The organism is Citrobacter sp. Cf136 (genome assembly GCF_030333815.1).
Lineage (GTDB): Bacteria > Pseudomonadota > Gammaproteobacteria > Enterobacterales > Enterobacteriaceae > Citrobacter > Citrobacter freundii.
In genome coordinates this window covers 56,467-114,137 of record NZ_JAOWFE010000035.1, presented here as the reverse complement: position 1 = coordinate 114,137, position 57,671 = coordinate 56,467, and the positions used below count along the sequence as shown (strand labels likewise).

The following is a 57,671-nucleotide window of genomic DNA, read 5'->3' as shown; positions in this document are numbered from 1 at the left end:
AAGTTGTTTTAGCGTGGCTGCCGCGCCGGCTGCGCCACCACCAGTATCCTACGGTGTCGAGGAAGATGTGTTCCATCCCGTTCGTGCGCAACAGGGGATGGTGGCTTCCGTAGATGCTTTAGCCACCCAGGTTGGGGTGGATATTCTGAAACAGGGCGGGAATGCCGTTGATGCCGCTGTAGCCGTTGGCTACGCGCTGGCGGTGACGCATCCGCAGGCGGGCAATCTGGGCGGTGGCGGGTTTATGCTGCTGCGTACCAAAGACGGTAACACCACGGCGATCGATTTTCGTGAAATGGCTCCCGCTGGCGCGACCCGCGACATGTTCCTCGATGAACATGGCAACGCCGATGCGAAAAAGTCACTAACGTCGCATCTGGCATCCGGTACGCCGGGTACCGTGGCGGGTTTCTCGCTGGCGCTGGAGAAATACGGCACGATGCCGCTGAACAAAGTCGTGCGCCCGGCAATGAAGCTAGCGGAAGAAGGCTTTGTGGTTAACGACGCGCTGGCAGACGATCTGAAAACCTATGGCAGCGAAGTGCTCCCTAATCACGAGAACAGCAAAGCCATTTTCTGGAAAGACGGCGAGCCGCTGAAAAAGGGCGATAAGCTGGTGCAAACGAACCTGGCGAAAAGCCTGGAGATGATTGCTGAGAACGGTCCGGATGCGTTTTATAAAGGGGCAATTGCCGATCAGATTGCGGAGGAAATGCAGAAAAACGGCGGGTTGATGACCAAAGAGGATTTAGCCAGCTATAAAGCCGTGGAGCGTACGCCGATTAGCGGCGACTATCGCGGGTATCAAGTCTTCTCAATGCCGCCTCCATCCTCCGGCGGTATTCACATCGTGCAGATCCTCAATATTCTCGAAAACTTTGATATGAAGAAGTACGGGTTTGGCAGCGCTGATGCCATGCAGGTAATGGCTGAAGCGGAGAAATATGCCTACGCCGACCGCTCGGAGTATCTGGGCGACCCGGATTTTGTGAAGGTGCCTTGGCAGGCGCTGACCAACAAAGCTTATGCCAAATCGCTCGCCGATCAGATTGATATCAACAAAGCTAAGCCTTCCAGCCAGATCAAGCCCGGCAAGCTCGCGCCGTATGAAAGTAACCAAACCACCCACTTCTCGGTGGTGGATAAAGACGGCAATGCCGTGGCGGTGACGTATACACTGAACACCACCTTCGGCACCGGGATTGTGGCGGGTAACACCGGCATTCTGCTTAATAACGAAATGGACGATTTCTCCGCCAAACCGGGCGTGCCGAACGTTTACGGGCTGGTGGGCGGCGATGCTAACGCGGTTGGGCCGAAGAAGCGTCCGCTGTCATCAATGTCGCCGACTATCGTGGTAAAAGACGGGAAAACCTGGCTGGTTACCGGCAGCCCTGGCGGGAGCCGAATCATCACCACCGTGCTGCAAATGGTAGTCAACAGCATTGATTTTGGAATGAACGTCGCCGAAGCGACCAACGCGCCGCGCTTCCATCATCAGTGGTTGCCCGATGAACTGCGCGTTGAGAAAGGGTTTAGCCCGGACACCATTAAGCTGCTGGAGCAGAAAGGGCAGAAAGTCGCGCTGAAGGAAGCGATGGGCAGCACGCAGAGCATTATGGTAGGACCGGATGGTGCACTGTATGGCGCATCTGACCCGCGTTCCGTGGATGATTTAACGGCGGGATACTGATTTGAGAGGCCCTCTTCGGTGGAAGAGGGCTTGCTGTTTCTGCGCTGAGCCTCGATCAGAGTTATTTTTTCAGTAGCTTGTATCCTTGCTCTGAAACGCGGTAGTAAGGCATGGATTTATGTCCGCTATCTTCAATATTTACCAATCCCTCACTGGCCAATTTATTGACAATATTAACAACATTGCTGAAACCAGGTATTCCTTTAAAGGACAGTGCGCGATCCAGATTCATCCAGTTCCAGTTAATATCTTTTTCAGCCATAACTTTCAGTACGTTAAGTTCAATTTCAGTTATCATAGTTAAGTGCGTCCGGGTGGAATAAATCGTCAAGCGATCCTTTAAGTTTATAATCTTCTAGCGTGGCTGTGTGGGCATGATTCCAAAGGTCATATCCTGCATCACCGTCAGGCTGCCCAGTTTCCCAGCCTAAATTACAATAGCGTTGATACTCTCGACATTCATGAGTGTAGTAATTTAGATCTACCTGCTCTGGTGGCATTTTACCCTTTTCTATGTCTTTAAGCCTGCTAATCATAACGTCATTTGCAGGGTCGTGAATAAATCTGGAAATATGTTTTTCAACTGTAGTAATGCCTTCTTTGTTAATGGTAACACCACCAGTTGTCAGGTTCTCTATTGGCCCCCCTGCAAGCTCGGGATTGAATGTTCGTCCTGATACGGCTCCCCTAGCTCCAAAATGCTCCAGTTCTTCTAATTCAGGAAATTTCATTCTGCCCATGGTTAATCCAGCAACTACTGAAGCGCCAAGAATGAGTAATCCTTTGTTATCCATGACCTGCTCGTAACCCGCAGGCGCATCGCCTCCCAGCTTCTCCGCCGTTTCCCTAAAGCCGTCGATATTCCCGTTGTAGATCCCTCCGGCGGCAAGCAGTCTGCCAATCCCTTTGCTGTTTAACGTTTTGAGGCCGTTGTTTGCGGGAGTTTTTGGAGGTGGGATAAACAGGCGGTTGTAATTCTCGGGAAACGCCAGGTAACTGAACTCAGTGTTGGCAATAAGATGTTTGCAGAGGATATATTCATAGCTGATGGTTATTGTTTCTGTATCTAAACTATTTTCACTGAACTGCTGCTGAATACCGGATAAGAATGCTCCTCGTAGTTGAATATAATAATATTTCTCCCATCTACCGAATCTATTGATGCGGTAGAAATAAAACTCCATATACAATTGCTCGTTGTTGTTAATCGCATTAATAAACAACGGCGTGCTTTTATCGATCAGCTTACAAAAGCGTAGCCCGTGCAACTGAGAGCCTTTGCCAGTACTGGTTATACTATTAGCGAGCGAAAAGGCAAAGATTTCGTCCTCGTGTCCGATTTGGCAGCGATTACCCACAGATGCAAGGGTTCCACATCCGTCAGAAATGGCGCCTTGTTGCTGTCCTGAAACCATCAGATAGACGATATCACTCATGACATCCTTATCCTTTTATTACGTATTATCGTAAAACGGAGGTTTTTATTCTTCCATTTTTAATTACGCTTTTTGATGGTGTTCGTATATAGCAGAAACAAAACGTTTCATTTTAAGTGGGTTTTGTTGAGGATAATCTGAATATAAATAATGTGTGGGGCAAGTGTTTGTATATTTAATAACTGTGAATTATTAATTGAATATGTGTTGATATTTTTTATTCCATATTGATGGCCTACAGCCTTCTGAACGTTGCAGGTCTTATTAGTTCCTTAAGGAACATACTGTTGCAGTGATTCAGACCAGTGAAATATTTGGCTGCTTTTATCCTGCAGGTTCACGACCTCTAAATCATAAAATCCCTGCGTCTTTGCCGACCGCAATTTCAGGATGTACTTACTCTCGCTGATGTCGTGCTGCCTTGTGCCGTCTTTATTCCAGTCTCCGGCGATATCCGAATAGTAATAAACAAGGTCAGAAAACACGTTGATTATCTTGCTGTCTTTGATGGTGTAGAGTTCCAGCACTTCATAAAACGCCCCGCCGCCGGAGTAGGCATCGGAGTAGCCACCGCGCACCCCGAACGCCAGAGTATCGGGAGCGATCCGGTACGGCGCCAGATCCAATTTTGTATAATAAGCCAGCGGTCTGACGGACTCATCATCGCTCTCTTTCTCGGCAGCTTTATTCCACGCTGAGATCTGGTTTAATGGTTTTTCCGAGCGGGCAACCGGCTGCAGCTGTTGGTTCTGCCAGGAGAAAACGCCGAGATATAATTTATTGGCGCGTCCGTTGTTGTAGTTTTCCGGACAGGTGTTATCCGCGTACTTTTTTGCCTGCCCGGCATCGGCCTGATTGTCAGCAAAACAGGCAATGCCAATATATTTACCCTCTTTTCCCCAGGCTTTGGCGCCGGTGAGGATCAGATTATTAGGATTTTCGTTCGGCGCAACCCAGCCAATCCACTGGTTCTCTGATAATCCCTGTGGAAGTTCACCAAATCCTTTCGCAGGTGTTGCCCCTGCCATTTGCTCAGCAAAAATCTGTTTACCTTCAGTATGTTGAATAACGCCGGGTACGGCATCGAGATTTTGTACGGTAGTGGCAAAAGCTGGGGAGAGCGAGGCCAGTAAAACCAGGGGAACAAACTTTTTCACTATTGCGTCCTTTCAATAAGCAGGGCGATAAGACTCGCCCTTAAATTTATTTCACGCGTGCCATAAAATATGCATCCACGTACTCGCCGTTGCGCAGGCCGTATTTCTTACCTGTCCCTTCGATCTCAAAGCCATGCTTTTTATAGACCGCAACCGCAGGTTCGTTATCCACAAACACTGTTAACTCGATACGGTCGACGCGCAGCCAGTTGTCGCACATGTCGATCATCGTACGGAGAAGCGCGCTGGCAACGCCGCGATTCTGCCAGCGGGCATCAACGCAGATACCAAAATCGGCCACGTGGCTGCGGCGCGGGCGCTGCGCGACCTCAATACAGAGATGTCCGACGACGATATCATCAATGCACGCGACCAGTTGTTTGATTCCGACCCGTTCGGTTAGTCGCTCTTGCCACATCTCCATGGAAGGATGAGGAACCTGTAGCGTGTTGTGATACACCTCTGGCTGGGCATGGATCTGACGAATTGCGTCGTAATCTTTCGGTTCAGCGTGGCGTATCACTATCTCACTCATTCCTTATCTCCTTCAGGGTTAATTGAGTCTTTACCCTCGCTGAGAAAGAAAATTCCGTCAACTGCATTTTTTTGCAAAAAGAAGTAGACAAGTGCGAATGAGAATGATTATTATTGCTCTGCGTTCAGGGGAACCCTACGGAGAACCTGAAAGCACGACATTGCTCACATTGCTTCCAGTATTACTTTAGCCAGCTTTTGCTGGCTTTTTTTTTGGGGTTTTGTTTCAGCCTGGCTTACTTGTCATTTTGTCCCCGGGATGATGCCGGATGGCGCTTGCGCTTATCCGGCCTACGGCTGAGACCTGGGTTTTGTAGGCCGGATAAGGCAACGCCGCAACCGGCAAAGAATCCAACATTCAGTCTCCAGCCGCTTTGCGCTATGGTGTAGACAATCACCTTCAAAAGGACTGTCTCATGACCTTACACTGCGCATTTATTGGTTTTGGTAAAAGTACCACTCGCTACCATTTGCCGTACGTCCTCAACCGCAAAAATAGCTGGCATGTCGCGCATATTTTCCGCCGTAACGCCAGGCCGGAAGAGCAGGCGCCGCAGTATTCACATATTCACTTCACCAGCGACCTCGACGAGATCTTAAACGATCCGCAGGTGAAGTTAGTGATCGTTTGTACCCATGCTGACAGCCATTTCGACTACGCCAAACGTGCGCTGGAGGCGGGTAAAAATGTGCTGGTTGAGAAACCGTTCACGCCGACACTGGCAGAAGCAAAAGTGCTGTTCGAACTGGCGCAAAGCAAAGGGCTGACCGTTACGCCGTATCAGAATCGCCGTTTTGACTCCTGCTTTCTCACTGCTAAAAAAGCGATTGAGAGCGGCAAGCTCGGCGAAATTGTTGAGGTTGAAAGCCATTTCGATTACTACCGTCCCGAGGCGGAAACTAAGCCGGGACTGCCGCAGGATGGCGCATTTTATGGCCTGGGCGTACACACCATGGATCAGATTATCTCGCTGTTCGGACGCCCCGATCATGTGGCCTATGACATCCGCAGCCTGCGTAATAAAGCGAACCCGGACGATACCTTTGAAGCGCAGCTGTTTTACGGCGACCTGAAAGCCATTGTTAAAACCAGTCATCTGGTGAAAATCGACTATCCGAAGTTTATCGTCCATGGCACCAAAGGCTCGTTTGTGAAGTACGGCATCGACCAGCAGGAAACCAGTCTGAAGGCCAATATCATGCCGGGTGAGCCAGGTTTCGCTGCTGATGATTCCATCGGAATGCTGGAGTATGTCAACGATGACGGCATCACAGTAAAAGAAGAGGTGAAGCCGGAGGTGGGGGATTACGGTCGCGTCTATGATGCGCTGTACCAGACGCTGACCGCCGGTACGCCTAATTACGTCAAGGAATCTGAAGTTCTAACCAACCTGGAGATTCTCGAACGCGCCTTCGAACAGGCCTCTCCCGCGACGATAACCCTCGCCAAATAGCCTTTACCGACTCCTCTGGGCTTGTTCATATTTTTTGAACAGAGGAGTCAATTTTCACCCTCTATGATCCCGGGAGGAATGAGTCCACACTTACTCCATCGAAAACATCTGGGGGTGAACATAATGATCTATTTACGCAAAGCGAACGACCGCGGTCATGCGAATCATGGCTGGCTCGATTCCTGGCATACTTTCTCTTTTGCCAACTACTATGACCCGAACTTTATGGGGTTCTCGGCACTGCGCGTGATTAACGATGACGTGATCGACGCAGGTCAGGGCTTTGGCACTCACCCCCATAAAGACATGGAAATCCTGACCTACGTGCTGGAAGGCGCGGTGGAACATCAGGACAGCATGGGCAACAAAGAGCAGGTGCCGGCCGGAGAGTTTCAGATTATGAGCGCCGGGACGGGGATCCGTCACTCGGAGTACAACCCGAGTAATACTGAGAAGCTGCATCTGTATCAGATCTGGATCATGCCGCAGGAAAACGGTATTACGCCGCGCTATGAACAGCGCCGTTTCGATGCCGCTCAGGGTAAACAACTGGTGCTGTCGCCTGATGCCCGCGATGGCTCACTGAAAGTGTACCAGGATATGGAGCTGTACCGTTGGGCGCTGGTCAAAGATGAGCAGTCGGTACATCAGATTGCCGCTGAACGTCGCGTCTGGATCCAGGTCGTTAAAGGCAACGTCACCATTAACGGAACCAAAGCGACCACCAGTGACGGTCTGGCAATCTGGGATGAACAGGCAATTTCTATTCATGCCGACAGCGACAGCGAAGTGTTATTGTTTGATCTGCCGCCAGTCTAACGTGCTGTAACCTGATGTAGGCCGGATAAGACGCGAAAGCGTTGCCATCCGGCTTTTCATCGTTTGTCATTAATTCCGTGCGTCCGTGGTAAACTGGGGGAATCTATCCCTTTTTAACGCTTCAGGACGATGAAAAAGAAAAGACCCGTACTTCAGGATGTAGCCGACCGCGTGGGCGTGACCAAAATGACGGTCAGTCGCTTTTTGCGTAACCCGGAGCAGGTCTCCGTGGCGCTGCGGGGCAAAATTGCCGCTGCACTTGATGAGCTGGGTTATATTCCCAATCGCGCTCCTGATATTCTTTCTAACGCCACCAGTCGCGCTATCGGCGTGTTGTTACCGTCTCTCACTAACCAGGTTTTTGCTGAAGTGTTACGCGGCATTGAGGCCGTCACCGACGCCCATGGTTATCAAACTATGCTCGCGCACTACGGCTATAAGCCCGAAATGGAACAAGAGCGCCTGGAATCGATGCTGTCGTGGAATATCGATGGCCTGATCCTCACCGAACGTAGCCATACGCCTCGTACGCTGAAAATGATTGAGGTCGCCGGTATCCCGGTGGTTGAGCTGATGGACAGCCAGTCCCCGTGCCTGGATATCGCTGTCGGTTTCGACAACTTTGAAGCCGCGCGCCAGATGACTGCCGCTATCATCGCCCGCGGGCACCGTCATGTTGCCTATCTTGGCGCACGTCTTGATGAACGTACTATCATCAAACAGAGGGGCTACGAGCAGGCAATGCGCGATGCCAACCTGGTGCCGTACAGCGTGATGGTGGAACAGTCTTCTTCCTACTCCTCCGGTATTGAACTCATCCGTCAGGCGCGGCGCGAATACCCGCAGCTCGACGGAATTTTCTGTACCAACGATGACCTGGCGGTAGGGGCGGCCTTCGAATGCCAGCGTTTAGGGCTAAAAATCCCGGATGACATGGCGATTGCTGGATTCCACGGTCACGACATCGGACAGGTGATGGAGCCGCGTCTGGCGAGCGTGCTCACGCCGCGTGAACGGATGGGCAGCATTGGTGCTGAACGCCTGCTGGCGCGCATCCGTGGTGAAGCAGTCACACCTAAAATGTTAGATTTAGGTTTCACCTTGTCACCGGGCGGATCTATTTAAGCCAACAAGTTTGAAGTAGCTCACACTTATACACTTCGAGCACGAATGGATATTGCTTCTCTATTTATCCGGCTGGACAATGTTACCGATAACAGTTACCCGTAACAATTTCCAGATTCTTGTACCAGTGGGGGCAACGCTTTGAGCACGACTAATCATGATCACCACGTTTACGTTCTGATGGGCGTATCGGGCAGCGGTAAATCTGCTGTCGCCAGCGAAGTGGCGCATCAACTGCAGGCCGCGTTTCTTGATGGCGATTTTCTCCATCCGCGCAGCAACATCATGAAAATGGCTTCCGGTGAGCCACTCAACGATGATGACCGTAAACCGTGGTTACAGGCGCTGAATGACGCCGCTTTTGCGATGCAGCGTACCAACAAGGTTTCGCTGATCGTCTGTTCCGCTCTGAAAAAAGTCTATCGCGACCAGCTGCGCGACGGTAACCCGAACCTCTCTTTCATCTATCTGAAAGGGGATTTTGACGTTATCGAAAGCCGTCTGAAAGCGCGTAAAGGCCACTTCTTCAAAACGCAGATGCTGGTGACCCAGTTTGAAGCGTTGGAAGAACCAGGTGCGAATGAAAACGATGTACTGGTGGTCGATATCGATCAACCACTGGACGGTGTGGTCGCCAGCACCATTGAGGTTATTAACCAGGGCAGTAAGTAGTGAGTACATTAACGCTTGTTTTAACAGCAGTAGGGTCCGTTTTATTGCTGCTGTTTTTAGTGATGAAGGCGCGTATGCACGCCTTCCTTGCTTTGATGGTGGTGTCTATTGGTGCAGGTCTCTTTTCCGGTATGCCGCTCGATAAAATCGCCGCGACTATGGAAAAAGGGATGGGAGGCACGCTCGGTTTCCTGGCGATTGTTGTGGCGCTGGGGGCGATGTTCGGCAAGATTTTGCATGAGACCGGCGCAGTCGATCAAATTGCCGTCAAAATGCTGAAATCCTTCGGCCACAGCCGCGCGCATTACGCGATTGGCCTGGCCGGTCTGATTTGCGCGCTGCCGCTGTTCTTTGAAGTGGCGATTGTGCTGCTGATCAGCGTGGCGTTCTCGATGGCGCGTCACACCGGTACCAACCTGGTTAAATTAGTCATTCCGTTGTTTGCAGGCGTAGCGGCGGCGGCTGCGTTTTTACTGCCGGGGCCAGCGCCGATGTTGCTGGCTTCGCAGATGCACGCTGACTTTGGCTGGATGATCCTGATTGGCCTGTGTGCCGCGATTCCGGGCATGATTATCGCCGGGCCGCTGTGGGGTAATTTCATCAGCCGTTACGTTGAGCTGAACATTCCTGATGACATTACCGAGCCGCATCTGGGCGAAGGTAAAATGCCGTCCTTCGGCTTTAGCTTGTCGCTGATCCTGCTGCCGCTGGTATTGGTTGGTCTGAAAACCATCGCCGCGCGCTTTGTGCCGGTTGGTTCTTCAACTTACGAATGGTTTGAGTTTATCGGTCACCCGTTTACCGCGATTCTGGTTGCATGTCTGGTGGCGATTTACGGTCTGGCGATTCGCCAGGGTATGCCAAAAGACAAAGTGATGGAGATCTGCGGTCATGCGCTGCAACCGGCGGGGATTATCCTGCTGGTGATTGGTGCAGGTGGCGTGTTTAAACAAGTGCTGGTTGATTCCGGCGTCGGTCCGGCGCTGGGCGAAGCGTTAACCGGAATGGGTCTGCCGATTGCCATTACCTGCTTCGTGCTGGCGGCAGCGGTGCGTATCATTCAGGGTTCCGCGACTGTGGCCTGCTTAACGGCGGTCGGTCTGGTGATGCCGGTGATTGAACAGTTAAACTTCTCCGGCGCACAGATGGCGGCACTGTCTATTTGTATCGCAGGCGGCTCGATCGTGGTCAGCCACGTTAACGACGCCGGTTTCTGGTTGTTCGGTAAATTTACCGGCGCAACGGAAGCACAAACGTTGAAGACCTGGACGATGATGGAAACCATCCTCGGTACGGTCGGCGCGATTGTCGGTATGATTGCTTTCCAGCTGTTGAGCTGAGTCTTGTTGCCCGGTGGCGCTTGCGCTTACCGGGCCTGGAAACGAGCACACATCCGCATCGTAGGCCGGGTAAGTGCAAGCGCCACCCGGCTTTTTTACAGCACCATCACACCATCCTCTGTTTTCAACCAACGCGGCGCTTTCAGCGTGTCGGCGAAATAGCCCACCAAATCCTGCAGCAAATCACCCGCTACTCGCTCCATATCATCAGAAAGCGTTTTGCTCATCAGCAAATGCGTCAAAAGCTGGCAGTAACGCCCCATCTGGTCTGGCTCAGGCTCGAAAAGGGGAAAACGGGTCGGGAATGTATCTACCGTCAGACTGGCCTGCAGATGCTGCGGTACAGGCTCCGTTAAGGTCGGTTGTAATAACGCGAGACAGGCCGACAGACGTGCACAAATCGCCAGTTTTTCAACCGGGTCATGGCATTCAACTAGTCCTTCGACAAAACGCTCGCAGTTATCCGCCAGTTCGGTGAAGTCCGTGGCATGGCTAAAGGGCAGGGTAAATAAAGAGTGTGAAAAGAGAGGGGTAGTCGCCATAGGGCAGCCTCCAGTATGTTTTATTTAAACCACCACCGGAGAGGCTAATCTCGCGGGTGGCGGAATCGAGCGGAGTTAGCCTTACCGGTCATACTGGATACCGGCGCGTCTTGCGACGCCCCCGCTCGACCCGCCATTGAGACGAAATCAGTCGCACGACATAGAAGTATATGTCGCCAGTATGATTTTCAGAAGGCTAATTCTGGCACCTGATTTTGCAGGTGCAGCGAGAAGATAAGGCTTATCCACGATGCTGACAAGAGGGCATTCCGGAAGGCGCCTCGCAGAAATGAAAATACGTTATATCAGCGACTTAAAAGCATAAGGAATACCTGAAATTACAGCGCAATACCGTTCAGTTAAGCATGTAGGGTGAACATGTGATTATTGCTCAGGTTTCCGTTCACCTCAGTGGTGTCATTTCTTTGAAGCGCTGATACCCGTGAACGTGCAAGGGAGGCTCACCGCCGCCTCCCTTGCAACCCAGGCTCCCGGCGGGAAAATCGTCGCTGCGCGAGTTATTCGTCTTATTCCGTCTGCCTGTCGGGTCGGGGCCGAGCCTGCGTCCCTGCAGGCCGTCCCCTCTGCCCGCATCCCTGCGGGCAGACCCGGTCAGCCGTCAACGCCTCATCGATTTTCAGCCGGACCGGTGTCATCGCTTCAACGCTCTGACTTCCAGTTAAATTTGTTTTGCTGTCCAAACCTGTTCAAATAAAAACGCAGATGGTCAGGTGTGGGCTGGTCCGGCTGAAAATTGCCGACGTGTTTCCGTAAGGCCGGGGGAGCCAGCATGGATGCTGGCTCAGGGCGCGTTTTACAGGGACGTTTCCTCGCGCCCGGCCCGGTAGCCTGGAGGAATAAGCGGAGGGTATTGCGCAGCAACAATTTTCCTGCCGGAGAGCCGGGATTGTTAAGGGGGCTGCGTAGCCCCCTTAACACGTTCACCGGTGAAGAAACTCCAGAGAAGCAACGAACATAACGTGAACGGAACCGTTCTCCGGGTAACATGTCATCCGGTTCAAAAAGGAGAAATTACCCCTTCATCCACATCCGTACGCCATCGAGGAACATCTGGGTGGCCATCATCACCAGAATCAGTCCCATCAGGCGCTCCAGCGCGTTCACACCTTTCTCCCCCAGCAGACGCAAAAACAGCGACGACTGCAACAGAATCACAAACGTACCGCCCCAGGCGATCAGCAGGGCGATTACCAGATGCCCCATCTGATTAGGATACTGATGCGACAACAGCATTAGTGAAGCCAAGATTGTCGGACCGGCTACCAGCGGAATCGCCAGCGGAACGATAAACGGCTCTTCACCCGCCGGAAGCCCGGTGCTATTCCCGGTGGCGCTGGGGAAAATCATCTTAATGGCGATCAGGAACAAAATGATGCCCCCGGAAATCGACACGGTTTCCGCGCGCAGATTCAGAAATGCCAGAATTTTCTCGCCCGCAAACAGGAATATCAGCATCACCAACAGCGCAATGAACAGCTCGCGAATCATAATCGCGCGGCGGCGTTTTGGTTCGGTATGTTTCAATACGGACATGAAAATGGGCAGATTTCCGAGTGGATCCATAATCAGGATCAATAAAACTGCCGCTGAAATGATTTCATTCATAACTCAAATTCCCTGATAATTACCGCGGACTTTCTGCTTGCTTGCGCAGCGGGATAAGTCGCATTACTGATGGCTTCGCTATCATTGATTAATTTCACTTGCGACTTTGGCTGCATTTTGTATGGTGAAGGATATGCCACCAGGACACTGGCATACATACACAGCACACATCTCTGCAGGAAAAAAACGCTATGAAAAATGTTGGTTTTATCGGCTGGCGCGGTATGGTCGGCTCTGTTCTCATGCAACGCATGGTTGAGGAGCGTGACTTCGACGCCATTCGCCCTGTTTTCTTTTCTACTTCCCAGCTCGGGCAGGCGGCACCGACATTCGGTGGAACCGCGACCGGCACGCTTCAGGACGCTTTTGATCTGGATGCGCTGAAGGCGCTCGATATCATCGTGACCTGTCAGGGCGGCGATTATACCAACGAAATCTATCCAAAGCTTCGTGAAAGCGGTTGGCAGGGTTACTGGATTGACGCGGCCTCTTCGCTGCGTATGAAAGACGACGCCATCATTATTCTCGATCCGGTTAACCAGGATGTCATCACCGATGGCCTGAATAAAGGTATTAAGACCTTTGTCGGCGGTAACTGCACCGTTAGCCTGATGCTGATGTCCCTCGGTGGCCTGTTTGCCAACGACCTGGTCGACTGGGTCTCCGTGGCGACCTATCAGGCGGCTTCCGGCGGCGGCGCGCGTCACATGCGCGAGCTGTTGTCTCAGATGGGCCATCTGTATGGCCATGTGGCCGAGGAGCTGGCGACCCCATCCTCTGCTATTCTCGACATCGAACGTAAAGTGACGACCCTGTCCCGTAGCGGTGAACTGCCGGTTGATAACTTTGGCGTACCGCTGGCCGGTAGCCTGATTCCGTGGATCGACAAACAGCTCGATAACGGTCAGAGCCGTGAAGAGTGGAAGGGACAGGCGGAAACCAACAAAATTCTCAACACGTCTTCCGTGATCCCGGTTGATGGTCTGTGCGTGCGCGTCGGCGCGCTGCGCTGCCACAGCCAGGCGTTCACCATCAAACTGAAAAAAGATGTGTCTATTCCGACCGTGGAAGAACTGCTGGCGGCGCACAACCCGTGGGCGAAAGTAGTACCAAACGATCGTGAAATCACCATGCGTGAGTTAACCCCGGCGGCCGTTACCGGCACGTTGACCACGCCAGTAGGTCGTCTGCGTAAGCTGAATATGGGACCGGAGTTCCTGTCAGCCTTTACCGTAGGTGACCAGCTGCTTTGGGGTGCTGCGGAGCCATTGCGCCGCATGTTACGTCAACTGGCGTAATGGTTTGTTAATGATCAAAGGGTGCTGAGTCACCCTTTTTTTTGCGTAATACAGGAGTAAGCGCAGATGTTTCATTTTTTACCAGGAGTAAGATAAAGCATTGGCTATTCTTTAAGGGTGACTTAGTACCGGAGGTATTAAGTTGTTGCCTGAAGGTGGGACGACGCAGAGAGGATGCACAATTGTGCTGCGCCGTTCAGGTCAAAAAAAGTGTCGCTACCTGATGTCGAAAATCAGTTGGAAGGGGTGACACCATAAAACAGGATGACAACCATGTCCGTTCGTATCGATAGAGACGTGATTAATGCGCTAATTGCAGGCCATTTTGCGGATCCTTTTTCCGTACTCGGTATGCACCAAACTGACGCTGGACTTGAAGTCCGCGCCCTATTACCTGACGCCACCGAAGTGTGGGTGATCGAACCCAAAACCGGACGCAAAGTCGGCAAGCTGGACTGCCTCGACTCTCGCGGTTTTTTCTGTGCAGTACTTCCCCGCCGTAAAAATTTCTTTCGCTATCAGTTGGCCGTTGTCTGGCATGGACAGCAGAATCTGATTGATGACCCTTATCGTTTTGGCCCGCTGATCCAGGATATGGATGCCTGGCTGTTATCTGAAGGTACGCACCTGCGACCTTACGAAACGCTGGGCGCGCATGCGGATACCATGGATGGCGTAACCGGCACGCGCTTCTCCGTCTGGGCGCCTAACGCGCAACGCGTGTCAGTGGTTGGGCAGTTCAACTACTGGGATGGCCGTCGCCACCCGATGCGCCTGCGCAAAGAAAGCGGTATCTGGGAGCTGTTTATCCCCGGTGCGCAGCATGGTCAGCTGTATAAATATGAGATGATCGATGCCAACGGTAAGCTGCGAATCAAAGCGGACCCTTACGCCTTCGAAGCGCAAATGCGCCCGGAAACCGCGTCGCTTATCTGTGGTCTGCCGGAAAAAGTGGTGCAAAGCGAGGAGCGTAAAAAAGCCAACCAGTTTGATGCGCCAATCTCTATCTATGAAGTGCACCTGGGGTCATGGCGTCGTCATACCGATAACAACTTCTGGCTGAGCTACCGCGAGCTGGCGGATCAACTGGTGCCTTACGCCAAGTGGATGGGCTTTACCCACCTTGAACTGTTGCCGATTAACGAGCATCCGTTCGACGGTAGCTGGGGTTACCAACCTACCGGCATGTATGCGCCGACCCGTCGATTTGGTACGCGCGATGACTTCCGCTATTTTGTGAATGCCGCGCATCAGGCGGGGCTGAACGTCATTCTTGACTGGGTGCCGGGCCATTTCCCGTCGGACGACTTTGGTCTGGCAGAGTTTGATGGCACCAGGCTGTATGAGCACAGCGACCCGCGAGAAGGGTATCACCAGGACTGGAACACGCTGATCTACAACTACGGTCGCCGTGAAGTCAGCAACTATCTGGTGGGCAACGCCCTGTACTGGATTGAGCGCTTTGGTATCGACGCGCTGCGCGTGGATGCCGTGGCATCGATGATTTATCGCGACTACAGCCGTAAAGAAGGTGAATGGATCCCAAATGAATTTGGCGGTCGTGAAAACCTCGAAGCCATTGAGTTTTTACGCAATACCAACCGTATTCTTGGCGAACAGGTGCCTGGTGCGGTGAGCATGGCGGAAGAGTCCACTGATTTTGCTGGCGTTTCAAGACCGCAGGACATGGGCGGTTTAGGGTTCTGGTATAAGTGGAACCTCGGCTGGATGCACGACACGCTGGACTACATGAAGCTGGATCCGGTTTATCGCCAACATCACCACGATAAGCTGACCTTCGGCATGCTGTACAACTACACCGAGAACTTTGTCCTGCCGTTGTCGCACGATGAAGTGGTGCACGGCAAGAAATCGATTCTCGACCGCATGCCGGGCGATGCGTGGCAGAAGTTTGCCAACCTGCGCGCCTACTACGGCTGGATGTGGGCCTTCCCAGGCAAGAAACTGCTGTTTATGGGCAACGAGTTTGCGCAGGGACGTGAATGGAACCACGACGCCAGCCTCGACTGGCACCTGCTGGAAGGCGGTGATAACTGGCATCACGGCGTACAGCGTCTGGTGCGCGATCTGAACCTCACCTATCGTCATCACAAAGCGCTGCACGAGCTCGACTTTGACGCCTATGGCTTTGAGTGGCTGGTGGTGGATGACAAAGAACGTTCGGTGCTGGCTTTCGTGCGTCGTGACAAGGTCGGCAATGAAATCATCGTGGTCAGTAACTTTACGCCTGTGCCCCGCCACGGCTATCGCTTCGGTATCAATCAGCCGGGGAAATGGCGTGAGATCCTCAATACCGATTCGATGCATTACCACGGCAGCAATACTGGCAACGGCGGTGCGGTGCACAGTGATGAAATCGCCAGTCATGGTCGTCAGCATTCACTGAGCCTCACGTTGCCGCCGTTGGCAACGATCTGGCTGGTTCGGGAGGGGGAATGACGCAACTGGCAACCGGCAACGCCACCCCCCATGGTGCAACGTATGACGGCCATGGCGTTAATTTTACTCTCTTCTCAGCCCACGCTGAACGCGTTGAATTATGCGTATTTGACGAGGACGGTTGCGAACTCCGCTACGACCTGCCGGGGCGTAGCGGCGATGTCTGGCACGGCTATCTGGCCAACGCCCGGCCCGGTCTGCGCTATGGTTATCGCGTCCATGGCCCATGGCAACCGCAGCAGGGCCACCGGTTTAACCCAGCCAAGCTGCTGCTCGACCCTTGCGCCCGTCGGGTCGAGGGCGAGTTAAAAGATAACCCGCTGCTGCACGGCGGGCTAAATGAACCGGATCACCATGATAATGCCACCATCGCGCTGAAGGGCGTGGTGGTGTCCGACCATTATGACTGGGAGGATGATGCCCCGCCGCGCACGCCGTGGGGCAATACCGTGATTTACGAAGCGCATGTCAAAGGGTTGACGTATTTGCATCCTGACCTGCCGGAAGAGATTCGCGGAACCTACAAAGCGCTGGGTCATCCGGTGATGATCGACTATTTCAAGCGTCTCGGCATTACCGCGCTGGAGCTGCTGCCGGTGGCGCATTTTGCCAGCGAACCACGACTTCAGCGGCTGGGCCTGTCGAATTACTGGGGCTACAACCCGGTGGCCATGTTCGCGCTGCATCCGGCCTATGCCTGTTCGCCGGAGAGTGCGCTTGATGAGTTTCGCGACGCGGTAAAAGCGCTGCACAAAGCGGGGATTGAGGTCATTCTCGATATCGTTTTGAACCACAGCGCCGAGCTGGATCTCGAAGGGCCTGTCTTCTCGCTGCGCGGAATTGATAACCGTAGCTATTATTGGATCAGGGACGATGGTGATTACTACAACTGGACCGGTTGTGGGAACACCCTCAATTTGAGCCATCCCGGCGTTGTGGAATACGCATGTGAATGCCTGCGCTATTGGGTTGAAACCTGCCATGTAGATGGTTTTCGTTTTGATTTGGCTTCCGTCATGGGGCGTACACCTGCGTTTCGTCAGGATGCGCCGCTGTTTACCGCGATCCAAACCTGTCCGCTGCTCTCACGCGTGAAGCTGATTGCGGAACCGTGGGATATTGGTGAAGGCGGGTATCAGGTGGGGAATTTCCCCCCTCCGTTTGCCGAGTGGAATGACCATTTCCGCGATGCGACGCGGCGCTTTTGGCTCCAGCGTAATCTCTCGTTGGGCGAGTTTGCCGGGCGTTTTGCCGCATCCAGCGATGTGTTTAAACGCCAGGGCCGCAAACCCAGCGCCACGGTCAATCTGGTGACCGCGCACGACGGTTTTACGCTACGCGACTGTGTGTGCTTCACAAATAAGCACAATGAAGCGAATGGTGAGGAAAATCGCGACGGCACTAGCAATAACTACAGCGACAATCATGGTAAAGAAGGATTAGGCGGCACGCTGGACCTGATTGAGCGGCGGCGCGACAGCATTCATGCGCTGTTAACTACGCTGTTGCTCTCCCAGGGGACGCCGATGTTGCTGGCGGGCGATGAGCATGGTCATAGCCAGCACGGCAACAATAACGCTTATTGTCAGGATAACGCCTTAACGTGGCTGGACTGGCAACAGGCAAACAGTGGGCTAACCACATTTACCGCCGCGCTGATTCATCTGCGCCGGCAAATCCCAGCATTAACAGGGGATTGTTGGTGGGAAGAGGGCGATGGCAATGTTCGTTGGCTGAATAAGTACGCACAACCCTTAAGTGCGGATGAGTGGCAAAACGGCCCGAGGCAGATGCAAATCCAGCTTTCAGACCGTTTTCTGATTGCAATAAACGCCACGCTTGAGGTGACAGATATCGTTTTACCTGAAGGGGAATGGCATGCCATTCCCCCATTTGCCGGAGAGGATAATCCGGTGCTTACGGCTGTCTGGCAGGGACCTGCGCACGGACTGTGTGTGTTCCAGAGAAGATAAAAAAGGAGTTAGTCATGGTGAGTTTAGAGAAGAACGATCGTGTAATGTTGGCGCGCCAGCTGCCATTAAAATCTGTTGCCCTGATCCTGGCCGGTGGCCGCGGTACCCGCTTAAAAGATTTGACCAACAAACGTGCCAAACCTGCTGTGCACTTTGGCGGTAAGTTCCGCATTATCGATTTTGCCTTATCCAACTGTATTAACTCCGGGATCCGCCGTATTGGCGTGATCACCCAGTACCAGTCCCATACGCTGGTGCAGCATATTCAGCGCGGCTGGTCGTTCTTTAGCGAAGAGATGAATGAGTTTGTCGATTTGCTGCCTGCCCAGCAGAGAATGCAGGGTGAAAACTGGTATCGCGGAACGGCGGATGCCGTCACCCAAAACCTGGACATCATTCGACGCTATAAAGCGGAATACGTGGTGATCCTCGCGGGCGATCATATTTATAAGCAGGACTACTCACGCATGCTGATCGACCACGTCGAGAAGGGCGCGCGTTGCACCGTGGCCTGTATGCCAGTGCCTATTGAAGAGGCCAGCGCGTTTGGCGTGATGGACGTGGACGACACCGATAAAATTATCGAGTTCGTTGAAAAACCCGCCAACCCGCCAGCCATGCCAGGCGACCCGACCAAATCTCTTGCCAGTATGGGGATCTACATTTTCAACGCCGATTATCTGTATGAACTGCTGGCGGAAGATGATCTCGATGAAAAATCCAGTCACGATTTTGGCAAAGACATTATCCCGAAAATCACCGAAGCTGGCATGGCGTATGCACATCCATTCCCGTTGTCCTGCGTGCAGTCTGACCCGGAATCCGAACCGTACTGGCGCGATGTGGGGACGCTGGAAGCCTACTGGAAGGCGAACCTTGATCTGGCTTCGGTGACGCCTGAACTGGATATGTACGACCAGGACTGGCCAATCCGAACGCACATGGAATCGCTGCCACCGGCGAAATTTGTGCAGGACCGTTCCGGTAGCCACGGAATGACGCTGAACTCGCTGGTTTCTGGCGGATGCATAATTTCAGGTTCGGTGGTGGTGCAGTCCGTTCTGTTCCCGCGCGTGCGGGTGAATTCATTCTGTAACATTGATTCGGCAGTGTTGTTACCTGAAGTGTGGGTGGGACGTTCGTGCCGCTTACGTCGTTGCATTATCGACCGCGCCTGCGTTATTCCTGAAGGCATGGTGATAGGTGAAAACGCGGAAGAAGATGCGCGTCGTTTCTACCGTTCAGAGGAAGGCATTGTGCTGGTCACGCGTGAAATGCTGCGCAAACTGCAGATCAAACAGGAGCGATAATGCAGGTTTTACACGTTTGTTCAGAGATGTTCCCCCTGTTAAAAACCGGGGGACTGGCGGATGTTATTGGGGCGTTACCTGCCGCGCAAATTGCGGACGGCGTGGATGCCCGCGTGTTGCTCCCGGCGTTTCCAGATATTCGTCGCGGCATTCCCGATGCACAGGTCGTGACGCGTCGCGATACCTTCGCTGGACGTATCACGCTGCTTTTCGGGCATTTCAACGGCGTGGGTATTTACCTGATTGACGCGCCGCATCTTTACGACCGTCCCGGTAGCCCGTATCACGACACCAACCTGTTCGCTTATACCGATAACGTCCTGCGTTTTGCGTTGCTTGGCTGGGCCGGATGTGAAATGGCCTGCGGCCTTGACCCATTCTGGCGCCCGGATGTGGTGCATGCGCACGACTGGCATGCCGGTCTGGCCCCGGCGTATCTGGCGGCGCGCGGCCATCCGGCGAAATCGGTGTTCACCGTACACAACCTGGCTTATCAAGGCATGTTTTATGCAAAGCATATGGATGACATCCAATTGCCATGGTCGTTCTTTAATGTGCACGGGCTGGAGTTTAACGGCCAGATTTCGTTCCTGAAGGCCGGGTTGTACTACGCAGACCACATTACGGCAGTGAGTCCAACTTACGCGCGGGAGATTACCGAGCCGCAGTTTGCCTATGGTATGGAAGGTCTGTTGCAGCAGCGTCATCGGGAAGGACGGCTTTCCGGCGTGCTGAACGGCGTGGATGAAAAAATCTGGAGCCCGGAAACCGACCTGCTGCTAGCGTCGCGCTATACGCGTGACACGCTGGAAGAGAAGGCGGAGAACAAACGTCAGCTGCAGATCGCGATGGGACTTAAGGTTAACGACAAAGTGCCGCTGTTTGCTGTCGTGAGCCGTCTGACCAGTCAGAAAGGGTTGGATCTGGTGCTGGAGGCTCTGCCGGGTCTGTTAGAGCAGGGGGGGCAACTGGCGTTACTTGGCGCGGGCGATCCGGTGTTGCAGGAAGGTTTCCTCGCCGCGGCGGCGGAACATCCGGGGCAAGTGGGCGTGCAGATTGGCTATCACGAAGCCTTCTCGCACCGCATCATGGGTGGAGCCGATGTGATATTGGTTCCCAGCCGTTTTGAGCCATGTGGCTTAACGCAGTTGTATGGACTGAAGTACGGCACGCTGCCGCTGGTGCGGCGCACCGGTGGGCTGGCTGATACGGTCTCTGACAGTTCGCTGGAAAACCTGGCGGACGGTATCGCCAGTGGGTTTGTATTTGAAGATAGTAATGCCTGGTCGCTACTACGTGCGATCCGGCGTGCTTTCGTATTGTGGTCCCGGCCTTCGCTGTGGCGGTTTGTACAACGTCAGGCCATGACCATGGATTTTAGCTGGCAAGTCGCGGCGAAGTCATACCGTGAGCTTTACTATCGCTTGAAATAGATATCCAGGAATCACCTATATGAATGCTCCATTTACTTATGCATCGCCCACACTCAGCGTAGAGGCACTTAAGCATTCTATCGCCTACAAGCTGATGTTCACGATTGGTAAGGACCCGGTCATTGCCAATAAACATGAGTGGCTGAACGCCACGTTGTTCGCGGTGCGCGATCGTCTCGTGGAGCGCTGGCTGCGTTCTAACCGTGCGCAATTATCCCAGGAAACTCGTCAGGTCTATTACCTGTCAATGGAGTTTCTGATTGGCCGCACGCTTTCCAATGCACTGTTATCGTTGGGTATTTATGACGATGTCAAAAATGCGCTGGAAGGTATGGGGTTGGATCTGGAAGATCTGATCGATGAAGAAAACGACCCGGGTCTTGGCAACGGTGGCCTCGGGCGCCTGGCGGCCTGCTTCCTGGACTCGCTGGCAACGCTGGGACTGCCGGGACGCGGCTACGGTATTCGCTATGACTACGGCATGTTCAAGCAAAACATTGTTGATGGCCGACAGAAAGAGTCGCCGGACTACTGGCTGGAATACGGTAACCCATGGGAGTTCAAACGCCACAATACGCGCTACAAAGTGCGCTTTGGCGGGCGTATACAGCAGGAAGGCAAGAAAACGCGCTGGATAGAAACCGAAGAGATCCTCGCGGTTGCCTACGACCAGATTATCCCCGGTTACGACACCGATGCCACCAACACGCTGCGCCTGTGGAATGCCCAGGCCAGTAGCGAGATCAACCTCGGTAAATTTAACCAGGGCGACTACTTTGCGGCGGTGGAAGATAAAAACCACTCCGAGAACGTCTCCCGCGTGCTTTACCCGGATGACTCCACCTATTCAGGACGCGAGCTGCGCTTGCGCCAGGAGTATTTCCTGGTCTCCTCCACGGTGCAGGACATTCTGAATCGGCATTATCAACTGCACAAAACCTACGATAATCTGGCGGATAAAATCGCCATTCACCTCAACGACACCCATCCGGTGCTGTCGATCCCTGAGCTGATGCGTCTGTTGATTGATGAGCACAAGTTCAGTTGGGATGATGCGTTTGAAGTGTGCTGTCAGGTTTTCTCGTATACCAACCACACTTTGATGAGCGAAGCGCTGGAGACCTGGCCGGTGGATATGCTGGGCAAAATTCTGCCGCGCCATCTGCAAATCATTTTTGAGATTAACGACTACTTCCTGAAAACGCTGCAGGAGCAGTATCCGAACGATACCGGTCTGCTGGGGCGGACGTCGATTATCGATGAATCTAACGGCCGCCGGGTGCGTATGGCATGGCTGGCGGTCGTGGTGAGCCACAAGGTTAACGGTGTGTCTGAACTGCACTCCAACCTGATGGTGCAGTCGCTGTTTGCTGACTTTGCGAAGATTTTCCCGACTCGCTTCTGCAACGTGACCAATGGTGTGACGCCGCGTCGCTGGCTGGCGCTGGCTAACCCGCCGCTCTCTGAGGTGCTGGATGAGAATATTGGCCGCACCTGGCGTACCGATCTCAGCCAGTTGAGCGAGCTTGAACAGCACTGCGATTTCCCGTTGGTGAACCAGGCGGTACGCCGAGCGAAGCTGGAGAACAAAAAACGTCTGGCCACGCTCATTGCCCAGCAGCTTAACGTGGTAGTGAATCCGAAATCGCTGTTTGACGTACAGATCAAGCGTATTCACGAATACAAACGTCAGCTGATGAACGTGCTGCATGTGATCACCCGCTACAACCGCATTAAGGCCGATCCTGACGCCGAGTGGGTGCCGCGTGTGAATATCTTCGCCGGTAAAGCGGCTTCGGCCTATTACATGGCGAAGCACATCATTCATCTGATCAACGATGTCGCGAAAGTGATCAATAACGATCCGCAAATTGGCGACAAACTGAAAGTGGTGTTTATCCCCAATTACAGCGTCAGCCTGGCGCAGGTGATAATTCCTGCTGCCGACCTGTCTGAGCAGATTTCACTGGCCGGGACCGAAGCCTCCGGGACCAGTAATATGAAATTTGCGCTGAATGGCGCGTTGACCATTGGTACGCTGGATGGTGCCAACGTCGAGATGCTGGAACATGTGGGCGCAGAAAATATCTTTATCTTTGGTAATACGGCGGAAGAGGTTGAGGCTTTGCGTAGTCAGGGCTATAAGCCGCGTGAATATTACGAGAAAGACGAGGAACTGCACCAGGTGCTGACGCAGATCGGCAGTGGCGTATTCAGCCCAGAGGAGCCGGGACGCTATCGCGACCTGGTGGACTCATTGATCAACTTTGGCGACCACTATCAGGTGCTGGCGGATTATCGTAGTTACGTTGATTGTCAGGATAAGGTTGATGAGCTGTATCGTCATCCGGAAGAGTGGACCACTAAGTCGATGATTAATATCGCCAACATGGGCTACTTCTCGTCGGACAGGACGATCAAAGAGTACGCCGAAAACATCTGGCATATTGATTCGGTGCGGTTGTAAAACACGAGGCCGGGGGCGCTGCGCTTGCCCGGCCTACGTTTATGCACCTTTGTAGGCCGGATAAGGCGTCGCCGCCATCCGGCATTTTTATCAGGACGCCAGCGACAGCTGGTGCTTCTCAATGTATTCAGCCAGCCACTGGGTCATGCGCGACTGCTGCTCAGCGTTCAGCCACATACCTTCTTTCGTGCGACGCCACAACGCATCTTCCGCACGACGAACCCATTCGTGATCGACCAGGTATTTCAGCTCGGCCTCATAAAACTCATGGCCAAAGTCTTCACCTAACTCGGCAAGCGAGGTGGCTTCGCCGATGACCCATTCGGTGTTGCTGCCGTAGGTGCGAGAATAATGGCGCGCCAGCGACTCGGTCAGGAACGGGTAGCGACGGCGCAGTTTGGCCGCGTAGTCTTCGCGATCGCCGCCAATGTCACCGCCTGGCAGAATGCACTCTTTGGTCCACGCCGGACCAATTCCCTGATAGTACGATGCCAGTTTTTCCATCGCGTGTTCAGCCAGCTTACGATAGGTCGTCAGCTTACCGCCAAAGACCGACAGCAGCGGCGCTTTGCCGTTTTCGTCGTGGATATCCAGCGTGTAATCACGGGTGATTGCCTGCGGTGAGTCAGACTCGTCATCGCACAGCGGACGCACGCCCGAGTAAGTCCAGACGATATCATCACGGCCCAGCTGCTTCTTAAAGTGCGCGTTGTAAACCTTCAGCAGGTAATTGATCTCGCTTTCATCAATTTTCACCGCTTTCGGATCGCCTTTGTATTCAACGTCTGTCGTCCCGATGATCGAGAATTCGTCCATCCATGGGATAACAAACACAATGCGTTTATCTTCGTTTTGCAGAATATAAGCTTGTTTCTGGGTATGGACGCGCGGCACCACGATGTGGCTGCCTTTAATCAGGCGAATACCGTACGGCGATGGCAGGTGCATACCGTCGTCAAAGAACTCTTTCACCCACGGACCGGTGGCGTTGACTAGGCCACGCGCCTGCCAGGTGTGTTTTTTGCCGGTATCGATATCTTCAGCTTCAACAATCCACAAACCGTTTTCACGGCGAGCAGAGGTGGCGCGAGTGCGGGTTAATACTTCTCCGCCTTTGCGTACGACCATTTGGGCGTTTGCCAAAACCAGTCGTGCATCGTCTACCCAGCAGTCAGAATATTCGAAACCGCGCACAATCTCAGGTTTCATTACAGAATCTGCGCCAAAACGCAAACCGGTAGAACTTGGCAAACTGGTGCGTTTGCCCAGATGATCGTACATAAACAAACCAATCCGGATCATCCACGCCGGACGCAGGTGCGGGCGGTGGGGCAGACGAAAGCGCATAGGGAAGGCGATGTGTGGTGCCATTTTCAACAGCACTTCACGTTCGGCCAGCGCTTCGCTCACCAGACGAAATTCGTAGTGTTCCAGGTAGCGCAGGCCACCGTGGATGAGTTTGGAGCTAGCGGAAGAGGTGGCGCAGGCTAAATCCTGCGCTTCCAGCATCAGCACGGATAAACCGCGTCCAGCGGCATCTGCCGCGATACCGGCACCGTTGATGCCTCCACCTATCACAATCAGATCTTTGGTTTCCATGCTGGCCTCTCGCACTTTCGTTATAGCTCATTAATGTTCGTTATCGAGCATAATAGCAAAGATTCGCGCCATTGGTAACATCGGATAAACAATTTACAGTGATACATATAACATTATGGCGTTTAACTGCCGTCGGGACGTACACTAAGAAGTAACATGTCCGAAAAGCGTCACCTGCCATATAAAGAAGAGAGAGCAATGGATCAGTTTGAATGTATTAATGTCGAAGAAGCGCATCAGAAGCTGCATCAGGGGGCGGCGGTGTTAGTGGATATTCGTGACCCGCAAAGCTATGCGATGGGTCATGCCCCGCAGGCGTTTCATCTGACGAACGACACGCTGGGGTCGTTTATGCGCGAGCATGATTTCGACACCGCCGTATTGGTGATGTGTTATCACGGCAACAGCAGTAAAGGTGCGGCGCAATATCTTCTTCAACAAGGCTATGACGCGGTTTACAGCGTTGATGGCGGCTTCGACGCCTGGCATCGACATTTTCCGGCAGAAGTGGCATACGGTTCGTAAGCTAACAAAGATGCAGCCTGAAACGGGCAGGATATATATACTGTGCTCTTTTGTGTGGAATAAGCGACAGCAACCATGTTGATGATTACCTCTTTTGCTAACCCCCGCGTGGCGCAGGCATTTGTTGATTATATGGCGACACAGGGCGTTATCCTGACGATTCAACAACATCAGCAAACGGATGTCTGGCTGGCGGATGAGTCCCAAGCTCAGCGCGTGCACGCTGAACTGGTGCGGTTTCTGGAGAATCCGGGCGATCCGCGCTACCTCGCAGCAAGCTGGCAGTCGGGTCAGACCGACAGCGGTCTGCGCTACCAACGTTATCCGTTCCTGGCCACATTGCGCGAACGCGCAGGTCCGGTAACCTGGTTGGTGATGGCCGCGTGTGTGCTGGTGTTTATCGCGATGAACGTGCTGGGCGACCAGGCTGTGATGCTCTGGCTGGCATGGCCGTTTGACCCTTCGCTGAAATTTGAATTCTGGCGTTATTTCACCCACGCTTTTATGCACTTCTCGCTGATGCATATTCTGTTCAACCTGCTGTGGTGGTGGTATCTCGGCGGTGCGGTTGAAAAGCGTCTGGGCAGTGGAAAACTGATTGTTATTACCGTGATCAGCGCCCTGTTGAGCGGCTATGTTCAGCAGAAATTTAGCGGCCCGTGGTTTGGTGGATTGTCTGGCGTGGTGTATGCGCTGATGGGCTACGTGTGGTTGCGCGGCGAGCGCGATCCGCAGAGCGGTATTTTCCTGCAGCGTGGTTTGATTATCTTTGCCTTGATCTGGATTGTTGCCGGCTGGTTTGATCTATTCGGCATGTCGATGGCGAATGGCGCTCATATCGCCGGGTTGGCCGTGGGTTTGGCAATGGCGTTTGCCGATACTATAAATGTACGAAAACGAACTTGATTCAAGTTTTGTGGTGCCGGAAGGCGGTGTGCGTTTGGACCAATTTGTAGGCCGGATAAGCGTCAGCGCATCCGGCAAAATTTCAGGGAACAATAATGAAGCAAACACAACGACATGACGCGATCATCGAGCTGGTAAAAAAACAGGGATACGTCAGTACTGAAGAGCTGGTGGAGCATTTCTCCGTCAGCCCGCAGACGATTCGCCGCGATCTTAACGATCTGGCCGATCAGAACATGATTTTGCGCCATCACGGCGGCGCGGCGTTGCCATCCAGCTCGGTTAACACCCCGTGGCATGACCGTAAAGCAACGCAGACGGCGGAAAAAGAGCGCATTGCTCGCAAAGTTGCCACGCAGATCCCGAACGGTTCTACGCTGTTTATTGATATCGGAACCACGCCGGAAGCGGTGGCTCACGCGCTGCTCAATCACAGCAATTTACGCATTGTGACCAACAACCTCAATGTGGCGAATACGCTGATGGCGAAAGAGGATTTCCGCATAATCCTCGCCGGTGGCGAACTGCGTAGCCGCGACGGCGGTATTATGGGCGAAGCGACCCTCGACTTTATTTCTCAGTTCCGTCTGGACTTCGGCATCTTAGGCATCAGCGGTATCGACAGCGATGGTTCGCTGCTGGAATTTGATTATCACGAAGTTCGCACCAAACGCGCGATCATTGAGAATTCACGTCATGTGATGCTAGTGGTGGACCACTCGAAGTTTGGGCGTAACGCGATGGTGAATATGGGCAGCATCAGCATGGTGGATGCGGTGTATACCGACACGCTGCCGCCTGCTGGTGTGATGCAGGTGATTGCTGACCATCATATTCAGTTAGAGCTGTGCTAAGGTAATTCCAGGCCTGATAAGCGTCGCGTATCAGGCATTAACTAAACGCCGTATCCCATCATTTTCAGCAGCTTCTGCGCATGTTGCACCGCATCCTGGCGGTGTGCGACGCCGAGCTTTTGGTACAAATTGCGGATGTGCGTCTTGATGGTCGTTGCCGCGACGGCCAGCTCTGCGGCGATCTGCTCGTTGCTGTAGCCCGAATAAATTAGTCCCAGAACCTGCCATTCGCGCTGGGTCAGCGGGCTGGTGCGGATAAGCTCCGGTACTTCCGGGTGAGTCAGCAGACGCTCAACGAACCCTTCATCGAAGTGGGCGAATTTATGGCGATGATGCTGGTTAATTTCACGCAAAATGCGCTGGGCGCGGTGCTGATCGAGTTCCGGTAAGGTATTGAGCTGAATCAGCTGACGCAGTTGTTGCGCCATGGCCTCGCCTTCGATAACAAAGTGGCTGATAAACCCGGTGCGGTTCGCCAGCTGTAGGGCCTCGAGTAACACACGCTGGGCGTCATTTTTGCGCCCTGCCTGCCAGTAGAGCTGATTAAGCAGCAGCAGGTTACGGTTCAGATCGCTCATCAGGCGCAGATTGCGCGCATTTTCATTCAACTCTTCCAGCACAATTTCAGCCGGTTCAAACTCACCCAACAGGATTTGCGCGCGAGCGATGTTGCGCCACTGGCTTTGCAGGAAGTGGTTATTGGCGAATTCTGGTTTCGGCGTGTGGCGCAGCCAGTTGGCGGCAGAGTTTTTGTCGCTCACCATTTGCCAGTAAATCACCCGCACCTTATCGGCGTTGGAGATCCAGTCGCTGTGATAGTGACCGTTGCCCAGCAGGTTTTCCAGACGGTTGAGCAGGCTGCGAGCGTTATCAAGATCGCCCCGCGCAAGTGAACACTGAACCAGCAGCGCCAGACACTGTAGCTGCTGCTGCGGCTGGAAAGTGGAAAGCAGTTCAATACCGCTACGGGCAGAGGCTTCTGATTCATCCAGACGCGCCCATGCCCACAGTAGCTGCGCACGAATGCGCACCAGGAACTCGTGCATCGGCAGCTGTTCCAGGTGCTGCTCTTTGATCAACTGGAACGCTTTTTCCTGAGTCTCCCAGGCGGCCTGTAAAAAGCCTTGGGCAAACAAAATTTCGCTTTGCTGGATAAGGCTCCACAGTGCGTAATGCCAGACGTCATGATGACGTGCCATTTGCTCGGTTTGCTGCATTAACGCCAGAGAGCGCGTGAGATCGCCCTTACAGTGCAGGACTTCGCCGTGCACCGAGGTGGCGACGATACGACTATAGAACCAGGCGATGGGTAATTCATCCAGCGCCAGTTTTGCCAGGCGTTCGGCTTCGTCAGGGTTGCCATCGTTAATCGCTACCTGCGCCCGTAAAGCGTTGAATTCGGCGTGCAGCGTTGGCTCCATGTCGCCTTTTATTTCCTGCTCTGCGCGCGCCAGCAGGGTGTTAACCTCTCCGTAGCGGTGCTGGCTCTGCATCAGCCAGGCCTGTAGCAGAACCAGACGCGGATTTTCCAGCAGGCTTTCCCACGGCAGGGCTTTCAGCGACTCTTCCAGTAACGTCAGCTCGCTGTGGTTAAACAGTCCCCACGCATGATTAAGCAGGATATCGCGCAGCATATGGGCGTCACCGGCCGCCAGCGCGTGGTGGATAGCTTCGCTGGGGAAGCCTTGCGCCATCCAGCTTTCGGCGGCGGCGCGGTGTATTTCGGGCAGTTCGTTCGCCAACTCCCATTGGCAGCGCTGGCGTAAAAAGCTGCCAAACAGCGGGTGATAGCTGAACCACTCGCCAACGTCATCCATCCGCTGCAGGAATAACCCCTGGCGCTCAATTTCTTCCAGCCGCATCTGGCCATTTTCTTCCCCGGTAACCCGGACGATCAGCGCATCGTTCATGGAACGCAGAATGGCGCTTTTCAGCAGGAAGTGACGGGTGCCGAGGTCGACGCTGTCCAGCACTTCATCAACCAGATAATCGGACAAATGGCTGGCGTTGATCCCGGCGAGGCGTCGTGCCGACTGGTGAGCAGAGTTATTGTTCTGGCGGGCGGAAAGGGCGATCAGCTGTAACGCTGTGGCCCAGCCAGCAACGTCATCGCACATCCGGCTGCTTTCTGCCGCTTCAATGGGAGAGGACAAGCGTCGGTCGAAAAATTGTTTGGCTTCCTGATGGTTAAAGGCCAGCTGTTGGCTGCCTATCTCCAGCAATTGATCGCGCACCCGAAGGTTGGCAATACCTAACTGCGGCAGGTTGCGCGACAGTACGACCAGCGTGAGGTTTTCAGGCTGGTGACGCAGGAAGAAACGCATCGCTTCGTGAATAGCCGGATTGGAGATCAGATGATAATCATCCACCACCAGGTAGAGCGGACGGTGCCACTCGGCCAGTTCGATAAATAGCTGGGCAAACAGTGACGTCAGACTGGCGTACTGGCGCTTTTGCACCATCGCTTCGCTGGTGGTGCAATGTCCACCCGTTGCCTGTTGGATGGCGGCGATCAGATAGCTGGCAAAGCGCTCTTGTTGATTATCGCCTTCATCCAGAGAGTACCAGCCTAAGTCGTTCTTCCCCGCCGCCCATTGTGAAACCAGCGTTGTTTTTCCATAACCAGCAGGACTTGTTATCAGGGCAAGCCTGAAATTGTTCACGCCGGAAAGTTTAGCCAACAGGCGCTCACGAACCACCGTATGGTCGAGTCGAACCGGACGACTTAATTTAGACGGAATCAACATAAGTTAGTCACTTCACTGTGTGAAAATAGGGAAGAATGATTTTTTTTGCGCTTCGTAATTAATAGATATAAGGTCGGCCAGATTAAGATTTATTGCAAGTTATGTCCGGGATTGGACTGTCTTAATTTGCACTTGGTCACAAATTCTTAAGATGATAGACACGTACTGAAACCGGTGTCAGGATGCGTAGTTGCTGAGGCGTAAGGTCAAGGCTTGCGATTGTACACCTTCTGAAGGATCAGCATTTGCTTTTATAGCATTGTCTGAATTGTTACTTTTGGTGATAATTTTTATCGGAAACGATTATTGACGATGGGGATGCAATGTTTTAATCCTCATTTTTAGTGGAGATAACGGTCGTTCATTACCGAACAAGGTAATTTAATTAATATTTGAAAAATAATCCTACGATAATAATGCCAAGAGTCGTGAATACTACCAGAACACTAAATATTGCCAATGCTCCAGTAACCAGCATCCCAATCCCCCTCGATATCATTGCCTTTGCGGCATCCATTGAGATATCTACCAAAAAATCCACCAGATCATAATCAGACTTAAAGATCGGTATTGTTGCCCACAAAAGAAGTCTCTGAATGAGCCTATTACCAAAATCTACGGTTATCAATGATGGTTTCGCAGAGTGAGATATCAATGACATGATAATCATCAAATTTTTCCTGAGGGCAACGGGTGTATGACGATGCCAGAAAGAAAAAGGGCGCAATACAGTCTGCAATCAAACCTACTGCAAAGGGGATTACGACGGCACACGTAACCCACGCCTCAATCGATTTGGGGAAATTTTGATATTTAAAGCTTTTGCTGAACAGTATTCTGACGAAACTGATAGTCATCACAATAATAGTAGGTATTCCGCCTATTAGCACAAGTGTATGATTATAGGAAACAATATCACCCATTTTTATGATGGATAAAAAATCAGTCATTACGTATCCAAAGAGTTGTGTGTCAAGAATCCAAAGGAGGAAAACAATGACAAGAATAGCCATCAGGCGCATATATATTTTTTTCATATAATTATCTTAAAATGAGTAAAAATATGGTGAGTCGAAACCATAGTTATCAATTCTATTTTTATTATGGAGTATATAAGTTCGTAGTTTTTCTTTTAATGAATTTGACAATCCTGTATTTTCATCAAGAGAGTTTAATTTCGCATTAAGCGCGAATCCTGATATGATGATGCAGACGGTAGTAAGGAATATTGGTGCACTAAATAATATCGCTATCCCTCCAATGATCCCAATCACTACCCCCGACACCACCGCCTTTGCAGCATCCATTGAGATATCTACCAAAAAATCCACCAGATCATAATCACACTTAAAGATCAGTTCGATTGCTCGCCAGGCAAGTGAGAAGTAAATGCAATATTTGACGCCATTTCTAAGGCTGTTATAAAGCCCACGCCTACCAATCGCCATTTCCAGCATCTGTGGATGACTGGCGCCATAGCGGGTTCCGTTAAGGATCCGGCGCAGGGCGGGATACCCGGTAATTTTGATATAGGTTTTCCCGCCGACTTTGTATTCAATGGCTTTAATGCGGATTGCCGTAAAATTAAAGACCAGCTCCTGTGCGGAATTGTAATAGGTGGTGAGCTTAGAGAGACTGCGGAAGCCATCCAGGCCATCTTTGATATTACCGGGTGCTGCGCGGTAAGAAAAAAATTTATCCACTCCGCCAATTAAATCGTCCGCCACCTGCTGTGCTTCTTCGAGAGTGAGCAGAAGGATGTGATGACTTTGCGTGATAAATGAGCCATCCATAAAGGCCATATCGCGCTGCACAGGGTTCATGGTATGCCAGCTATTAAAATCACTTGCCTGTGGCCATTCGTTCCGTAACCCGAGTGAGCTGCCATTTAATGCGTTGTTGCGTTTGCGCATGATTTTTCCTTATTAAGGGATGTCTGGCGTCAGAAAGTACGTTCACTCCATAAGCTATAAGCGCTGGTACTTGCCATGCAGTGTTCCCAACTAATCGATTCATAAATAAAAGAAACGCGTTCTTGTGCTTCGTTACCGTTTTCAATTATATTATGAGAGACTATTAATTTAATGTTTGATATATGTGCTTTGAATAATTTAATTTTATAATAGATTTCTTGCATTCCTGTAGGTGTGGTTCGATAGAGGGATATTTCGCACTCCAGCGTTTCGTTATCGTTGATCGCTTTGTTTAACAAAGGGGACGAACGATCAACAGGTTTGATAATCTGGAGTTCATGGTGATTAACGTTCTGCTGACGCGCATGTTTCATGCTCAAGCCCATAAATCATAATTTGGTTGAGATGATTTGTCTGAGATTTATTTCCTATAGAGTTCCTGGTGCCGCAGCTTTCAGAAATATCACCCTGTAATTCGCCTTTAAGAGTAATCCAAGATAAATTTGCCATATAGTTCCCCGGATAATATTTGTTTGATTTATTTTTTGTCGAATGTTTATCTCAGTGTGCTCTCGAGTTATTTTAATTTCAACCGTCTTGTTATTTTAAAAAACGGCTGTAGTTCTTGTTGTAAAAATAATAACTAATACTTAGTCTTCTCTTCTTGCAATGCATTATGCTGATTCTTGTCAAACCAGGTGAGGTGTCTCAGGTACAGTGCACCGCGAAGTCAGTCGATTTATTAGCGTAGTTGGTAATAATAAAGTGGCGGCGATCACACTTTTATGCTCATCCCCGCTCCTCCTCCCTCCCTAATCCGTGCCAGGATGAGGAATGTCAACAACGAGCCAGGCAAACTAGCGATAACGTTGTTTTATTACCTAAGGATCTGGAACCCCTATGTCACAGCCTACTTTCAACAAAGATCAATTTCAGGCTGCCCTGACGCGTCAGTGGCAGCGCTTCGGTTTACTGTCGGCTCAAGAAATGACGTCGCGCCAGTGGTGGCAGGCAGTGAGTGGGGCGTTGGCTGAGTTACTCAGCGCCCAGCCTGCGGCGAAACCGGCAAAAAATCAACGTCACGTTAACTACATCTCGATGGAGTTTTTGATTGGCCGTCTGACCGGCAACAACTTACTCAACCTCGGCTGGTATCAGGAGGTGAGCGATGAGCTGAAAGCACATGATGTCAACCTGACCGACCTGCTGGAAGAAGAGACCGATCCGGCGTTGGGTAACGGTGGATTGGGGCGCCTGGCAGCCTGCTTCCTCGATTCGATGGCGACTGTCGGCCAGTCGGCGACAGGGTATGGCCTCAACTACCAGTACGGCCTGTTCCGTCAGTCGTTTGCCGATGGGCAACAGATGGAAGCCCCGGATGACTGGCATCGTGGCAGCTACCCGTGGTTCCGCCACAATGAGGCGCTGGATGTGCAGGTTGGGATTGGCGGCAAGGTCAGCAAAGAAGGCCACTGGGAGCCAGGTTTTACCATCACCGGTCAGGCCTGGGATCTGCCAGTTCTCGGCTACCGTAACGGCGTAGCGCAACCGCTGCGTCTGTGGCAGGCCAGCCACGCGCATCCGTTTAACCTGACCAAATTTAACGACGGTGATTTCCTGCGCGCAGAGCAGCAGGGCATCGACGCCGAAAAACTGACGAAAGTGCTGTACCCGAACGATAACCACACCGCGGGTAAAAAGCTGCGCCTGATGCAGCAGTACTTCCAGTGTGCCTGTTCTGTAGCTGACATTCTGCGCCGCCATCATCTGGCAGGGCGTAAACTTCATGAGCTGGCGGATTTTGAAGTTATTCAGCTCAACGATACTCACCCGACCATTGCCATTCCTGAGCTGCTGCGCGTGCTGATTGATGAGCACCAGATGAGCTGGGACGATGCGTGGGCCATTACCAGCAAAACCTTTGCTTACACCAACCACACCCTTATGCCAGAGGCGTTGGAGTGCTGGGACGAGAAGCTGGTGAAAGCGCTACTGCCGCGCCATATGCAAATCATCAAAGAGATTAACGAGCGCTTTAAGGCGTTGGTCGATAAAACCTGGCCGGGTGATGCTGAAGTCTGGGCGAAGCTGGCGGTGGTGCACAACAAACAGGTGCGCATGGCTAACATGTGCGTGGTCAGCGGCTTTGCGGTTAACGGTGTGGCGGCGCTGCACTCCGATCTGGTGGTGAAAGATCTGTTCCCTGAATATCACCAGCTCTGGCCGAACAAATTCCATAACGTCACCAATGGGATTACCCCACGTCGCTGGATTAAGCAGTGCAACCCGGCGCTTGCCGCACTGCTGGATAAAACGCTGAAAAAAGAGTGGGCCAACGATCTCGACCAGTTGATTAACCTGGAAAAATACGCCGACGACGCGAAGTTCCGTCAGCAGTATCGCGACATCAAGCTGGCGAACAAAGAGCGCCTGGTGAAGTTTATTAAAGCGCGTACCGGTATTGAAATAACGACTAACGCTATCTTTGATATTCAGATTAAACGTCTGCATGAGTACAAGCGTCAGCACCTCAACCTGCTGCATATTCTGGCGTTGTACAAAGAAATCCGTGAGAACCCGCAGGCAGATCGCGTGCCGCGCGTATTCCTGTTTGGCGCAAAAGCTGCTCCAGGTTACTACCTGGCGAAAAATATCATCTTCGCCATTAACCAGGTTGCACAAACTATCAATAACGACCCGCAAGTGGGCGACAAGCTGAAGGTCGTCTTCCTGCCGGATTATTGTGTCTCGGCGGCGGAAATGCTGATCCCGGCGGCGGATATCTCTGAGCAGATTTCAACCGCAGGGAAAGAGGCTTCCGGCACCGGTAACATGAAGCTGGCGCTGAACGGTGCGTTAACCGTTGGTACGCTGGATGGCGCAAACGTCGAAATCGCCGAGAAGGTGGGTGACGAGAATATCTTTATCTTTGGTCATACCGTGGAAGAGGTGAAGGTGCTCAAAGCCAAAGGCTACGACCCGGTGAAATGGCGTAAAAAAGACAAAGTGCTGGATGCTGTCCTGAAAGAGCTGGAAAGCGGGAAATACAGCGACGGCGACAAGCATGCCTTTGACCAGATGCTGCACAGTATCGGCAAGCAGGGCGGCGACCCGTATCTGGTGATGGCGGACTTCGCGGCCTACGTTGAAGCTCAGAAGCAGGTTGACGTGTTGTATCGTGACCAGGAAGCCTGGACCCGGGCGGCGATTCTGAATACCGCACGTTGCGGCATGTTCAGCTCGGATCGCTCCATCCGCGATTATCAGGCTCGTATCTGGCAGGCGAAACGTTAAGGAATCGCGATGGAAAGCAAACGTCTGGATAATGCCGCGCTGGCGGCGGGGATCAGCCCCAATTACATTAATGCCCACGGTAAACCGCAGTCTATTGGTGCCGAAACCAAACGGCGTTTGCTTGACGCCATGCATCGCACCACCGCTGCCACTCAGGTGGCGGTAACTCCGGTGCCGAATGTCATGGTCTACACCGCTGGCAAGAAAATGCCGCTGGCGGTTGAGGGAAGCGGAGAGTTTAACTGGCTGCTGACCACCGAAGAGGGCGTGCAGCACAAAGGGCATGCCGTCGGCGGTAAATCTTTCACTCTTCCGGCGAAGCTGCCGGAGGGGTATCACACGTTGACCCTGACCCAGGGCGAGCTGCGTACCCATTGTCGTATCATCGTGGCGCCAAAGCGCTGCTATGAACCGCAGGCGCTGTTAGCCGGGCAGAAGCTGTGGGGCGCATGCGTTCAGCTCTACGCCCTGCGATCAGAAAAGAATTGGGGGATTGGCGACTTTGGCGATCTCCGCGCCATGCTGGTAGATGTGGCGCAACGCGGCGGCGCGTTTATCGGGCTAAATCCTATTCACGCGCTGTATCCGGCTAACCCGGAGAGCGCCAGCCCGTACAGCCCGTCTTCACGCCGCTGGTTGAACGTGATTTATATTGATGTGAACGCCGTAGACGATTTCCGCCTGAGTAAAGAGGCGCAGGCGTGGTGGCAGAAACCCGCGACTCAGCAAGCTCTGCAACGTGCGCGCGATGCCGAGTGGGTTGATTATTCTGCCGTTACTGCACTGAAGATGACGGCGCTACGTATGGCGTGGAAAAGCTTCTCCGCACGTGATGATGAGCAGATGGCGGCATTTCGCCAGTTTGTGTCTCAGGAAGGGGACAGCCTCTACTGGCAGGCAGCCTTTGATGCGCTGCATGCGCATCAGGTGAAAGAGGACGCATTGCGCTGGGGATGGCCGGTGTGGCCGGAAGCTTTCCAGTCAGTGGACTCGCCAGAGGTAAAACGATTCTGCGAAGAACATCGTGACGATGTGGATTTCTACCTGTGGTTACAGTGGCTGGCGTATACCCAGTTTGCTGACTGCTGGAAAACCAGCCAGAGTTTTGCGATGCCGATTGGACTGTATCGCGATCTGGCGGTTGGCGTGGCCGAAGGTGGGGCGGAAACCTGGTGTGACCGCGAGCTGTATTGCCTGAAAGCCTCGGTTGGTGCGCCGCCGGATATTCTCGGTCCACTCGGACAAAACTGGGGGCTGCCGCCGATGGATCCGCACATCATTACGGCACGCGCCTACGAACCGTTTATCGAACTGCTGCGCGCCAATATGCAGAACTGCGGTGCGCTGCGTATCGACCATGTTATGTCGATGCTGCGTCTGTGGTGGATCCCCTACGGTGAAACTGCCGATCACGGCGCTTACGTGCACTATCCGGTCGATGACCTGCTTTCAATTCTGGCGCTGGAGAGTAAACGTCATCACTGCATGGTAATTGGTGAGGATCTGGGTACTGTGCCAGTGGAGATCGTCAGCAAGCTGCGTGACAGCGGCGTGTACTCCTACAAAGTGCTTTATTTCGAGAATGACCATGAGAAAAACTTCCGTACGCCGAAAGCGTACCCGGAACAATCAATGGCAGTCGCGGCGACGCATGACCTTCCTACGCTTAAAGGTTATTGGGATAGCGGCGATTTGACGCTGGGTAAAGCACTGGGCCTGTATCCGGATGAAGTCGTGCTGCGCGGGTTGTATCAGGACCGAGAACTGGCGAAACAGGGGCTGCTGGACGCGCTGCACAAATACGGCTGCCTGCCAAAACGTGCCGGTCACAAGGCATCCCTGATGTCGATGACGCCGATTCTTAATCGCGGCATGCAACGCTACATCGCTGACAGCAACAGTGCGCTGCTGGGCCTACAACCGGAAGACTGGCTGGATATGGCTGAACCGGTCAACATTCCGGGGACCAGCGACCAGTACAAAAACTGGCGGCGTAAGCTCACCGCCACGCTGGAGCAGATGTTTGCCGATGAGAGAGTGAATAAGCTGATTAAGGATTTGGATAAGCGGCGAAAAGCGGCGGCGAAGAAGAAGTAAAAAGCCGGGGATTTCCCCGGCTTTTTTATGGTGATAGTTCGTAGCACGTAGGCCTGATAAGCGCAGCGCCATCAGGTAATTCTGACGCACATTGCCGGATGGCGGCTTTACCTTATCCGGCCTACAAACTGTCTCGATTAAACCACCATACCCAGCAGCAGACACCCTACCAGACCGCAGACGGAGATAATGGTTTCCAGCATTGACCATGACTTGATGGTTTCACCGATGGTTAGGTTGAAGTACTCCTTGAACAGCCAGAAGCCTGGATCGTTCACGTGGGAGAAGATGACAGAACCGGAACCAACCGCAATAACCATCAGCTCAGGGCTTACGCCGGTTGTTGCAATCAGCGGCGCCACTATCCCACCAGCGGTGATCGCTGCAACGGTTGCGGAACCCAATGCGATACGCAGTACTGCAGCGATAGACCATGCCATCAGCAGCGGAGACACGTTAGAGCCATGCATCATTGAAGCGATGTATTTGTCCACGCCGCTATCAACCAGGACCTGTTTGAAGGCACCGCCGCCGCCGATAATCAACAGCATCATCGCGATGATTTTGATTGAAGACACCAGTGTGTCGTTAATCTGATCCATCGAACGTCCGCGGTTCAGACCAAACGTGAACATCGCAATCAGCACTGCAATCAGCGTTGCCATGACCGGGTCACCGAGGAATTCTGCAACCGTCAGGAAAGCATGACCTTTCGGCAGAATCATCTCCGCCACGGCGCGCATCGCCATCAGAATAACCGGGACCAGAGAGGTCCAGACGCTGACGCCAAAGCCTGGCATCTCTTCTTCAGTGAAGGTTTTTGCGCTGTACAGACCTTCCGGGATTGGCTTATCAATGCCTTTCAGGAAACGTGCGTATACCGGACCGGCGAGAATAACGGTCGGGATTGCCAGAATCGTACCAAACAGCAGGGTTTTACCCATATCTGCGTGGAAAATGGTGGCAATAGCGGTTGGACCCGGGTGCGGTGGCAGGAAGCCGTGCGTTACGGACAGTGCCGCAGCCATTGGCACGCCAACGTACAGCAGCGGGATATTGGCAGCAGCGGCAATGGTGAACACCAGCGGCAGCATCAGTACGAAACCAACTTCGTAGAACAGGGCAAAACCAACGGTGAAGCCGGTTAATACCACCGCCCACTGAATATGTTTTTTGCCGAATTTAGCAATCAGGGTGGTTGCGATGCGCTGTGCGCCGCCGCAGTCCGCCAGCATTTTGCCCAGCATGGCGCCAAAACCCATAATCAGGGCGAGGCTGCCAAGGGTTCCGCCGACGCCGGCTTTAATTGAACCGATGACTTTATCCAGTGGCATCCCTTGCATCAATCCGACAGCAAGCGCCACCAGGACGAGAGCGATGAAGCCGTTCATTTTGAAACGGATCATCAGGAGGAGTAACAAGATTACACCGATAGCAACGATGACTAATGGCATGATTTACCTGGCCTTAACTTTGTTATGGGTAACGTCAGTGTTTAGATGACAAATTCCGATTGTCCCGACCGGGAACAGAGTATTCTCAGCACCAATGCTGGTTGCCTGCAAAACTAATCAGTTTAGCGGACTATTATGTGTGTGTTAGGTGCTGATACGAATGATACGGGTAACATGTGGCGCTTGAAAATCACCTGGGCAGGCAAAATTTAAATTATGAGAGGCTGGTCAAATTATGCGGGGGATTATTACAGGATACGTGCAGAGAAATGTAAGGGCGTAGGCCGGATAAAGCGTTTACGCTGCCATCCGGCATCGATGCCCGGTGGCGACGCGGATGCGTCTTACCGGGCTTACAAGTCTGGTCGTTAGTAGTAAGAGTGCTCGCCGCGCTGGTGTTCGGTTAAATCGCGAACGCCTTTCAGTTCAGGGAATTCAGCCAGCAGCTGCTTCTCGATACCTTCTTTCAGCGTCACATCGACCATTGAACAGCCGTTACAGCCGCCGCCAAACTGCAGAATGGCGTAGCCTTCATCGGTGATTTCCATCAGAGATACGCGACCACCATGACCAGCCAGCTGTGGGTTGATCTGCGATTGCAGCATGTACTCCACGCGTTCCATCAGCGGTGCATCATCGGCAACTTTACGCATTTTGGCGTTTGGTGCTTTCAGGGTCAGCTGGGAGCCTAACTGGTCGGTAACGAAATCGATTTCTGCATCTTCCAGATACGGTGCGCTCAGTTCATCAACATATGCGGTCAGCAGGTCAAATTTAATGGCGGTGTCGGTTGCTTCCACGGCGTCCGGCGGACAATAAGAAACGCCGCATTCAGCGTTAGGCGTGCCGGGATTAATCACAAATACGCGGATTTGTGTCCCTTCTTCCTGATTTGCCAGCAGTTTGGCAAAGTGCGCTTGTGCAGCATCGGAAATATGGATCATAGTAATGGCCTAATAGTTGACTATTTTACTTGGTTATAATACGCCCATCATCGAGGCTCTACAAGGTTCGACACAGGCACCATACCTGGACAGTCGCCGCGCCGTTGCGTAAAAGCAGCTGCGCGATTTCCGCGACGGTACTTCCGGTAGTGACGACATCATCCACAATAACCATATGGAGTCCCTGCACCGGCAATTCAAGGCGAAAGGCATTTTTCAGGTTACGTTTACGTAATCGGGCGCTGAGATGGTGCTGCGTGGCGGTTGCCCGAACCCGCGAGACGGTCTGGCTGTCCCAGTCGCAACCCAGCCAGCGTGCAAGCGGACGGCACAGTAAATCGCTCTGATTAAACCCTCTGCGCCAGTGTCGACGTTGCCAGAGCGGGACGCTGACCAGCCTGTCCGGCAGAGGAAGGGCGCTGACGCGCCGGGCCTGTAGTACCTCCAGCAACAGCAAACGCGAAAGAGCGGAGGCTGTTTCGCTGCATCGCGAAAACTTGAGCTGGTGGATAAGCCCGCTCAACGGCGGAACATAGTCGCTGACGGTGACCAGCCGCTGCCACGGCGGCGGTTTTTGCAGGCAGCGCCCACAGGGAATGACGGTATGAGCGGCAGGGAGTCCACATTGGGGGCATAGGCTGGCGTGTTGGCGCGTTGCCCGCGTACAGACTGAGCAGATCCCCCAATGCCCTAACGTCAGGGGCATTCGGCATAGCCAGCACAATCCCGGTACTGTTAGCATAGATGCATCCTTTCAGGCTAAAAGAGAACAATAACTGATGAATGACATCTGGTGGCAGACCCAGGGTTCGGGAAATTGCCATCTTGTGCTGCTGCACGGATGGGGACTGAATGCGCAAGTGTGGCATTGCATAAGCGAGGAACTGAGTTCGCATTTTACGCTGCATCTTGTCGACTTACCGGGATTTGGTCGTAGCCAGGGTTTCGGTGCAATGTCGCTGGAAGAGATGGCTGAGCGGGTATTGAATCAGGCACCGGAGAAAGCTATCTGGCTCGGCTGGAGTCTGGGCGGGCTGGTCGCGAGTCAGGTAGCCCTAACGCATCCTGAGCGTGTTCAGGCGCTGGTGACCGTCGCGTCTTCCCCTTGCTTTAGCGCGCGGGATGAGTGGCCGGGTATCAAGCCAGAGGTGCTGGCAGGCTTCCAGCAGCAGTTGAGCGAAGATTTCCAGCGTACAGTGGAGCGTTTTCTGGCATTGCAAACGATGGGTACGGAAACCGCGCGTCAGGATGCGCGAGCGTTGAAGAAAACGGTGCTGGCTTTACCCATGCCGGACGTCGAAGTGCTTAATGGCGGGCTGGAGATCCTGAAAACGGTCGATCTGCGAGAACCGCTGTGCACGGTGGAAATGCCTTTCCTGCGGCTATACGGCTATCTTGATGGCCTGGTGCCGCGCAAAGTCGTCCCGATGCTGGATGCCCTGTGGCCGCAGAGCGAGTCGTTGGTGTTTGCTAAGGCGGCGCATGCGCCGTTTATCTCGCATCCGGCGGAGTTCTGCTCAGCGCTGGTGGCGTTAAAACAACAGCTATAGCCAATGTTGACTTGCCCGGTAGCGTCGCGCTTGCCGGGCCTGAAATTAATGCGGTTGCGCAGGCAGGTCTTTAGCGCTAAGCCCGGTAATTCTGAGTATTGTTAATCTGTCGATACCATCCGCTATCATGGTCGTCGCGATGCGCAAAGCTTCCTCTCGTTTGCCTTGTTGTAGACCTGTTTGTAACCCCTCTTGTAATCCTTTCCGATGGCCTTCCTGAAGACCATTAAAATGTCCTTCCTGCCGTAGCCTCTCAGCGATTGTCATCAATCTCTCCTTGTGTTGGGGTAAACGTTCGGCGACTTCATGAATAAATTCCCCAAAATGCATGGTGTCTCCGGCTTGGATCAGGTAATTAAACAAGGCTTTCAACTGGTTGTCATTAGCGTGTCCTTTAACAAGCAGGATGGCGAGTTTTTCTACCAGCCCCATCAAATCGCGTTTACGGATATGTTTTTGGATGAGTTCCAACAGCGCCATCCGGCGATGCTGCATAATCTCGTCATCGGGCACAACGGTGATATCGATCAGTGGAAACGCGGTGCTATAAAGCTGTCTGGCGGACTCCGGGTCATCAAACTCGTCCAGCCAACAAAGTGAATAGGGGTATGGGCTTGCTGCACCATGATAAAAAAGTAGGGGGATTACCAGAGGCAGCTTCTTATGTCCCGCATCCAGATGACGCTGCATTACCGCAATGGCATAGCGTATTAGCCGAAATGCCATGTGAGCATCGGCGCTGCTTTGATGTTCAATAATGGTGTAAATGTAACCATCACCTTCGCGGGTAGCTGGCTGGAGGATAGATCTTTTTTGCTGAAATAATGAAATCTATGTGGAATCCATTACGCAAAAAGCCGGATATCTGCATAAACGAATTATCCGGCCTGGACGTTTGCATCATTTGTAGGCCGGATAAGCGTAGCGCCATCCGGCAAAGAGCATCTGATTAGCGCAAAGCCCACCACTCGCGCAGGCAGGCTTTACCTTCCGGGCAACTTTTGCAGCTTCCGGAAAGACACCCGTCGGCATCTTCCTGAATCCGCACCGCTTTGCCCATCTTTTCTAACTGATTCAGCATGGCGTCAATCATGGGCTGCGGGGTATGCAGCGTGTGGCTTATTTGTGTCGCCTCCATGCGCCCCCGCAAAGCCAATAAATCACGAACCTGAATAAGTGATGCCATTGTCGATAACCTTAGTGGCAATCGCCAGTCGTGCTGGAACAGCAGGAACTCGCCGTTCTGTTGGTTGCCAGCAGTGCGAGGTCCACGCGGCTGCGAGCTCGACGCAGCAGGCCCAGTAACACGATGTTAAACAGGATGACCGCTAAAATGCACACCAGGCTGTAGGTCGGGTGCTCTTTGTAGCTGACCGTCTGATAAAACAGCGTCGACAGAGAGTAGGCGATATTCAGGCCCCACAGAATCGAGAAACTCATCCAGCCACGGCTGGATTCACGTGCGATAGCGCCCATCACTGAAATGCACGGCACATACAGCAGAACAAAGATCAGGTAGCTGTACGCGGCGGCGGCGCTGCCAAATTTCTCGCCCATCACGCCCATTGCGCCCGTCGCCATTTCGCCGTCGCCCTTGCTGGCTTCGATAGGGTTAGCCAGTACGCTCAGGCTGAAGGTGTCTTTCAGGCTTTGCCAGGTTTCATCCACTGCGCCGAGCAGCTCGTCACCAAGTTGGAAATCTGCCGGGTTGAACTCTTCTTCCTGAATGTTTTCCGCGGTATAGAGCGTGTTCAGCGTACCCACCACCACTTCTTTCGCCATCGCGCCGGTGAACAAACCTACGGTTGCCTGCCAGTTATCTTCGTGAACGCCAATCGGTTTAAACACGGGAGTAATAACACGGCTAACGGAGGCCAGAGCAGAGTCGTTGATGTTATCGACGATTTTCCCGCTCAGCGAGAAACTGTTAAACGCGCTGAGGAAAATGCTGACGATGATGATGACTTTACCTGCACGTAGAACGAAGCCTTTCAGGCGCTGCCAGGTCTGAATGATCAGACTCTTGATGTGCGGCACGTGGTATACCGGCAGCTCCATCACGAACGGCGTTGCTTCACCACGCATGATGGTGTGTTTGAGCATCAGGCCTGTCAACACAGCCATCACGATACCCAGTACGTACAGCGAGAAGACCGCCAGTGCGCCGTTCTGACCAAAGAACGCCGCGGCAAAGACGGCGAAAATCGCCAGACGTGCGCCGCAGGACATAAACGGCGCCATCATAATGGTCATCAGACGCTCACGCGGGGCGTCCAGCGTACGTGCGCCCATCACGGACGGTACGTTACAGCCAAAGCCGACGATCAGCGGGACGAACGATTTGCCCGGCAGTCCCAGCGCCTGCATCAGACGGTCCATCACAAACGCGGCGCGCGCCATGTAGCCGGAGTCTTCAAGGAAGGAGAGGAACAGGTACATCATGCCGATTTGCGGTACCAGCGGCAGCACGGTGTTAATCCCGCCGCCAAGGCCCTGGGCCAGGAAGATAGTGAGCCAGTCCGGGAAGTGCAGCGTGTAGCCAATCCACTGAATACCATGGATAAAGAGTGCTACGGAGCCAACGTCAAACAATGGTTGCAGCGCGCCGCCGATGTTAATGGCGAGCAGGAACATCAGGTACATCACGAACAGGAAAATCGGCAGCCCGAGGAAGCGGTTGAGAACGATTTTATCTACCGCGGTGGTGAAACGGCTCGGTTCTGCCGTCAGAGTATTGCTGACGGTATCGCAGATAGCGGCAATGCACTGATAGCGCGCATCGGCGATGTGCAGCGCCGGATCGTCCATAGTCTCGCTCAGGCGTGCGATAGAGGCATCGAGATTTTGCGCGGCATCACCCGCATAGGCGCGGCTGTAGATATCGCCTTCCAGCATCTGCAGGCCCAGCCAGCGGCGCTGTTTGAGCGGCATATCTTTGGCCATCGCGTCGGCGAGGGAGTCCGCTTCCTGCAGCAACGGCTGGGCATAATGGACCAGCTCGACAGTGTCGTTTTCTTTGTAGCGATCGATCGCCAGCTTCAGCGCTTCAATGCCGCGGGCGCGGGTGGAAACCAGCGGAACCACCGGGCAGCCAAGACGTGCTGAGAGGGCGTCGATATCAATACGGATTTGCTGCTTTTCAGCGATATCCAGCATATTCAACGCGACGATGCAGGGGATGCCCAACTCAAGCAGTTGCAACGTCAGGTAGAGGTTGCGTTCAAGGTTTGAAGCATCGACCACGTTGATCAACAGATCCGCGTCGCCGCTTAAAATATAGTGGCAGGCAATCTGCTCATCGAGAGAGGTCTGGGATGAGATTGTCGTCAGAGAATAGGTGCCGGGTAAATCCACCAGCGTGACCTGATGGTCCGTTGTGGCGAAATGACCTTCTTTACGCTCCACGGTAACGCCAGCCCAGTTGCCTACACGCTGGCGCGCGCCGGTGAGCTGGTTGAATAAAGTTGTCTTGCCGGAATTAGGATTACCAATTAAACCAATGGTTAGTTTTTTCATTTTTATAGACTCACTGTATTAACAGGAAACCGCTTCCACTTCTAATAACGCCAAATCCTTTTTACGCAATACCAGACTTACGCGACGCGTTTCGATATGGATAGGATCGCCGAGCGGGGCGACGCGTACCACGTTGAAGGAGGAGCCGGGCAGCATGCCAAGTGACAACAGTTTCTGACGATAAGCCGGGCTGATTTCACGGGCAAAGCCGGTAATTTTCCACGCACTGTCAGGAGTGAATTGCATAGGGACCTACTTATATCTCGCTAACTGGATGATTACCTCATGGGGCGACAGGGCGGCATGAGACCAGATGATTAGCCAACGTAAGGAAAGAGTAAATAATCAACAAAACAATGATAATGAGAATGGTTTCTATCATCAATAGAATAAATGTGACGGAATGTACAATTGGATAATAATTTGAGCCAATTTTGATATTCCTCAATATTTATTCTGGTAGGGAAAGAATGGTTCGCGGAGGTAATTATTGAGAATCTTAATGTTTAATTAAGGTTTCATCTGTTAATAAAGTGATAAATATATTGTGGTGAAAAGCGGGGGATATATTAAATATGCCGGATAAGGTATTGATTCCGTCATCCGGCACACGGTTTAAACTTAGCGCTTTTTACCCATTGCCGCCGCCAGCGCATCCATCATCGCGCTGTTGCCCGCAGGCTGGGCGTCACGACCACGCGGTTTCGCCGCTTTTGGCGCTGGGCGATTGCCCTGAGTGCGATCGTTATTCCCGCCGCCGCGACGCGCATTGGTTTCACCCGGCTGCTCGTCCAGACGCATGGTCAGCGCGATACGCTTACGTTGCAGGTCCACTTCCAGCACTTTCACCTTCACAATGTCGCCCGCTTTCACCACGGTGTGTGGATCGTCGACAAACTTATTCGACAGCGAAGAGATATGCACCAGGCCATCCTGATGAACGCCGATATCAACAAACGCGCCGAAATTGGTGACGTTGGTGACCGCCCCTTCCAGGATCATTCCCGGCAGCAGATCGTTCATGGTTTCTACGCCGTCAGCAAACTGTGCGGTTTTGAATTCAGGACGCGGGTCGCGGCCCGGTTTTTCCAGCTCTTTGATGATGTCGGTGACGGTCGGCACCCCGAAGCGTTCGTCAGTAAAATCGGCGGCTTTCAGATTGCGCAGTTCGTTGCTGTTGCCCATCAGGTCACGCAGCGATTGCTCGGTAGCGGCCAGAATGCGTTCCACAATCGGATAGGCTTCCGGGTGAACGGTGGAGGCATCCAGTGGGTTATCGCCATGGTTGATGCGCAGGAAGCCTGCGCACTGTTCAAAAGCTTTTGGCCCCAGACGGCTGACTTTCAGCAGTTGCTGACGGTTCTGGAACTGACCGTTCTCATCGCGCCAGGCGACGATGTTTTGCGCCATCATGCGTGTCAGGCCGGCCACGCGGGTCAACAGCGGAACGGAAGCGGTATTGAGATCGACGCCGACGGCGTTCACACAGTCTTCCACCACCGCGTCCAGCTTACGCGCCAGTTGTGTCTGGCTAACGTCGTGTTGATACTGGCCCACACCGATCGATTTCGGATCGATTTTCACCAGCTCAGCCAGCGGATCCTGCAGACGACGGGCGATAGACACTGCGCCACGCAATGAAACGTCGAGATCCGGGAACTCTTGCGCCGCCAGCTCGGAAGCCGAGTAAACCGATGCCCCGGCTTCGCTGACGATCACTTTCTGCGCGGTGACTTTCGGGAACTGTTTCTGCACGTCGAGGAAGAAGCGCTCGGTTTCGCGCGACGCTGTACCGTTACCAATCGCCACCAGCTCAACGTTGTATTTTTCACACAGCGCCGCAACGGCAACGGCGGCTTTGGCGGCCTGACCGGTGTGTGGATAAATGGTGTCGGTCGCGACCAGCTTACCGGTACCGTCAACAACCGCCACCTTCACGCCGGTACGCAGGCCGGGATCGAGGCCCATGGTGGCGCGCAGGCCGGCCGGAGCCGCCATCAGCAGGTCATGCAGGTTACGGGCAAAGACGTTGATTGCTTCATCTTCCGCGCGTTCGCGCACGGTGCCCATCAGTTCGGTTTCGAGGTGCATCAGCACCTTAATTCGCCATGTCCAGCTTACAACGCCTTTACGCCAGCTGTCTGCCGGTGCGTTGTTCAGTCGCAGGCCAAGGTGATCCTGAATGATTTGCTCGCCGTGGCTCTCTTTCGGTGGCTCATCGAACTGCGGATCGGCATTCAGCGAAAGCTGAAGCACGCCCTCGTTACGGCCACGGAACATGGCCAGCGCACGGTGGGATGGCACGGTAGAGATCGGTTCGTGGTGATCGAAGTAGTCGCGGAATTTCGCGCCTTCCTCTTCTTTACCGCTTACCACGGTGGAAACCAAATGCGCGTTCTTCCACAGATAGTCACGCACTTTCGCCAGCAGCGCGGCATCTTCAGCGAAGCGTTCCATCAGGATGTAACGTGCGCCGTCGAGGGCCGCTTTGGTATCCGCCACGCCGTTGTCGGCGTTGAGATATTTAGCGGCTTCTGTTTCCGGGTCGTGAGACGGCTCGTTCCACAGCAGGTCTGCCAGCGGCTCAAGGCCTGCTTCAATGGCGATCTGCCCACGGGTACGGCGCTTAGGTTTGTACGGCAGATAGAGATCTTCGAGTTCGGTCTTACTTAACGTGCCGTTGATCGCTTTCGCCAGGTCGTCGGTCAGTTTGCCTTGCTCGCCGATAGATTTCAGGATTGCCTGACGGCGGTCTTCCAGTTCACGCAGATATCCCAGACGGGTTTCCAGATTACGCAGTTGCGTATCGTCCAGACCGCCGGTGATTTCCTTACGATATCGTGCGATAAACGGCACGGTGTTCCCTTCGTCAAGCAGGCGAACGGCAGCTTCTACCTGTTCAGCACGAGCCTGAATTTCACCTGCGATAATGCGGCAGAAAGAATCATTCATCATGGATAGCTTCGTCTATAGGATAAAAAATCAGGGGATAGTTATACGGATTGACTGACAAAAATGCCAGCCATCTGCCGGGGCTTCGGATTGTTCCGGTCTCACTTAACGTATTCAATCTCGTTCACGTACCAGCTGGCTTCGCCACCAGGAGTGTTTACTACTGCGAGATCGCCGACTTCTTTTTTCAGCAGCGCTCGCGCCATTGGTGAGTCGATAGAGATGTAATCTTTACGACCGAAGATCTCATCGTAGCCAACAATACGGAATTTGCGGATGTCGCCATCGTCATTTTCAATCTCAACCCATGCGCCAAAGAAGACTTTGCCCTCCTGCTGCGGGGAGTAATCGACGATTTTCAGATTCTCCATGCACTTGGTCAAATATCGGACGCGGCGGTCGATCTCACGCAGGCGCTTTTTATTATACTGGTAGTCGGCATTTTCGCTGCGGTCACCCAGACTTGCGGCCCAGGTAACTTTTTTGGTGACTTCCGGGCGCTCTTCACGCCAGAGATAATTCAGCTCTTGTTTGAGTTTTTCATACCCTTCACGGGTTATCAGGGGCGTTTTCATCTTATTGTTTTACCTTCGACTCTGTGATGATGCGCACAATTAGTATTACGTGAGCATATCAACAGAATAAATAATGTATTGCGAGAAACATTGTATACTTAAGCTGCTGTTTAATATGCTTTGTAACAATTTAGCCTGGAATTCATACCAGAATTCGCTGGTGACTCACGTTAGCTTTCTTAAGAATATACACTTAATTGTTGCGAACCTTTGGGAGTAATAACAATGCAAGAGAACTATAAGATTCTGGTGGTCGATGACGACATGCGCTTACGTGCGCTTCTGGAGCGTTATCTGACCGAGCAGGGCTTCCAGGTTCGAAGCGTCGCAAACGCTGAGCAGATGGATCGTCTGCTGACCCGTGAGTCTTTCCACCTGATGGTGCTGGATTTAATGCTGCCGGGAGAAGATGGCCTGTCTATTTGCCGTCGCCTGCGCAGCCAGAGCAACCCGATGCCGATCATTATGGTTACGGCGAAGGGCGAAGAAGTGGACCGTATCGTTGGACTGGAAATCGGCGCTGACGATTACATTCCGAAACCGTTTAACCCGCGTGAACTGCTGGCGCGTATTCGCGCTGTACTGCGTCGTCAGGCGAATGAATTGCCGGGCGCGCCTTCTCAGGAAGAAGCTGTCATTGCGTTTGGTAAGTTCAAACTGAACCTCGGTACGCGTGAAATGTTCCGTGAAGATGAGCCTATGCCGCTCACCAGCGGTGAGTTTGCGGTGCTGAAAGCACTGGTTAGCCATCCGCGTGAGCCGCTGTCCCGCGACAAGTTGATGAACCTCGCCCGTGGTCGTGAATATTCTGCGATGGAACGTTCTATCGACGTCCAGATTTCCCGTCTGCGTCGCATGGTGGAAGAAGATCCGGCGCATCCACGCTACATTCAGACCGTATGGGGTCTGGGCTACGTCTTTGTTCCGGACGGTTCTAAAGCATGAGGCGAATGCGCTTCTCGCCACGAAGTTCGTTTGCCCGCACGTTATTGCTCATCGTCACCTTGCTGTTTGCCAGCCTGGTGACGACTTACCTGGTAGTGCTGAACTTCGCGATTCTGCCGAGCCTCCAGCAGTTTAATAAGGTCCTGGCCTACGAAGTTCGTATGCTGATGACCGATAAACTACAGCTGGAGGACGGTACGCAACTGGTGGTGCCGCCCGCATTCCGTCGGGAAATTTATCGTGAGCTGGGTATTTCCCTCTATTCCAACGAGGCCGCTGAAGAAGCCGGACTGCGTTGGGCGCAACACTATGAATTCTTAAGCCATCAGATGGCGCAGCAGTTGGGTGGCCCAACGGAAGTCCGCGTTGAGGTAAACAAAAGCTCGCCGGTTGTGTGGCTGAAAACCTGGCTGTCGCCCAACATCTGGGTACGTGTGCCGCTTACGGAAATTCATCAAGGCGATTTCTCACCGCTGTTTCGCTATACGCTGGCGATTATGCTGCTGGCTATCGGTGGCGCGTGGCTGTTTATCCGTATCCAGAACCGACCGTTGGTGGATCTTGAACATGCGGCGCTGCAGGTGGGGAAAGGTATCATTCCACCGCCGTTGCGGGAGTATGGCGCTTCAGAGGTGCGTTCCGTAACCCGAGCCTTTAACCATATGGCCGCAGGTGTGAAGCAGTTGGCCGATGACCGTACGCTGTTAATGGCGGGCGTGAGCCACGATTTGCGTACTCCGCTGACGCGTATTCGTCTGGCAACGGAAATGATGGGCGAAGAGGACGGTTATCTTGCGGAGTCCATCAATAAGGACATCGAAGAGTGTAACGCCATCATCGAGCAGTTCATCGATTACCTGCGTACCGGTCAGGAGATGCCGATGGAGATGGCGGATCTGAACTCGGTGCTGGGTGAAGTGGTTGCGGCAGAAAGTGGCTACGAACGTGAAATCGAAACTGCGCTGCAACCTGGCGCCATTCAGGTGAAAATGCACCCGCTGTCGATCAAGCGTGCGGTTGCCAATATGGTGGTTAACGCCGCCCGTTACGGCAACGGCTGGATTAAGGTCAGTAGCGGTACGGAGACGCATCGCGCCTGGTTCCAGGTAGAAGATGATGGTCCGGGCATCAAGCCGGAGCAGCGTAAGCACCTGTTCCAGCCATTTGTCCGCGGCGACAGCGCGCGCAGTACCAGCGGCACGGGGCTGGGTCTGGCGATTGTGCAACGTATTATCGATAACCATAACGGCATGCTGGAGATTGGTACCAGTGAACGTGGTGGGTTGTCGATTCGTGCATGGCTTCCGGTTCCTTTCACTCGCGCGCAGGGTATCACGAAAGACGTATAAGAAAGGGAGGCGAAATGCCTCCCTTTGTTTACGGGATACAGAGTAAAACCTCTGGCTTAAATTGCTTTTAATTGATTAATTATAAATGGATTTTTTTGAATTAATAAAAGCAGTTTTCTTGGTGCACCAGTCGGCTGGCGTCGTTTCGTTTCCCAGCTTTTAACCAGGTCATAACTCACGCCAACAGCTATGGCAAAATCCTGTTGGCGTAACCCTGTTGCTTCGCGGATGGCTTTAACATCAATTTCGCTAAAGGTATGTACATGTTCAGACTTAGGTGTTTCTTCACCTTTCTCTATACGCACCATTTCTTCTGCACTGGCCAGCAAATCGGCAAATAATTCGTCTTTCATTTTGGCCTCACCACACCGGATAGCGGTGTCCTGATGATTAAAATTCCCATGATTAAATCAGCATATTGGATAAGTGCATTAAAACTCTTTTTTGCTCTTCGGTTAAATCATCCTGTTCATTTTTAGGATAGAGCAAAGCGAGATAGATTCGACCTTTGCGCGTCACGTTGTAATAGATAACCCTAATACCGCTGCGTTTGCCCATACCAGAGCGACTCCAGCGAATTTTTCTGAATCCACCTGTACCAGCGATAGTATCTCCAGCCTCAGGGTTCTCTATAAGCGCCTCTTGAAAAGCGCGAAACTCATCGTCAGGCAAAAGTAACGGACGGCGTTTACTAAATCCTTGTAGCTCAATAAATGTGAACATAGCGCGTCCTGCGCATGGGGTTGATAGTACAGATTATAGGTGTACCGAGTACATTTTAAAAGATAAACACAATAAAAAACCCCTTACCCTCTCGGATAAGGGGCTATATAACGAATCAAAAATTACAGCTTCGGTCCGGCGCTAACCAGCGCTTCACCAGCAGGGGTGTCGGTGTATTTCTCGAAGTTCTCGATAAACAGTTTCGCCAGTGCATTGGCTTTTTCCTGCCACTGCTCTGGAGACGCGTAGGTATTACGCGGATCGAGAATGCGCGTATCCACGCCCGGCAACTCGGTCGGGATAGCCAGGTCAAACATCGGCAGACGGAACGTTTCTGCGTCATCCAGCGAACCGTTCAGGATAGCGTCAATAATCGCACGGGTATCTTTGATAGAGATACGTTTACCAGTACCGTTCCAGCCGGTGTTAACCAGATACGCCTGCGCACCTGCCGCCTGCATACGTTTCACCAGCACTTCTGCATACTGTGTTGGGTGCAGAGACAGGAATGCTGCGCCAAAGCAGGCAGAGAAGGTTGGGGTCGGTTCGGTAACGCCGCGTTCGGTACCGGCCAGTTTGGCGGTGAAGCCAGACAGGAAATGGTACTGAGTTTGGTCTGCTGTCAGGCGAGAAACCGGCGGCAGCACGCCAAATGCGTCGGCAGTCAGGAAGATCACTTTGGTCGCATGACCCGCTTTTGACACTGGCTTAACGATATTATCGATGTGATAAATCGGGTAGGAAACGCGGGTGTTTTCAGTTTTGGAACCGTCGTCGAAGTCGATGGAACCATCTTCGCGCACGGTGACGTTTTCCAGCAGCGCGTCACGACGAATTGCGTTGTAGATTTCTGGCTCGGCATCTTTAGACAGTTTGATAGTCTTCGCGTAGCAACCGCCTTCGAAGTTAAATACGCCGTCGTCATCCCAGCCGTGTTCGTCATCGCCAATCAGGCGGCGTTTCGGATCGGTGGACAGCGTTGTTTTACCGGTACCGGACAGGCCAAAGAAGACTGCCACATCACCTTTTTCCCCGACGTTTGCCGAGCAGTGCATGGAAGCAATGCCTTTCAGCGGCAGCAGGTAGTTCATCACGGAGAACATACCTTTCTTCATTTCGCCGCCGTACCAGGTGCCGCCAATCAGCTGGATACGCTCAGTCAGGTTGAAAGCCACGAAGTTTTCAGAGTTCAGACCCTGCTCTTTCCATTGTGGGTTGGTGCACTTAGCGCCGTTCATCACGATGAAATCCGGTTTAAAATCAACCAGCTCTTCGTCGCTTGGGCGGATGAACATGTTTTTGACGAAATGCGCCTGCCAGGCAACTTCGGTAATGAAGCGCACGGAAAGACGGGTATCGGCGTTAGCGCCGCAGAATGCATCAATGATAAACAGGCGCTTGCCGGAAAGTTGCTGGGTAACTAATCCTTTCAGATGCTGCCAGGTTTCCGGGGAGAGCGGTTTGTTGTCGTTCTTACCTTTACCTTTGTCTGACCACCAGAGCGTGTCGCGCGTGGTGTCGTCACGGACAATGTACTTATCCTTTGGCGAACGTCCGGTAAAGATACCGGTATCAACGGCAACGGCGCCCAGATTCGTTAACACGCCACGTTCATAACCTTCCAGGTTTGGATCAAGTTCTTCCTGGAAAAGCGTGTCGTAGTCTGGATTGTAAACGATATCCTGAACGTCATTGATACCATAAGCCTTGAGATCTTGCGGGGTTAAACTGTTGTTCACACGCATTTCACTGCTCCTTAGCCAATATGTATTACCTGGAATAGTAAGGTTTTTTAGGGATTGCTAACCGCGACAAGGCTCATAGATTTACGCATCCGGGAAAATCACGGGTTACCGAATACGCTGCGACTCCTGTCACAAAGAGGCGGATATTATGGCAGGAAACCCTTTTTTGTTGTGGAAAATGTTCTTAAAACGTTAATGAAGAGTGTTTTTGGCGGGAATCTTGTGAGTGTAATCGCATTCACGTAAGAAAATAACGTAACTCATACATATACAATATCGATTCACTTCCCGTCGCGTTAGTCTGAAATCAGCCTACCAATGCTCAAAATTGTGAAGTTGATGCGATAATTAGCTTTTCCCTTCATTCTGGAAACTGACATGGATAGTGCTGAAATTTCACGTACGACGCGTTTGGGCATGATATTTATCGGCCTGCTGCAGGGGGCATTATGCTACCTGCTGATGACATATCTGGTGCCCCATAACGACGGCTGGCTGTTCTATGGCATGCCTGCGACGATTGCGATCACCTCGGCACTTTTGCTTACTGTCGTTTCTTTCAAACAACGCGCGCTGTGGTACTGGATGGCGCTGATCTTTGTTGTGGTGCTGGCGATGAGCGCCTGGCTAAAGTGGCAAGTCGAGGACAGTGATAAGTGGCGGCAACATGAAGTTTTTATGTTCTACGGTTGGCGCTTACTGCTGATGGCGATGCTTGCCTTGCCCTGGATTCAGTACTCGCTTCGCGCGTCCCGCCAACAGACACGCTATGCGCAATTTTATACACAATTGTGGCTTAACACGCTGACGCTGCTGATTGTGTTCATTTCCAACGGGTTGTTCTGGCTGGTGCTCCTGCTATGGAGCGAGATGTTTAAGCTGGTCGGTATTCCCTTCTTCAGCACGCTCTTCTTTGATACCGACTGGTTTGGCTATGTGGCCTTTGGTCTGATTACCGCACTGGCAGTGGTACTGGCTCGTACACAGTCGCGTCTGGTCACGGCGGTACAAAAATTACTGACGTTTATTGCCACCGGTCTGTTACCTCTGGTCGCGCTGTTGGCGCTGATGTTCATACTGACCTTGCCTTTCACCGGGCTGGAGGCTATTTCGCAGCGGGTTTCCGCGGCAGGGCTGATGTCAACGCTGACGTTTAGCCTGCTGCTGCTCATGGCGATGGTGCGTGAGCCACAAAAAGAAGCTCTACCTTATCCTGGCGCGTTACGCTATCTCATCAAATGTGCTCTGGCTGTCACGCCCATCTATACGCTGATTGCCGGTTGGGCGCTGTGGGTGCGAATTCAGCAGTACGGTTGGACGCCTGAGCGTTTACATGGTGTGTTGGTTGTCGTGGTACTGTTAGCCTGGTCGGTCGGCTATCTGGTGAGTATTTTACGCCGGGGACACAATCCGCTTGAGATTCAGGGAAAGGTCATTCTCGGCGTTTCGTTGCTGGCGTTGGGGCTGTTGGTTCTGCTGTCGTCGCCGGTTATTGATGCCTGGCGCATCAGCGTTAACAGCCATATGGGGCTGTATCACAGCGGAAAAATTAAACCGGATCAGGTCAGCCTGTATATGTTGGATCACAGCGGAAAACCGGGGCGCGCAGCGTTGGAAGTATTACAAAAAGATGTGGCGTTTAATCAAGACAGTAAGCGCAGACGCGACTTGAATTCTCTGCTGCAAGGGAGCCGGGATCCGGTTAAAGAGCTAACCGCAACACAGTTAGTATCGAAGGTTGTGATTGCTCCGGGGAGCGAGAAGCCAGACGATGCGTTCTGGACGTTTGTCAAAGCACAGGGGTATCGCATCACCTCTTGTGCTGAGCAGAATGCGTGCGTATTGGTGAGTCAGGACCTCAATGCGGATGGTCATCCTGAGCAGGTGCTATATGCTTTTGGCGATGGGGAGAGTCTGGTCTTCGGCATGCAGAAAAACAAATGGGATTTGTTAGCTGTTGCCAGGCTACCTGAAGGATTCAATAAGGATAAATTGCTGCAGGCGGTGGCGAATCAGCAACTGGGTTCAGCCCCCAGAATCTGGCGGGATATCACTATTGATGGCAAAAGACTGCCGATGACTTATTACACCGAGTGAGTGTGTTGCCGACCGCGTTTTTGCCGGATAGCGGCGCGAACGCCTTATCCGGCCTACGACAGTTTTTCCGTAGGCCTGATAAGCGCCGCGCCTTCAGGCAAGACGGTGATTAATGCACCTGTGGATCGGCAGGGGAGGCGTTGCTGCGGATCTCTGCAATATCCATGGCGTTAAACAGATAGTGGCTACCGCAGTAATCGCAGTGCATATCTATCTCGCCTTCTTCCGCCAGAATGCTGTCAACTTCTTCGTCCGGCAACGTTTTCAGTGCGCCTGCGCAGCGTTCGCGTGAACAGGTGCATTTGAACTCAACGTCCTGCGGATCGTAGAGAGTAACCTCTTCTTCGTGGTATAAGCGCCACAGCACTTCGTTGGCCGGCAGCGTCAGCAGCTCTTCGGCCTTGATGGTTTCGGTCAGGGCGGTCAGGTGATCGAAATCATCTGCCTGTGCGTTTTGCGCCGGCATCACTTGCAGCAGCATTCCGCCAGCAGCGGGTTTGCCATCAACGTCGCCAGTGCGGATGAACAGGCGTGTCGGCAACTGTTCGGAACGCATGAAGTAGTCTTCCAGACAGGCTGCCAGCGTGTCACCTTCCAGACCGACCACGCCCTGATAACGCTCGCCTTCTTCCGGAGTAATGGTGATCACCAGGTAGCCGTTGCCCACCAGGGTTTTCAAATCGGCATCTTCAGGAATATCACCCTGCATGCGGGCCACGCCGCGCATCTGCTGATTGTTGTTGCCGTTGATGACGGCCAGGCTCAGCGGACCATCACCCTGCAACTGCACAGTGATATCACCGGCAAACTTCAGCGTAGCGGTAAGCAGGCTGGTGGCAACCAGCAGCTCAGCCAGTACGTTTTTGACCGGCTGCGGGTAAGTATGATTTTCGAGGATCTGTTGCAGGGTTTCCGAAACGGTCACCAGCTCGCCGCGCACGGCAAAGTTTTCAAACAGATAACGATGTAATTGGTCATGTTGCGGCATAATCATCTCTCTTGCAGGTGACAGTCACTCGCTGTCGCCATGTTTAAATCGTAACAGGTCGCGGCGCTCTTTCTTGTCCGGTCGTCTGTCCGGGTGCGGCATGGTTAACGCGTTAAGTTTACGCGCCAGCGCCATTTTTTCGCGTTTTTCCACGCTTTCCGCGGTTTCTTCATACAGCGTAACGGCTTCCGTTGCCGGGCGACGCTGCTCGGTAATGGCCTTGATAATGACCGTTCGCTCGTCATTTCCCTGGCGAAGGGTGAGGGTGGCGTTCAGCTCGACAATCTTGCTCGGCTTACTGCGCTGGCCGTTGTAGTGCACCTTACCGCCTTCAACCATTTCGCGGGCTAGCGCACGCGTTTTGTAAAAGCGTGCAGCCCACAGCCATTTATCCAGCCTGACTTCAGCAGGGGGCTTTTCTTTCATGGCGTCTCCTTCACATCAGTGAGGGGATCAGTCGGCGGTAGTCATTCAGTGACGGATGGCGTGCGTACTGCTTTTCGGCGATGCCGGAGTCGGGATTGGTCACGCCGAGGCAGTAACGAATACCGTACAGAGCAGCGGCGTCGAGAATGGGTTCGCTGTCGTCAATAAACAGCGTCTTCTCTGCACTCATTCCCGTTTGTTCAGCCACAGCGTGCCATAACCGCTGATCCTCTTTGGGATAACCAAATGTGTGGGTGGAAAGTAATAAATCAAGGTGTGAGGCCAGACCGGTATGCTCCAGCTTCACCGCCAGATTATGCGGATGCGCGTTGGTGAGCAAAATACGGCGCTTGCCGCTGGCTTTTAAGGCATCAAGAAACGGTACGGTATCTTCACGCAAAACGGCGCGTGGTCCCTGTTCCGTTGTCATGGCGCAAATATCCAGATCCAGGCACTCGCTCCAGTAATCCAGGCAGTACCAGTTTAGCGTATGCTGCACGGCATGATACTGCTGACGAATATAGTCCTGGGCTTCCTGGGGAGAGATACCCTGCTTCGCGCCATAGGTTTCCGGCACCAGTTTTTGCCAGAAATAGTTATCGAATGCCAGGTCGAGCAGCGTGCCGTCCATATCTAACAACACGGTGTCGACATCCTGCCAGGCAATATTGATATGCATGGAAACTCCCCACAAGAAAACATGATGCGCGACAGAGTAGCATATCCTGTCGTGCAAGCGTGTTATCGAATCAGGCTTTCCGGGTCGTCAATCAGCGTTGGATTCAGGCAACTTTCGTAGTAGCTCTGAATTTCCGCGATGCGGGTGCGGTGACGCTGGTAGCGTCTGAATGCCTGCACGCTGTTGTAGACAGCGCATCCGAGCATGGAGAACATCAGCAGCGTCGTGCCAAGGTAGCGCCATAACCCTGAACGATCCGGGATACGGTGCAGGCCAATGTGCTGGGTGCCATTGGCGTCAGTCGAAATATTGGTGACGATCCCCTCTGCGCGAAATGGTGTCTGCATCAGCATCTGCGCCAGGCGCTGGAAGGCGTTCCACTGTTCCTGGGGAGGATAGTCATATAGCGAGGTCGTCGGCCACGGCTGATCGACCAGATCGCTGCCTTCATCGC

Annotated in this window: 46 protein-coding genes and 2 pseudogenes (2 of these 48 only partly in view); 21 read left to right on the top strand and 27 right to left on the bottom strand. The window is 52.9% G+C overall.

The window, feature by feature from the left end:
- Positions 1 to 1,693 carry the 3' portion of a gamma-glutamyltransferase gene (gene ggt / locus OGV98_RS12970; RefSeq protein WP_061549125.1) on the top strand. It extends 53 nt beyond the left edge of the window, so 1,693 of the gene's 1,746 nt are visible here — the last part of the coding sequence; its start codon lies off the left edge, out of view; it ends in the stop codon at positions 1,691 to 1,693.
- Positions 1,694 to 1,754: 61 nt separating this feature from the next.
- Here ggt and OGV98_RS12965 read toward each other — a convergent pair whose 3' ends face one another.
- The 4 genes from OGV98_RS12965 to yhhY form a co-directional block, all read right to left on the bottom strand.
- Positions 1,755 to 1,991 (bottom strand): hypothetical protein, encoded by a 237-nt coding sequence (locus OGV98_RS12965; RefSeq protein WP_044713905.1) that lies wholly within the window; start codon positions 1,989 to 1,991, stop codon positions 1,755 to 1,757.
- Positions 1,981 to 3,129: a type VI secretion system tube protein TssD gene (gene tssD / locus OGV98_RS12960; RefSeq protein ID WP_044713904.1), complete on the bottom strand. Its 1,149-nt coding sequence runs from the start codon at positions 3,127 to 3,129 to the stop codon at positions 1,981 to 1,983. Before tssD ends, OGV98_RS12965 begins: the two co-directional genes overlap by 11 nt.
- A 272-nt stretch (positions 3,130 to 3,401) precedes the next feature.
- On the bottom strand, positions 3,402 to 4,286 hold the full coding sequence (locus tag OGV98_RS12955; protein ID WP_202580948.1) for a hypothetical protein: 885 nt from the start codon (positions 4,284 to 4,286) through the stop codon (positions 3,402 to 3,404).
- 46 nt (positions 4,287 to 4,332) lie between these two features.
- Positions 4,333 to 4,821 (bottom strand): N-acetyltransferase, encoded by a 489-nt coding sequence (yhhY, locus tag OGV98_RS12950; RefSeq protein WP_003023469.1) that lies wholly within the window; start codon positions 4,819 to 4,821, stop codon positions 4,333 to 4,335.
- 415 nt (positions 4,822 to 5,236) lie between these two features.
- Between yhhY and OGV98_RS12945 the strand changes: the two genes are divergently transcribed.
- The 5 genes from OGV98_RS12945 (at position 5,237) to gntU (ending at position 10,230) form a co-directional block, all read left to right on the top strand.
- Positions 5,237 to 6,274 carry an oxidoreductase gene (locus tag OGV98_RS12945; protein WP_003837856.1) on the top strand — a complete coding sequence of 346 codons (1,038 nt, stop codon included), beginning with the start codon at positions 5,237 to 5,239 and terminating at the stop codon, positions 6,272 to 6,274.
- A gap of 123 nt (positions 6,275 to 6,397) precedes the next feature.
- On the top strand, positions 6,398 to 7,093 hold the full coding sequence (gene yhhW, locus OGV98_RS12940) for a quercetin 2,3-dioxygenase (RefSeq protein WP_003023472.1): 696 nt from the start codon (positions 6,398 to 6,400) through the stop codon (positions 7,091 to 7,093).
- Positions 7,094 to 7,222: 129 nt separating this feature from the next.
- On the top strand, positions 7,223 to 8,218 hold the full coding sequence (gene gntR, locus OGV98_RS12935) for a gluconate operon transcriptional repressor GntR (RefSeq protein WP_003023473.1): 996 nt from the start codon (positions 7,223 to 7,225) through the stop codon (positions 8,216 to 8,218).
- Positions 8,219 to 8,359: 141 nt separating this feature from the next.
- Entirely contained in the window at positions 8,360 to 8,890 is a 531-nt protein-coding gene (gene gntK / locus OGV98_RS12930) for a gluconokinase (protein WP_003023475.1), read from the top strand.
- A complete protein-coding gene (gntU, locus tag OGV98_RS12925; protein ID WP_003023477.1) occupies positions 8,890 to 10,230 on the top strand; it encodes a gluconate transporter in 1,341 nt (446 codons plus the stop codon). The genes gntK and gntU overlap by 1 nt, the downstream gene beginning before the upstream one ends.
- A gap of 95 nt (positions 10,231 to 10,325) precedes the next feature.
- Here gntU and OGV98_RS12920 read toward each other — a convergent pair whose 3' ends face one another.
- Both OGV98_RS12920 and yhgN read right to left on the bottom strand, forming a co-directional pair.
- Positions 10,326 to 10,772, bottom strand: coding sequence for a lipoate--protein ligase family protein (locus OGV98_RS12920; protein ID WP_003837860.1), 447 nt, complete (start codon positions 10,770 to 10,772; stop codon positions 10,326 to 10,328).
- Between the two features lie 1,032 nt (positions 10,773 to 11,804).
- A complete protein-coding gene (yhgN, locus tag OGV98_RS12915; protein ID WP_003023480.1) occupies positions 11,805 to 12,398 on the bottom strand; it encodes an NAAT family transporter YhgN in 594 nt (197 codons plus the stop codon).
- A 191-nt stretch (positions 12,399 to 12,589) separates the two neighbouring features.
- Here yhgN and asd point away from each other — a divergent pair, with 191 nt between their 5' ends.
- The 6 genes from asd (at position 12,590) to glgP (ending at position 23,339) form a co-directional block, all read left to right on the top strand.
- Positions 12,590 to 13,696 (top strand): aspartate-semialdehyde dehydrogenase, encoded by a 1,107-nt coding sequence (asd, locus tag OGV98_RS12910; RefSeq protein ID WP_003837862.1) that lies wholly within the window; start codon positions 12,590 to 12,592, stop codon positions 13,694 to 13,696.
- Positions 13,697 to 13,969: 273 nt separating this feature from the next.
- Positions 13,970 to 16,156, top strand: a complete 2,187-nt coding sequence (glgB, locus tag OGV98_RS12905) for a 1,4-alpha-glucan branching enzyme (RefSeq protein ID WP_016151109.1) — start codon at positions 13,970 to 13,972, stop codon at positions 16,154 to 16,156.
- Positions 16,153 to 18,129 (top strand): glycogen debranching protein GlgX, encoded by a 1,977-nt coding sequence (gene glgX, locus OGV98_RS12900; protein WP_003023487.1) that lies wholly within the window; start codon positions 16,153 to 16,155, stop codon positions 18,127 to 18,129. Before glgB ends, glgX begins: the two co-directional genes overlap by 4 nt.
- Before the next feature lie 14 nt (positions 18,130 to 18,143).
- A complete protein-coding gene (glgC, locus tag OGV98_RS12895; RefSeq protein ID WP_003023489.1) occupies positions 18,144 to 19,439 on the top strand; it encodes a glucose-1-phosphate adenylyltransferase in 1,296 nt (431 codons plus the stop codon).
- On the top strand, positions 19,439 to 20,872 hold the full coding sequence (gene glgA / locus OGV98_RS12890) for a glycogen synthase GlgA (RefSeq protein ID WP_003023490.1): 1,434 nt from the start codon (positions 19,439 to 19,441) through the stop codon (positions 20,870 to 20,872). Before glgC ends, glgA begins: the two co-directional genes overlap by 1 nt.
- Before the next feature lie 19 nt (positions 20,873 to 20,891).
- Positions 20,892 to 23,339, top strand: coding sequence for a glycogen phosphorylase (gene glgP, locus OGV98_RS12885; RefSeq protein WP_003023492.1), 2,448 nt, complete (start codon positions 20,892 to 20,894; stop codon positions 23,337 to 23,339).
- A 90-nt stretch (positions 23,340 to 23,429) separates the two neighbouring features.
- On the opposite strand, the gene glpD is transcribed toward glgP, so the two are convergent.
- Entirely contained in the window at positions 23,430 to 24,938 is a 1,509-nt protein-coding gene (gene glpD, locus OGV98_RS12880; protein ID WP_003023494.1) for a glycerol-3-phosphate dehydrogenase, read from the bottom strand.
- Positions 24,939 to 25,136: 198 nt separating this feature from the next.
- On the opposite strand from glpD, the gene glpE reads away from it, so the two are divergent.
- From glpE to OGV98_RS12865, 3 genes are all read left to right on the top strand, one after another.
- Complete coding sequence (gene glpE / locus OGV98_RS12875; protein WP_003023495.1) at positions 25,137 to 25,463, top strand: thiosulfate sulfurtransferase GlpE; 327 nt, start codon at positions 25,137 to 25,139, stop codon at positions 25,461 to 25,463.
- A 75-nt stretch (positions 25,464 to 25,538) separates the two neighbouring features.
- Entirely contained in the window at positions 25,539 to 26,369 is an 831-nt protein-coding gene (gene glpG / locus OGV98_RS12870) for a rhomboid family intramembrane serine protease GlpG (RefSeq protein WP_003023496.1), read from the top strand.
- A gap of 95 nt (positions 26,370 to 26,464) precedes the next feature.
- A complete protein-coding gene (locus OGV98_RS12865) occupies positions 26,465 to 27,223 on the top strand; it encodes a DeoR/GlpR family transcriptional regulator (RefSeq protein ID WP_003023499.1) in 759 nt (252 codons plus the stop codon).
- 41 nt (positions 27,224 to 27,264) lie between these two features.
- Here OGV98_RS12865 and malT read toward each other — a convergent pair whose 3' ends face one another.
- The 4 genes and pseudogenes from malT to OGV98_RS12845 all read right to left on the bottom strand — a co-directional run bounded on the left by malT (position 27,265) and on the right by OGV98_RS12845 (position 32,393).
- The gene (gene malT / locus OGV98_RS12860; protein WP_003848003.1) at positions 27,265 to 29,970 is read right to left on the bottom strand and encodes an HTH-type transcriptional regulator MalT; all 2,706 of its coding nucleotides are present in this window, start codon (positions 29,968 to 29,970) and stop codon (positions 27,265 to 27,267) included.
- 605 nt (positions 29,971 to 30,575) lie between these two features.
- On the bottom strand, positions 30,576 to 31,007 hold the full coding sequence (locus OGV98_RS12855) for a DUF1240 domain-containing protein (RefSeq protein ID WP_049000807.1): 432 nt from the start codon (positions 31,005 to 31,007) through the stop codon (positions 30,576 to 30,578).
- 9 nt (positions 31,008 to 31,016) lie between these two features.
- Complete coding sequence (locus tag OGV98_RS12850) at positions 31,017 to 31,883, bottom strand: hypothetical protein (RefSeq protein ID WP_061549135.1); 867 nt, start codon at positions 31,881 to 31,883, stop codon at positions 31,017 to 31,019.
- Between the two features lie 29 nt (positions 31,884 to 31,912).
- A pseudogene (locus OGV98_RS12845) lies at positions 31,913 to 32,393 on the bottom strand (Hcp family type VI secretion system effector).
- Positions 32,394 to 32,783: 390 nt separating this feature from the next.
- Here OGV98_RS12845 and malP point away from each other — a divergent pair.
- Both malP and malQ read left to right on the top strand, forming a co-directional pair.
- Complete coding sequence (gene malP, locus OGV98_RS12840; RefSeq protein WP_003837878.1) at positions 32,784 to 35,177, top strand: maltodextrin phosphorylase; 2,394 nt, start codon at positions 32,784 to 32,786, stop codon at positions 35,175 to 35,177.
- A 9-nt stretch (positions 35,178 to 35,186) separates the two neighbouring features.
- Positions 35,187 to 37,274 (top strand): 4-alpha-glucanotransferase, encoded by a 2,088-nt coding sequence (gene malQ, locus OGV98_RS12835; RefSeq protein WP_202580950.1) that lies wholly within the window; start codon positions 35,187 to 35,189, stop codon positions 37,272 to 37,274.
- Between the two features lie 137 nt (positions 37,275 to 37,411).
- Here malQ and gntT read toward each other — a convergent pair whose 3' ends face one another.
- From gntT to gntX, 3 genes are all read right to left on the bottom strand, one after another.
- A complete protein-coding gene (gene gntT / locus OGV98_RS12830; RefSeq protein WP_003023507.1) occupies positions 37,412 to 38,728 on the bottom strand; it encodes a gluconate transporter in 1,317 nt (438 codons plus the stop codon).
- 368 nt (positions 38,729 to 39,096) lie between these two features.
- Positions 39,097 to 39,672 (bottom strand): Fe-S biogenesis protein NfuA, encoded by a 576-nt coding sequence (gene nfuA / locus OGV98_RS12825; RefSeq protein ID WP_003023509.1) that lies wholly within the window; start codon positions 39,670 to 39,672, stop codon positions 39,097 to 39,099.
- Positions 39,673 to 39,730: 58 nt separating this feature from the next.
- Positions 39,731 to 40,414 (bottom strand): DNA utilization protein GntX, encoded by a 684-nt coding sequence (gene gntX, locus OGV98_RS12820; RefSeq protein WP_138827997.1) that lies wholly within the window; start codon positions 40,412 to 40,414, stop codon positions 39,731 to 39,733.
- A 37-nt stretch (positions 40,415 to 40,451) separates the two neighbouring features.
- On the opposite strand from gntX, the gene bioH reads away from it, so the two are divergent.
- Positions 40,452 to 41,222: a pimeloyl-ACP methyl ester esterase BioH gene (bioH, locus tag OGV98_RS12815; RefSeq protein ID WP_086550550.1), complete on the top strand. Its 771-nt coding sequence runs from the start codon at positions 40,452 to 40,454 to the stop codon at positions 41,220 to 41,222.
- A 45-nt stretch (positions 41,223 to 41,267) separates the two neighbouring features.
- On the opposite strand, the pseudogene OGV98_RS12810 reads toward bioH, so the two are convergent.
- From OGV98_RS12810 to greB, 6 genes and pseudogenes are all read right to left on the bottom strand, one after another.
- Positions 41,268 to 42,011: pseudogene (locus OGV98_RS12810) on the bottom strand (Rpn family recombination-promoting nuclease/putative transposase); the annotation flags it as partial.
- Between the two features lie 160 nt (positions 42,012 to 42,171).
- Positions 42,172 to 42,408 carry a [Fe-S]-dependent transcriptional repressor FeoC gene (feoC, locus tag OGV98_RS12805; protein ID WP_003023516.1) on the bottom strand — a complete coding sequence of 79 codons (237 nt, stop codon included), beginning with the start codon at positions 42,406 to 42,408 and terminating at the stop codon, positions 42,172 to 42,174.
- An 11-nt stretch (positions 42,409 to 42,419) separates the two neighbouring features.
- Complete coding sequence (gene feoB, locus OGV98_RS12800) at positions 42,420 to 44,738, bottom strand: Fe(2+) transporter permease subunit FeoB (protein ID WP_057101802.1); 2,319 nt, start codon at positions 44,736 to 44,738, stop codon at positions 42,420 to 42,422.
- A gap of 18 nt (positions 44,739 to 44,756) precedes the next feature.
- Positions 44,757 to 44,984, bottom strand: a complete 228-nt coding sequence (gene feoA, locus OGV98_RS12795) for a ferrous iron transporter A (protein WP_003023519.1) — start codon at positions 44,982 to 44,984, stop codon at positions 44,757 to 44,759.
- Positions 44,985 to 45,359: 375 nt separating this feature from the next.
- Positions 45,360 to 47,693 carry a Tex family protein gene (locus OGV98_RS12790; protein ID WP_003023521.1) on the bottom strand — a complete coding sequence of 778 codons (2,334 nt, stop codon included), beginning with the start codon at positions 47,691 to 47,693 and terminating at the stop codon, positions 45,360 to 45,362.
- Positions 47,694 to 47,791: 98 nt separating this feature from the next.
- On the bottom strand, positions 47,792 to 48,265 hold the full coding sequence (greB, locus tag OGV98_RS12785) for a transcription elongation factor GreB (RefSeq protein WP_003023524.1): 474 nt from the start codon (positions 48,263 to 48,265) through the stop codon (positions 47,792 to 47,794).
- Between the two features lie 225 nt (positions 48,266 to 48,490).
- Between greB and ompR the strand changes: the two genes are divergently transcribed.
- Entirely contained in the window at positions 48,491 to 49,210 is a 720-nt protein-coding gene (ompR, locus tag OGV98_RS12780) for an osmolarity response regulator transcription factor OmpR (protein ID WP_001157751.1), read from the top strand.
- The gene (gene envZ, locus OGV98_RS12775) at positions 49,207 to 50,559 is read left to right on the top strand and encodes a two-component system sensor histidine kinase EnvZ (protein ID WP_003837891.1); all 1,353 of its coding nucleotides are present in this window, start codon (positions 49,207 to 49,209) and stop codon (positions 50,557 to 50,559) included. The genes ompR and envZ overlap by 4 nt, the downstream gene beginning before the upstream one ends.
- Positions 50,560 to 50,615: 56 nt before the next feature.
- Here envZ and nadS read toward each other — a convergent pair whose 3' ends face one another.
- The 3 genes from nadS to pckA form a co-directional block, all read right to left on the bottom strand.
- Positions 50,616 to 50,912, bottom strand: a complete 297-nt coding sequence (gene nadS / locus OGV98_RS12770; protein ID WP_049001470.1) for a NadS family protein — start codon at positions 50,910 to 50,912, stop codon at positions 50,616 to 50,618.
- Between the two features lie 52 nt (positions 50,913 to 50,964).
- Positions 50,965 to 51,282 (bottom strand): type II toxin-antitoxin system RelE/ParE family toxin, encoded by a 318-nt coding sequence (locus OGV98_RS12765; RefSeq protein ID WP_003847996.1) that lies wholly within the window; start codon positions 51,280 to 51,282, stop codon positions 50,965 to 50,967.
- Positions 51,283 to 51,404: 122 nt separating this feature from the next.
- Complete coding sequence (pckA, locus tag OGV98_RS12760) at positions 51,405 to 53,027, bottom strand: phosphoenolpyruvate carboxykinase (ATP) (protein WP_003023529.1); 1,623 nt, start codon at positions 53,025 to 53,027, stop codon at positions 51,405 to 51,407.
- A 378-nt stretch (positions 53,028 to 53,405) separates the two neighbouring features.
- On the opposite strand from pckA, the gene OGV98_RS12755 reads away from it, so the two are divergent.
- Positions 53,406 to 55,124: a DUF4153 domain-containing protein gene (locus OGV98_RS12755; protein ID WP_061549613.1), complete on the top strand. Its 1,719-nt coding sequence runs from the start codon at positions 53,406 to 53,408 to the stop codon at positions 55,122 to 55,124.
- A 109-nt stretch (positions 55,125 to 55,233) separates the two neighbouring features.
- Here the strand turns inward: OGV98_RS12755 and hslO are convergent, their stop codons facing one another.
- The 4 genes from hslO to igaA form a co-directional block, all read right to left on the bottom strand.
- Positions 55,234 to 56,112, bottom strand: a complete 879-nt coding sequence (gene hslO / locus OGV98_RS12750) for an Hsp33 family molecular chaperone HslO (RefSeq protein WP_003023531.1) — start codon at positions 56,110 to 56,112, stop codon at positions 55,234 to 55,236.
- Positions 56,113 to 56,136: 24 nt separating this feature from the next.
- Positions 56,137 to 56,538 (bottom strand): ribosome-associated heat shock protein Hsp15, encoded by a 402-nt coding sequence (gene hslR / locus OGV98_RS12745; RefSeq protein WP_121540509.1) that lies wholly within the window; start codon positions 56,536 to 56,538, stop codon positions 56,137 to 56,139.
- A 10-nt stretch (positions 56,539 to 56,548) separates the two neighbouring features.
- Complete coding sequence (gene yrfG / locus OGV98_RS12740; RefSeq protein ID WP_286551593.1) at positions 56,549 to 57,217, bottom strand: GMP/IMP nucleotidase; 669 nt, start codon at positions 57,215 to 57,217, stop codon at positions 56,549 to 56,551.
- Between the two features lie 62 nt (positions 57,218 to 57,279).
- On the bottom strand, positions 57,280 to 57,671 hold the 3' end of the coding sequence (gene igaA / locus OGV98_RS12735; protein ID WP_057101800.1) for an intracellular growth attenuator protein IgaA. It continues 1,744 nt past the right edge of the window; only the last 392 of its 2,136 coding nucleotides appear in the window; its start codon lies off the right edge, out of view; the stop codon is at positions 57,280 to 57,282.

Excerpts from the sequence above, each read along its gene's own strand:
- glpD (WP_003023494.1), bottom strand. The coding sequence starts at position 24,938 with ATGGAAACCAAAGATCTGATTGTGATAGGTGGAGGCATCAACGGTGCC.
- nadS (WP_049001470.1), bottom strand. The coding sequence starts at position 50,912 with ATGAAAGACGAATTATTTGCCGATTTGCTGGCCAGTGCAGAAGAAATG.
- ompR (WP_001157751.1), top strand. The coding sequence starts at position 48,491 with ATGCAAGAGAACTATAAGATTCTGGTGGTCGATGACGACATGCGCTTA.
- OGV98_RS12865 (WP_003023499.1), top strand. The coding sequence starts at position 26,465 with ATGAAGCAAACACAACGACATGACGCGATCATCGAGCTGGTAAAAAAA.
- nfuA (WP_003023509.1), bottom strand. The coding sequence starts at position 39,672 with ATGATCCATATTTCCGATGCTGCACAAGCGCACTTTGCCAAACTGCTG.
- glpE (WP_003023495.1), top strand. The coding sequence starts at position 25,137 with ATGGATCAGTTTGAATGTATTAATGTCGAAGAAGCGCATCAGAAGCTG.
- pckA (WP_003023529.1), bottom strand. The coding sequence starts at position 53,027 with ATGCGTGTGAACAACAGTTTAACCCCGCAAGATCTCAAGGCTTATGGT.
- feoB (WP_057101802.1), bottom strand. The coding sequence starts at position 44,738 with ATGAAAAAACTAACCATTGGTTTAATTGGTAATCCTAATTCCGGCAAG.
- hslR (WP_121540509.1), bottom strand. The coding sequence starts at position 56,538 with ATGAAAGAAAAGCCCCCTGCTGAAGTCAGGCTGGATAAATGGCTGTGG.
- feoC (WP_003023516.1), bottom strand. The coding sequence starts at position 42,408 with ATGGCATCACTTATTCAGGTTCGTGATTTATTGGCTTTGCGGGGGCGC.
- OGV98_RS12945 (WP_003837856.1), top strand. The coding sequence starts at position 5,237 with ATGACCTTACACTGCGCATTTATTGGTTTTGGTAAAAGTACCACTCGC.
- gntX (WP_138827997.1), bottom strand. The coding sequence starts at position 40,414 with ATGCTAACAGTACCGGGATTGTGCTGGCTATGCCGAATGCCCCTGACG.
- OGV98_RS12790 (WP_003023521.1), bottom strand. The coding sequence starts at position 47,693 with ATGATGAATGATTCTTTCTGCCGCATTATCGCAGGTGAAATTCAGGCT.
- gntT (WP_003023507.1), bottom strand. The coding sequence starts at position 38,728 with ATGCCATTAGTCATCGTTGCTATCGGTGTAATCTTGTTACTCCTCCTG.
- asd (WP_003837862.1), top strand. The coding sequence starts at position 12,590 with ATGAAAAATGTTGGTTTTATCGGCTGGCGCGGTATGGTCGGCTCTGTT.
- OGV98_RS12850 (WP_061549135.1), bottom strand. The coding sequence starts at position 31,883 with ATGCGCAAACGCAACAACGCATTAAATGGCAGCTCACTCGGGTTACGG.
- glpG (WP_003023496.1), top strand. The coding sequence starts at position 25,539 with ATGTTGATGATTACCTCTTTTGCTAACCCCCGCGTGGCGCAGGCATTT.
- hslO (WP_003023531.1), bottom strand. The coding sequence starts at position 56,112 with ATGCCGCAACATGACCAATTACATCGTTATCTGTTTGAAAACTTTGCC.
- glgC (WP_003023489.1), top strand. The coding sequence starts at position 18,144 with ATGGTGAGTTTAGAGAAGAACGATCGTGTAATGTTGGCGCGCCAGCTG.
- glgB (WP_016151109.1), top strand. The coding sequence starts at position 13,970 with ATGTCCGTTCGTATCGATAGAGACGTGATTAATGCGCTAATTGCAGGC.
- feoA (WP_003023519.1), bottom strand. The coding sequence starts at position 44,984 with ATGCAATTCACTCCTGACAGTGCGTGGAAAATTACCGGCTTTGCCCGT.
- OGV98_RS12855 (WP_049000807.1), bottom strand. The coding sequence starts at position 31,007 with ATGAAAAAAATATATATGCGCCTGATGGCTATTCTTGTCATTGTTTTC.
- glgX (WP_003023487.1), top strand. The coding sequence starts at position 16,153 with ATGACGCAACTGGCAACCGGCAACGCCACCCCCCATGGTGCAACGTAT.
- OGV98_RS12755 (WP_061549613.1), top strand. The coding sequence starts at position 53,406 with ATGGATAGTGCTGAAATTTCACGTACGACGCGTTTGGGCATGATATTT.
- gntR (WP_003023473.1), top strand. The coding sequence starts at position 7,223 with ATGAAAAAGAAAAGACCCGTACTTCAGGATGTAGCCGACCGCGTGGGC.
- OGV98_RS12920 (WP_003837860.1), bottom strand. The coding sequence starts at position 10,772 with ATGGCGACTACCCCTCTCTTTTCACACTCTTTATTTACCCTGCCCTTT.
- OGV98_RS12765 (WP_003847996.1), bottom strand. The coding sequence starts at position 51,282 with ATGTTCACATTTATTGAGCTACAAGGATTTAGTAAACGCCGTCCGTTA.
- greB (WP_003023524.1), bottom strand. The coding sequence starts at position 48,265 with ATGAAAACGCCCCTGATAACCCGTGAAGGGTATGAAAAACTCAAACAA.
- yrfG (WP_286551593.1), bottom strand. The coding sequence starts at position 57,217 with ATGCATATCAATATTGCCTGGCAGGATGTCGACACCGTGTTGTTAGAT.
- glgA (WP_003023490.1), top strand. The coding sequence starts at position 19,439 with ATGCAGGTTTTACACGTTTGTTCAGAGATGTTCCCCCTGTTAAAAACC.
- glgP (WP_003023492.1), top strand. The coding sequence starts at position 20,892 with ATGAATGCTCCATTTACTTATGCATCGCCCACACTCAGCGTAGAGGCA.
- tssD (WP_044713904.1), bottom strand. The coding sequence starts at position 3,129 with ATGAGTGATATCGTCTATCTGATGGTTTCAGGACAGCAACAAGGCGCC.
- yhgN (WP_003023480.1), bottom strand. The coding sequence starts at position 12,398 with ATGAATGAAATCATTTCAGCGGCAGTTTTATTGATCCTGATTATGGAT.
- yhhW (WP_003023472.1), top strand. The coding sequence starts at position 6,398 with ATGATCTATTTACGCAAAGCGAACGACCGCGGTCATGCGAATCATGGC.
- malQ (WP_202580950.1), top strand. The coding sequence starts at position 35,187 with ATGGAAAGCAAACGTCTGGATAATGCCGCGCTGGCGGCGGGGATCAGC.
- malP (WP_003837878.1), top strand. The coding sequence starts at position 32,784 with ATGTCACAGCCTACTTTCAACAAAGATCAATTTCAGGCTGCCCTGACG.
- yhhY (WP_003023469.1), bottom strand. The coding sequence starts at position 4,821 with ATGAGTGAGATAGTGATACGCCACGCTGAACCGAAAGATTACGACGCA.
- bioH (WP_086550550.1), top strand. The coding sequence starts at position 40,452 with ATGAATGACATCTGGTGGCAGACCCAGGGTTCGGGAAATTGCCATCTT.
- malT (WP_003848003.1), bottom strand. The coding sequence starts at position 29,970 with ATGTTGATTCCGTCTAAATTAAGTCGTCCGGTTCGACTCGACCATACG.
- envZ (WP_003837891.1), top strand. The coding sequence starts at position 49,207 with ATGAGGCGAATGCGCTTCTCGCCACGAAGTTCGTTTGCCCGCACGTTA.
- OGV98_RS12965 (WP_044713905.1), bottom strand. The coding sequence starts at position 1,991 with ATGATAACTGAAATTGAACTTAACGTACTGAAAGTTATGGCTGAAAAA.